Annotated in this window: 59 protein-coding genes and 2 tRNA genes (2 of these 61 only partly in view); 26 read left to right on the top strand and 35 right to left on the bottom strand. The window is 62.1% G+C overall.

Annotated elements, in window-relative coordinates; genetic code table 11:
• Positions 1-489: the 5' portion of a two-component system sensor histidine kinase NtrB gene (locus EZV60_RS11465; RefSeq protein ID WP_135505570.1), read on the bottom strand. 588 nt of this gene lie to the left of the window's left edge; only the first 489 of its 1,077 coding nucleotides appear in the window; the start codon lies at positions 487-489; its stop codon lies beyond the left edge, outside the window.
• Positions 486-1,478 carry a tRNA dihydrouridine synthase DusB gene (gene dusB, locus EZV60_RS11470; RefSeq protein ID WP_135505572.1) on the bottom strand — a complete coding sequence of 331 codons (993 nt, stop codon included), beginning with the start codon at positions 1,476-1,478 and terminating at the stop codon, positions 486-488. The genes EZV60_RS11465 and dusB overlap by 4 nt, the downstream gene beginning before the upstream one ends.
• A 228-nt stretch (positions 1,479-1,706) precedes the next feature.
• On the opposite strand from dusB, the gene EZV60_RS11475 reads away from it, so the two are divergent.
• Genes EZV60_RS11475 through EZV60_RS11485 form a run of 3 tightly spaced genes read left to right on the top strand, consistent with a single transcriptional unit; the run spans position 1,707 to position 3,831 of the window.
• Positions 1,707-2,864 carry a bifunctional 2-C-methyl-D-erythritol 4-phosphate cytidylyltransferase/2-C-methyl-D-erythritol 2,4-cyclodiphosphate synthase gene (locus EZV60_RS11475; protein WP_135505575.1) on the top strand — a complete coding sequence of 386 codons (1,158 nt, stop codon included), beginning with the start codon at positions 1,707-1,709 and terminating at the stop codon, positions 2,862-2,864.
• Positions 2,861-3,358 (top strand): phosphatidylglycerophosphatase A family protein, encoded by a 498-nt coding sequence (locus EZV60_RS11480; RefSeq protein WP_135505576.1) that lies wholly within the window; start codon positions 2,861-2,863, stop codon positions 3,356-3,358. The genes EZV60_RS11475 and EZV60_RS11480 overlap by 4 nt, the downstream gene beginning before the upstream one ends.
• The gene (locus tag EZV60_RS11485; RefSeq protein ID WP_135505578.1) at positions 3,355-3,831 is read left to right on the top strand and encodes a CinA family protein; all 477 of its coding nucleotides are present in this window, start codon (positions 3,355-3,357) and stop codon (positions 3,829-3,831) included. Before EZV60_RS11480 ends, EZV60_RS11485 begins: the two co-directional genes overlap by 4 nt.
• 9 nt (positions 3,832-3,840) lie before the next feature.
• Here the strand turns inward: EZV60_RS11485 and EZV60_RS11490 are convergent, their stop codons facing one another.
• Positions 3,841-4,296: a type II toxin-antitoxin system RatA family toxin gene (locus EZV60_RS11490; RefSeq protein ID WP_135505580.1), complete on the bottom strand. Its 456-nt coding sequence runs from the start codon at positions 4,294-4,296 to the stop codon at positions 3,841-3,843.
• Positions 4,297-4,400: 104 nt separating this feature from the next.
• Here EZV60_RS11490 and EZV60_RS11495 point away from each other — a divergent pair, with 104 nt between their 5' ends.
• Positions 4,401-4,607, top strand: coding sequence for a hypothetical protein (locus tag EZV60_RS11495; protein WP_342588792.1), 207 nt, complete (start codon positions 4,401-4,403; stop codon positions 4,605-4,607).
• A gap of 22 nt (positions 4,608-4,629) precedes the next feature.
• On the opposite strand, the gene EZV60_RS11500 is transcribed toward EZV60_RS11495, so the two are convergent.
• Positions 4,630-6,195: an inorganic phosphate transporter gene (locus EZV60_RS11500; protein ID WP_245306280.1), complete on the bottom strand. Its 1,566-nt coding sequence runs from the start codon at positions 6,193-6,195 to the stop codon at positions 4,630-4,632.
• A gap of 238 nt (positions 6,196-6,433) precedes the next feature.
• On the opposite strand from EZV60_RS11500, the gene EZV60_RS11505 reads away from it, so the two are divergent.
• Positions 6,434-8,278 (top strand): Na/Pi cotransporter family protein, encoded by a 1,845-nt coding sequence (locus EZV60_RS11505; protein ID WP_135505583.1) that lies wholly within the window; start codon positions 6,434-6,436, stop codon positions 8,276-8,278.
• A 46-nt stretch (positions 8,279-8,324) separates the two neighbouring features.
• Positions 8,325-8,573 (top strand): hypothetical protein, encoded by a 249-nt coding sequence (locus EZV60_RS11510; RefSeq protein ID WP_135505585.1) that lies wholly within the window; start codon positions 8,325-8,327, stop codon positions 8,571-8,573.
• A gap of 77 nt (positions 8,574-8,650) precedes the next feature.
• On the opposite strand, the gene EZV60_RS11515 is transcribed toward EZV60_RS11510, so the two are convergent.
• The 12 genes from EZV60_RS11515 to iscR form a co-directional block, all read right to left on the bottom strand.
• A tRNA-Arg gene (locus tag EZV60_RS11515) sits at positions 8,651-8,727 on the bottom strand.
• Positions 8,728-8,792: 65 nt separating this feature from the next.
• Entirely contained in the window at positions 8,793-10,013 is a 1,221-nt protein-coding gene (locus EZV60_RS11520) for a cysteine desulfurase (RefSeq protein WP_135505587.1), read from the bottom strand.
• Between the two features lies 1 nt (position 10,014).
• Complete coding sequence (locus tag EZV60_RS11525) at positions 10,015-10,626, bottom strand: Yip1 family protein (RefSeq protein ID WP_135505589.1); 612 nt, start codon at positions 10,624-10,626, stop codon at positions 10,015-10,017.
• On the bottom strand, positions 10,623-11,114 hold the full coding sequence (locus EZV60_RS11530) for a YIP1 family protein (protein ID WP_135505591.1): 492 nt from the start codon (positions 11,112-11,114) through the stop codon (positions 10,623-10,625). The genes EZV60_RS11525 and EZV60_RS11530 overlap by 4 nt, the downstream gene beginning before the upstream one ends.
• A complete protein-coding gene (sufD, locus tag EZV60_RS11535; RefSeq protein WP_135505593.1) occupies positions 11,114-12,400 on the bottom strand; it encodes a Fe-S cluster assembly protein SufD in 1,287 nt (428 codons plus the stop codon). Before sufD ends, EZV60_RS11530 begins: the two co-directional genes overlap by 1 nt.
• The gene (sufC, locus tag EZV60_RS11540; protein ID WP_135505595.1) at positions 12,400-13,155 is read right to left on the bottom strand and encodes a Fe-S cluster assembly ATPase SufC; all 756 of its coding nucleotides are present in this window, start codon (positions 13,153-13,155) and stop codon (positions 12,400-12,402) included. The genes sufD and sufC overlap by 1 nt, the downstream gene beginning before the upstream one ends.
• A gap of 39 nt (positions 13,156-13,194) precedes the next feature.
• On the bottom strand, positions 13,195-13,797 hold the full coding sequence (locus tag EZV60_RS11545) for a hypothetical protein (RefSeq protein ID WP_135505597.1): 603 nt from the start codon (positions 13,795-13,797) through the stop codon (positions 13,195-13,197).
• Positions 13,794-14,108 carry a heavy metal-binding domain-containing protein gene (locus tag EZV60_RS11550; RefSeq protein ID WP_135505599.1) on the bottom strand — a complete coding sequence of 105 codons (315 nt, stop codon included), beginning with the start codon at positions 14,106-14,108 and terminating at the stop codon, positions 13,794-13,796. Before EZV60_RS11550 ends, EZV60_RS11545 begins: the two co-directional genes overlap by 4 nt.
• Positions 14,105-14,302, bottom strand: coding sequence for a hypothetical protein (locus tag EZV60_RS11555; RefSeq protein ID WP_135505601.1), 198 nt, complete (start codon positions 14,300-14,302; stop codon positions 14,105-14,107). The genes EZV60_RS11550 and EZV60_RS11555 overlap by 4 nt, the downstream gene beginning before the upstream one ends.
• Positions 14,303-14,371: 69 nt before the next feature.
• The gene (gene sufB / locus EZV60_RS11560; RefSeq protein WP_135505603.1) at positions 14,372-15,895 is read right to left on the bottom strand and encodes a Fe-S cluster assembly protein SufB; all 1,524 of its coding nucleotides are present in this window, start codon (positions 15,893-15,895) and stop codon (positions 14,372-14,374) included.
• Positions 15,896-15,936: 41 nt separating this feature from the next.
• Positions 15,937-16,893, bottom strand: coding sequence for a cysteine desulfurase family protein (locus EZV60_RS11565; RefSeq protein WP_245306287.1), 957 nt, complete (start codon positions 16,891-16,893; stop codon positions 15,937-15,939).
• A gap of 196 nt (positions 16,894-17,089) precedes the next feature.
• On the bottom strand, positions 17,090-17,551 hold the full coding sequence (iscR, locus tag EZV60_RS11570) for a Fe-S cluster assembly transcriptional regulator IscR (RefSeq protein ID WP_135505605.1): 462 nt from the start codon (positions 17,549-17,551) through the stop codon (positions 17,090-17,092).
• 160 nt (positions 17,552-17,711) lie between these two features.
• Here iscR and EZV60_RS11575 point away from each other — a divergent pair, with 160 nt between their 5' ends.
• Positions 17,712-18,365: an alpha/beta hydrolase gene (locus EZV60_RS11575; RefSeq protein WP_135505607.1), complete on the top strand. Its 654-nt coding sequence runs from the start codon at positions 17,712-17,714 to the stop codon at positions 18,363-18,365.
• Between the two features lie 3 nt (positions 18,366-18,368).
• Positions 18,369-18,695: a hypothetical protein gene (locus EZV60_RS11580; RefSeq protein ID WP_135505609.1), complete on the top strand. Its 327-nt coding sequence runs from the start codon at positions 18,369-18,371 to the stop codon at positions 18,693-18,695.
• A 13-nt stretch (positions 18,696-18,708) separates the two neighbouring features.
• On the opposite strand, the gene EZV60_RS19115 is transcribed toward EZV60_RS11580, so the two are convergent.
• Positions 18,709-19,152, bottom strand: coding sequence for a YybH family protein (locus EZV60_RS19115; RefSeq protein WP_167853513.1), 444 nt, complete (start codon positions 19,150-19,152; stop codon positions 18,709-18,711).
• Positions 19,153-19,275: 123 nt separating this feature from the next.
• Here EZV60_RS19115 and EZV60_RS11590 point away from each other — a divergent pair, with 123 nt between their 5' ends.
• Together EZV60_RS11590 and EZV60_RS11595 are read left to right on the top strand one after the other, a co-directional pair.
• Entirely contained in the window at positions 19,276-19,713 is a 438-nt protein-coding gene (locus tag EZV60_RS11590; RefSeq protein ID WP_167853514.1) for a hypothetical protein, read from the top strand.
• A gap of 101 nt (positions 19,714-19,814) precedes the next feature.
• The gene (locus EZV60_RS11595; protein ID WP_135505615.1) at positions 19,815-20,636 is read left to right on the top strand and encodes a class I SAM-dependent methyltransferase; all 822 of its coding nucleotides are present in this window, start codon (positions 19,815-19,817) and stop codon (positions 20,634-20,636) included.
• Positions 20,637-20,645: 9 nt separating this feature from the next.
• Here the strand turns inward: EZV60_RS11595 and mfd are convergent, their stop codons facing one another.
• Together mfd and EZV60_RS11605 are read right to left on the bottom strand one after the other, a co-directional pair.
• Positions 20,646-24,098 (bottom strand): transcription-repair coupling factor, encoded by a 3,453-nt coding sequence (gene mfd, locus EZV60_RS11600; protein ID WP_135505618.1) that lies wholly within the window; start codon positions 24,096-24,098, stop codon positions 20,646-20,648.
• A 5-nt stretch (positions 24,099-24,103) separates the two neighbouring features.
• Positions 24,104-24,628: a component of SufBCD complex gene (locus EZV60_RS11605; protein WP_245306281.1), complete on the bottom strand. Its 525-nt coding sequence runs from the start codon at positions 24,626-24,628 to the stop codon at positions 24,104-24,106.
• A 123-nt stretch (positions 24,629-24,751) separates the two neighbouring features.
• On the opposite strand from EZV60_RS11605, the gene hemB reads away from it, so the two are divergent.
• Together hemB and EZV60_RS11615 are read left to right on the top strand one after the other, a co-directional pair.
• The gene (hemB, locus tag EZV60_RS11610) at positions 24,752-25,750 is read left to right on the top strand and encodes a porphobilinogen synthase (RefSeq protein WP_135505620.1); all 999 of its coding nucleotides are present in this window, start codon (positions 24,752-24,754) and stop codon (positions 25,748-25,750) included.
• Between the two features lie 133 nt (positions 25,751-25,883).
• Complete coding sequence (locus EZV60_RS11615) at positions 25,884-26,444, top strand: lipid-binding SYLF domain-containing protein (RefSeq protein WP_135505622.1); 561 nt, start codon at positions 25,884-25,886, stop codon at positions 26,442-26,444.
• 80 nt (positions 26,445-26,524) lie between these two features.
• On the opposite strand, the gene EZV60_RS11620 is transcribed toward EZV60_RS11615, so the two are convergent.
• Together EZV60_RS11620 and EZV60_RS11625 are read right to left on the bottom strand one after the other, a co-directional pair.
• Positions 26,525-26,965: a BrnA antitoxin family protein gene (locus tag EZV60_RS11620; RefSeq protein WP_135505624.1), complete on the bottom strand. Its 441-nt coding sequence runs from the start codon at positions 26,963-26,965 to the stop codon at positions 26,525-26,527.
• A gap of 163 nt (positions 26,966-27,128) precedes the next feature.
• Positions 27,129-27,398, bottom strand: coding sequence for an usg protein (locus EZV60_RS11625; protein ID WP_135505626.1), 270 nt, complete (start codon positions 27,396-27,398; stop codon positions 27,129-27,131).
• 203 nt (positions 27,399-27,601) lie between these two features.
• On the opposite strand from EZV60_RS11625, the gene gyrA reads away from it, so the two are divergent.
• Together gyrA and EZV60_RS11635 are read left to right on the top strand one after the other, a co-directional pair.
• Positions 27,602-30,349 (top strand): DNA gyrase subunit A, encoded by a 2,748-nt coding sequence (gene gyrA, locus EZV60_RS11630; protein ID WP_135505628.1) that lies wholly within the window; start codon positions 27,602-27,604, stop codon positions 30,347-30,349.
• Between the two features lie 135 nt (positions 30,350-30,484).
• Positions 30,485-31,150 (top strand): hypothetical protein, encoded by a 666-nt coding sequence (locus EZV60_RS11635; protein ID WP_135505630.1) that lies wholly within the window; start codon positions 30,485-30,487, stop codon positions 31,148-31,150.
• Between the two features lie 40 nt (positions 31,151-31,190).
• Here the strand turns inward: EZV60_RS11635 and EZV60_RS11640 are convergent, their stop codons facing one another.
• Positions 31,191-32,306, bottom strand: coding sequence for a polysaccharide biosynthesis/export family protein (locus EZV60_RS11640; protein ID WP_245306282.1), 1,116 nt, complete (start codon positions 32,304-32,306; stop codon positions 31,191-31,193).
• Positions 32,307-32,435: 129 nt separating this feature from the next.
• On the opposite strand from EZV60_RS11640, the gene EZV60_RS11645 reads away from it, so the two are divergent.
• From EZV60_RS11645 to EZV60_RS11655, 3 genes are all read left to right on the top strand, one after another.
• Positions 32,436-33,254 (top strand): NAD-dependent epimerase/dehydratase family protein, encoded by an 819-nt coding sequence (locus EZV60_RS11645; protein ID WP_167853515.1) that lies wholly within the window; start codon positions 32,436-32,438, stop codon positions 33,252-33,254.
• The gene (locus tag EZV60_RS11650; protein WP_135505634.1) at positions 33,251-33,871 is read left to right on the top strand and encodes a sugar transferase; all 621 of its coding nucleotides are present in this window, start codon (positions 33,251-33,253) and stop codon (positions 33,869-33,871) included. Before EZV60_RS11645 ends, EZV60_RS11650 begins: the two co-directional genes overlap by 4 nt.
• Before the next feature lie 253 nt (positions 33,872-34,124).
• Positions 34,125-35,960, top strand: coding sequence for a polysaccharide biosynthesis protein (locus tag EZV60_RS11655; RefSeq protein WP_245306283.1), 1,836 nt, complete (start codon positions 34,125-34,127; stop codon positions 35,958-35,960).
• 3 nt (positions 35,961-35,963) lie between these two features.
• On the opposite strand, the gene EZV60_RS11660 is transcribed toward EZV60_RS11655, so the two are convergent.
• From EZV60_RS11660 to EZV60_RS11670, 3 genes are all read right to left on the bottom strand, one after another.
• Complete coding sequence (locus EZV60_RS11660) at positions 35,964-37,796, bottom strand: ABC-F family ATP-binding cassette domain-containing protein (protein WP_135505638.1); 1,833 nt, start codon at positions 37,794-37,796, stop codon at positions 35,964-35,966.
• Positions 37,797-37,827: 31 nt separating this feature from the next.
• Positions 37,828-38,574: a GNAT family N-acetyltransferase gene (locus EZV60_RS11665; protein WP_135505640.1), complete on the bottom strand. Its 747-nt coding sequence runs from the start codon at positions 38,572-38,574 to the stop codon at positions 37,828-37,830.
• Positions 38,575-38,655: 81 nt separating this feature from the next.
• Positions 38,656-39,114, bottom strand: a complete 459-nt coding sequence (locus EZV60_RS11670; protein WP_135505642.1) for an outer membrane protein assembly factor BamE domain-containing protein — start codon at positions 39,112-39,114, stop codon at positions 38,656-38,658.
• Between the two features lie 89 nt (positions 39,115-39,203).
• On the opposite strand from EZV60_RS11670, the gene EZV60_RS11675 reads away from it, so the two are divergent.
• The 8 genes from EZV60_RS11675 to EZV60_RS11710 all read left to right on the top strand — a co-directional run bounded on the left by EZV60_RS11675 (position 39,204) and on the right by EZV60_RS11710 (position 44,827).
• Positions 39,204-39,770, top strand: coding sequence for a YceD family protein (locus EZV60_RS11675; protein WP_135505644.1), 567 nt, complete (start codon positions 39,204-39,206; stop codon positions 39,768-39,770).
• Between the two features lie 149 nt (positions 39,771-39,919).
• Complete coding sequence (gene rpmF / locus EZV60_RS11680; protein WP_135505646.1) at positions 39,920-40,126, top strand: 50S ribosomal protein L32; 207 nt, start codon at positions 39,920-39,922, stop codon at positions 40,124-40,126.
• Between the two features lie 23 nt (positions 40,127-40,149).
• Positions 40,150-41,256, top strand: coding sequence for a phosphate acyltransferase PlsX (plsX, locus tag EZV60_RS11685; protein WP_135505648.1), 1,107 nt, complete (start codon positions 40,150-40,152; stop codon positions 41,254-41,256).
• A complete protein-coding gene (locus EZV60_RS11690) occupies positions 41,253-42,227 on the top strand; it encodes a beta-ketoacyl-ACP synthase III (RefSeq protein WP_135505650.1) in 975 nt (324 codons plus the stop codon). The genes plsX and EZV60_RS11690 overlap by 4 nt, the downstream gene beginning before the upstream one ends.
• A 109-nt stretch (positions 42,228-42,336) precedes the next feature.
• Positions 42,337-42,639 (top strand): integration host factor subunit alpha, encoded by a 303-nt coding sequence (gene ihfA / locus EZV60_RS11695; RefSeq protein ID WP_135505652.1) that lies wholly within the window; start codon positions 42,337-42,339, stop codon positions 42,637-42,639.
• Between the two features lie 12 nt (positions 42,640-42,651).
• The gene (locus tag EZV60_RS11700; RefSeq protein WP_135505654.1) at positions 42,652-43,554 is read left to right on the top strand and encodes a MerR family transcriptional regulator; all 903 of its coding nucleotides are present in this window, start codon (positions 42,652-42,654) and stop codon (positions 43,552-43,554) included.
• Positions 43,555-43,609: 55 nt separating this feature from the next.
• Positions 43,610-43,686, top strand: a tRNA-Pro gene (locus EZV60_RS11705).
• 67 nt (positions 43,687-43,753) lie between these two features.
• Positions 43,754-44,827, top strand: a complete 1,074-nt coding sequence (locus EZV60_RS11710; protein WP_135505656.1) for a 2'-deoxycytidine 5'-triphosphate deaminase — start codon at positions 43,754-43,756, stop codon at positions 44,825-44,827.
• A gap of 6 nt (positions 44,828-44,833) precedes the next feature.
• Here EZV60_RS11710 and EZV60_RS11715 read toward each other — a convergent pair whose 3' ends face one another.
• From EZV60_RS11715 to EZV60_RS11750, 8 genes are all read right to left on the bottom strand, one after another.
• Positions 44,834-45,064, bottom strand: coding sequence for a hypothetical protein (locus tag EZV60_RS11715; protein WP_135505658.1), 231 nt, complete (start codon positions 45,062-45,064; stop codon positions 44,834-44,836).
• A gap of 78 nt (positions 45,065-45,142) precedes the next feature.
• Positions 45,143-45,805 (bottom strand): SMC-Scp complex subunit ScpB, encoded by a 663-nt coding sequence (scpB, locus tag EZV60_RS11720; RefSeq protein ID WP_135505661.1) that lies wholly within the window; start codon positions 45,803-45,805, stop codon positions 45,143-45,145.
• Between the two features lie 4 nt (positions 45,806-45,809).
• Positions 45,810-46,601 (bottom strand): segregation and condensation protein A, encoded by a 792-nt coding sequence (locus tag EZV60_RS11725; protein WP_135505663.1) that lies wholly within the window; start codon positions 46,599-46,601, stop codon positions 45,810-45,812.
• Positions 46,594-47,622, bottom strand: coding sequence for a glycoside hydrolase family 3 N-terminal domain-containing protein (locus EZV60_RS11730; protein ID WP_135505665.1), 1,029 nt, complete (start codon positions 47,620-47,622; stop codon positions 46,594-46,596). The genes EZV60_RS11725 and EZV60_RS11730 overlap by 8 nt, the downstream gene beginning before the upstream one ends.
• Positions 47,598-48,596 carry an SPOR domain-containing protein gene (locus EZV60_RS11735; RefSeq protein WP_135505667.1) on the bottom strand — a complete coding sequence of 333 codons (999 nt, stop codon included), beginning with the start codon at positions 48,594-48,596 and terminating at the stop codon, positions 47,598-47,600. Before EZV60_RS11735 ends, EZV60_RS11730 begins: the two co-directional genes overlap by 25 nt.
• A gap of 84 nt (positions 48,597-48,680) precedes the next feature.
• Positions 48,681-50,426 carry an arginine--tRNA ligase gene (gene argS, locus EZV60_RS11740; RefSeq protein WP_135505669.1) on the bottom strand — a complete coding sequence of 582 codons (1,746 nt, stop codon included), beginning with the start codon at positions 50,424-50,426 and terminating at the stop codon, positions 48,681-48,683.
• 120 nt (positions 50,427-50,546) lie between these two features.
• Complete coding sequence (locus tag EZV60_RS11745) at positions 50,547-52,394, bottom strand: cation:proton antiporter (protein WP_135505671.1); 1,848 nt, start codon at positions 52,392-52,394, stop codon at positions 50,547-50,549.
• 3 nt (positions 52,395-52,397) lie between these two features.
• A complete protein-coding gene (locus EZV60_RS11750; protein WP_135505673.1) occupies positions 52,398-53,570 on the bottom strand; it encodes a deoxyguanosinetriphosphate triphosphohydrolase in 1,173 nt (390 codons plus the stop codon).
• A gap of 87 nt (positions 53,571-53,657) precedes the next feature.
• On the opposite strand from EZV60_RS11750, the gene EZV60_RS11755 reads away from it, so the two are divergent.
• On the top strand, positions 53,658-53,981 hold the full coding sequence (locus EZV60_RS11755) for a HesB/IscA family protein (RefSeq protein WP_135505675.1): 324 nt from the start codon (positions 53,658-53,660) through the stop codon (positions 53,979-53,981).
• Positions 53,982-53,987: 6 nt separating this feature from the next.
• Here the strand turns inward: EZV60_RS11755 and EZV60_RS11760 are convergent, their stop codons facing one another.
• Positions 53,988-54,893, bottom strand: a complete 906-nt coding sequence (locus EZV60_RS11760) for a DMT family transporter (protein ID WP_245306284.1) — start codon at positions 54,891-54,893, stop codon at positions 53,988-53,990.
• Positions 54,890-55,184, bottom strand: partial view of a DUF6902 family protein gene (locus EZV60_RS11765; protein ID WP_135505677.1) — the 3' portion only. It continues 791 nt past the right edge of the window; 295 of the gene's 1,086 nt are visible here — the last part of the coding sequence; its start codon lies beyond the right edge, outside the window; its stop codon occupies positions 54,890-54,892. Before EZV60_RS11765 ends, EZV60_RS11760 begins: the two co-directional genes overlap by 4 nt.

Consider the following 55,184-nt stretch of genomic DNA (forward strand, 5'->3'; position numbering starts at 1 on the left):
CAGATCCTGCTGGCTGAGGTTCATCGACAAAAGCTGCGCCGCCCCGGTTATGCCCGCCAGCGGGTTCTTGATTTCATGCGCCAGCATCTCGGCCATGCCGATCGCCGATTTCGCCGCCGATTTCACGGACTGGCTCTGGGTGACCCGCCCGGCCAGTTCCCGGGGCGAGATGAGCAGGATCATATGCCCGGGCTGGCCGGACAAAGGCGCGATCTGAAGGTTGCACTGCAATGGCGCGCGGTCGCCGGTGCCCACGTCCACGTCATTGACGAAAAGCGGCGCGTCCTTCTCTCTCGCGCGTTCCAGCGCCTCCTCAAGCGGTGCATCGACCGCCAGGCGGTCCCAGACCGGCTGCCAGCGGATCGATTTCGCCGACGTCATGAAAAAACCTTCCGCCGCCGGATTGATCTCGACGATCTTGTCTTGCCCGTCGAGGATAATCGCGGGCACCGGCAGGGAGGTCCAAATCGAGTCTTCGATTTCGGTCATGCCGCTCGCCGCTCCCCGGCCCCGAGCGCTTCGGGCAATAGCGCCAGCACCTCGCCCGGCGTTCCGGCCGTGAGCACGCGCTTGCGCAGGCTCATCGGCGTGCCCGCCTCGTCCATGTACCAGCCCAGATGCTTGCGCGAGACACGCAGCCCAAGCTCTGCACCGTAAAACCGCAGCATATCTTCATAGTGATCTTGAACCATGCGCGTGAAATCCGCCCCGGCTGGCACCGCGGGCGACGCACCGTCGAACAGCGCCGCCGCGACCTCGGCAAGGATCCAGGGCCGGCCCTGCGCCCCGCGCCCGATCATCACGCCATCGGCCCGCGACTGCGCGAGTGCCTCCCTCGCGCTCCGCGCGTCGGTGATGTCTCCGTTCGCGACGACCGGGATGCTGACCGCGTCTTTGACCATACGGATCGCGGTCCAGTCCGCGCGACCCTTGTAGAATTGGCACCGCGTACGCCCGTGAATGGTGATCATCTGCACGCCCGCCGCCTCGGCGCGCCGCGCCAATTCGGGCGCGTTGCGGCTGTCATCGTCCCAGCCAAGTCGCGTCTTGAGCGTGACCGGCACGTCGACCGCCGCGACCACCGCGTCGATCAACCCCAACGCATGGTCCAGATCGCGCATCAACGCCGAGCCGCTGGCCCCCGCACCGCTGGCGCTCGTGACCTTCTTGGCGGGGCAGCCCATGTTGATATCGATGATACGCGCTCCGTTATCGGCGACCTGCCGCGCCGCTTCGGCCATCCAATGCGCCTCGCGGCCCGCCAACTGCACGGCGGTGTTTTCCACGCCAAAGCCCAGTTCCGCCTTCTCGCGCACCCCGGGCTTGCGCTGCACCATCTCCTGGCTCGCCACCATCTCGCTCACCACAAGCCCCGCACCGAACCGCGCCACCAGGGTGCGGAATGGCAGATCCGTAATCCCCGCAAGCGGGGCTAGAAGGACGGGCGGATCAAGGGATCGGTCAGTCAGCGACAACATGGTGTGGTTCCTCGCGAGCACGTTCGTTCTACGGCCTGCCAGCGCCAATGACAAAGGTCTTACGCACAAAATAGAGGCGTGAAGGCCACACTGCCCAATATTTAATCAAACGTAGCGAAAGAATGCGCCGGCGGCCATATGGTTTCCGCTGCTCGGCCCTTTGAAAATCATTCAATTCCAAGCCCTGTCGCCATTGCCAGCGACGTGGCCCGCGCGTAATCAGGACCCATGAATGCGTGCGTTCTCATTGTGGCCGCCGGGCGTGGCACCCGCGCCGGAGGGGCAGAGCCCAAGCAGTGGCGACCGCTCGCCGGGCGTCGCGTGATCGACTGGACGCTCGAGGCCTGTCTCGCCGTGCCCGGGATCGATCACGTCGTGGTCGTCCTGCACCCCGACGAAATGGATCGAATGGCACCCGCGCCGCGTATCGTGACCGTGCCCGGCGGCGAGACCCGCGCACAGTCCGTGCGCAACGGCCTGGAACACCTAGCAACTCATGCAGATCCCCCCGGCCACGTGCTCATCCACGACGCCGCGCGCTGCTGCGTCACGCCCGACCACATCGCTGAAATCCTGCGCGCGCTGCAGACCGGCACGACGCCGGCCGTCGCCCCCGCCCTGCCCGTGACCGACGCGCTCTGGCGCGGCGCAGACGGCATCGTCACCAGCACGCAGGACCGCGCTGGACTTTACCGCGCACAAACGCCGCAGGCCTTTGACTTCGCCGCGATTCTCGAAGCCCACCGCACCCATACAGGCGCCGCCGCCGACGATGTCGAGGTGGCCCGTGCCGCCGGTCTGGATGTCGCCATCATGCCAGGCCACGACACCAATCTGAAGATCACTACGCCCGAGGATTTCGCCCGCGCCGCCGAGATCCTGCGTGCCCGGAAGGAGACCACCTTGATCGACATTCGTACTGGCACCGGCTTTGACGTGCACCGCTTCGGTCCGGGCGACCGTGTCACGCTGTGCGGTGTCGAGGTCCCGCACGACCGTGGCCTGCAGGGGCATTCGGATGCCGATGTCGGTCTGCACGCGCTGACCGACGCGATCTACGGCGCGCTGGCTATGGGCGATATCGGCCGGCACTTCCCGCCCTCCGATCCGCAGTGGAAAGGCGCGGCCAGCCACATCTTTCTGCGCCACGCCGTCGAACTTGCCGACAAGATGGGCTTTGCCATCTCGAACGTGGACGTGACGCTGGTCTGCGAGCGCCCCAAGATCGGGCCTCACGCGCCCGCCATGATCGCGGCTCTTTCCGAGATCACCGGGCTCGATCCCGCGCGGATCTCGGTCAAGGCGACCACGTCCGAGCGGCTGGGCTTCACCGGCCGCGAAGAAGGCATCGCCGCGCAGGCCGTCGCCACGCTGGTCAAGCCATGACCGCGTCCCATCTCATCGCGACCTTTTTCGGCGTGGGCCATCTGCGCCCCGCCCCCGGCACATGGGGCTCGCTTGCGGCGCTGCCCGCCGCGGCGCTTCTGCATGTTCTTGGTGGTCCGGTCCTTCTGGCGCTGGGCATTGCCGCGTCATTTGCCTTCGGATGGTGGTCGACCGCACTGGAGACGAAAGGAAAAGACGATCACGACCCCTCTGAGATCGTGATCGACGAGGTGGCGGGCCAATGGCTCGCCCTTCTGCCGGTATCTATCGGCGCGACCCATGCCGGGGCTGGGCTTTTTGCGCTTTGGCCCGGCTGGATTACGGCTTTCGTGCTCTTTCGCCTCTTTGATATCTGGAAGCCCGGCCCCATCGGCTGGGCCGACCGGCGCGGTGACGCGCTGGGCGTGATGCTCGACGACATCATCGCGGGGCTGTTCGCCGCCATCGGCGTCATGGCCTTCGCGGGCCTCTCTCATGGGCTGCTGGGGCTATGAGCGCGCAAGAAATCCTTGAAAGGGCCAAGGCGCAGGGCCTCATGATCGCCACCGCGGAATCCTGCACCGGCGGCATGGTCTCGGCGGCGCTGACGGATATCGCGGGCTCCTCGGCGGTGTTCGAGCGCGGCTTCGTCACCTACACCAACGCCGCCAAGATCGAACTGCTGAGCGTGTCACCGGCCACGCTGGAGGCCCACGGCGCGGTGTCCGAGGAGGTCGCCCGCGAGATGGCCGAGGGCGCGCTGGCGCAGTCCCCGGCGCAGTTGGCCGTTGCCATCACCGGCATCGCCGGCCCCGGCGGTTCCGAACATAAGCCCGAAGGACGGGTCTGTTTCGGTCTTGCCCGAACCGGACAGCCAACGCGCACCGAAACGCAGGAATTCGGCGCGCCGGGCCGCGCCGAAGTGCGTGCGCGCGCCCGCGACCACGCGCTGACGCTGTTGCTGCGCGGGCTCAACAGCCCAGGCTAAGCCGGCGGCTCAGCCCCGCCCGTAAAGCGATTGCGCGCGCTTCTCGAACGCGCTCACAACCCGCTTCATCGCCTCATAGAAGAAAAGCTCGGCCGCCGATTGCAGCAGCCGGCTGCGCAGCTTGAAATCCACGTCAAACTGCACCTCGCAGCCACCGTCGGGCAGATCCCGGAACACCCAGTTCGACCGCATATGCTCGAACGGGCCATCGAGATACTCGGTCTCGATACGCCTCTCGTCGTCCCACAGCACGACCCGGCTGCCGAACCTTTCCCGAAAGACCTTGAAGCTGATGACCAGGTCGGCCTCCATCTCGCGCGCGCCGTCGGCCCGCTCGGTGATCCGGCGCACCCGCGCGGCCGCCGTCCAGGGCAGGAACTTGGGGTAATTGCCCACATCGGCCACCAAATCGAACATCTGCTCTGCGCTATAGGGCAGATGGCGGGTTTCGGCATGCGACGGCATCGGCGGGTCTTGGTCCGTTTGGCTTGTGGGCGTCGCGCGGTATGTCCTAAACTGGCCGCTGAAATGCAAGGAAAACTCCGCGAGTCGCGCCATAATATCCGGTCATGCTGTCCCCGATCGGGGCGTCGATGAATCACCGCTGGCTCTTTCGTATGGCGCGCTGGGCGCAAAACCCGCCCAGCGAAGGCCGGGTGAAATTCGTCTTCACCATCATCCTCGCCTGTCTCGCGTTGTTTGCGATCGAATATGTCTGGGGCCTGCCCGACTGGATGTCGCTGGAGCCGCGCGGCCTCCGCTACCGGCCCGAGTGAGCCCGCGCCTCACCCCAACGGATCAGGGCAGCATCATGCCGCGGATCATGTAGAAGAACATCGCCGCCAGGATCGCCGCGACGGGCACGGTGATGATCCACGCCGCCGCGATCCGCAGCAGCAGGTTGCGCTTCACCAGCTCCACCCGATGCACCCGTCCAAGACCCCGACGCTCCTGTTTGCCCAGCAGCCGATCCGCCGCCGCCTGCGCCTTCATCTCGCGCAGCATCTCGCCCTTGATGGCCACATCCGCCGCTTCGAACTCCGCAAGGAAAACTTCCACCGCCTCTGGATCGCTCTCGGCGTGATGGTCGCGGATCTCGTCAAGCATCCGCGCGTAGCTCGACTTGATGTACTCCCGCAGGAAGCCCACCCCGAAAACCCCGCCAACCGCGATATGAGTCGAACTGACCGGCAGGCCCAGCTGCGACGCTATGATGACGGTGATCGCCGCAGCCATGGCGATACAAAAGGCCCGCATCTTGTCGAGCTCGGTAATCTCACTGCCGACGGTCCGGATCAGCTTCGGTCCGTATAGCGCCAGCCCGAGTGCGATACCAAGCGCCCCCACGGCCATGACCCAAAGCGGAATGCCGGCCTTGGTCGACACACCGCCCTGGGCGATGGCCTCGTTGATCCCGGCCAGGGGGCCGACCGCATTGGCGACGTCATTTGCGCCATGCGCGAAGCTCAGCAAAGCCGCGGCGAAGATAAGCGGGATCGTGAAAAGCTCGTTGACGCTGGACTTGTGGTTGTCCAATTGCGCCGTCAGCCGCGCGATATAGGGCCGCATGATGACGAAGATGACCGACGCCGTGGCAAGACCGATCAGGACGGCCACCGGAAACGACACCGACACGATCTTCTTGACCCCCTTCAGCATCAGGTAGGTCGAGAACGCCCAAGCCATCACCGCCACAAGCACCGGAACCATGCGGTTCGCCGCCGTCAGAACATCCTTCTTGTAGGTGATCGTGCGCTTGATGACGAAAAGAAAGCCCGCCGCAATCAGACCTCCCAGAAGCGGCGAGATTACCCAGCTTGCCGCGATCTGCCCCACCACGGACCAGTCCGCGATGCGCCAGCCTGCCGCGGCGATACCCGCGCCAAGCACCCCGCCGACGATGGAATGCGTGGTCGAAACCGGCGCGCCGACGGCGGTGGCGAAGTTCAGCCAAACGGCCGCGGCCAGAAGCGCTGCGATCATGATCCAGATGAACGTATCGCGGTCGGCCACAAGGCCGGGATCGATGATCCCGCTCTTGATTGTGCCGACGACGTCACCTCCGGCGATCAGCGCGCCACCGGCCTCGAAAAAGGCCGCGATCAGGATCGCTCCGGTCAGCGTGATCGCATGCGATCCGACCGCCGGGCCGACATTGTTGGCCACATCATTGGCCCCGATATTCATCGCCATGTAGCCGCCGATCATCGCCGCGGCCACAAGCAGCGTGCCGTCGACGCCGCCATCGGTCCGAACGATGGTGAAAAGCATGATCCCGACGATGAAGAGCACGCCCGTCCCGAAACGGAACAACTCGTCACGGTTGCGTTGCGCAACGGTCTCGATTTTTTCGGTTCTCAACACGGCACGGTTCCCCCCGTAGATGACCTTTGGTCGACGACCCCATGATCGCGCCCCGGTTCCCCGCGCCCATGAGCCATGTCAAGGACAGGTCATGGCGGGCTAGTATGTTTCCCTATTGCAACAGGTGAAAGGATCCGCGCGCCATGGCGGCAAGAACAGGGTACGGGCGACCAAGACACTGTGTTCGACACGGGCGGCCGTCTCTAAGCAGGCTGCAGCCCCGAAAAGGCGTCCGAAGATGACACGCTTTTATCTTCCGGTCGCGCTCGGCGCGCTTCTGCTGACTTTCTGGATCAGCCCGGACGCTCAGGAAATCGCGGCGGGCGTCGCGATCTTCCTCTTCGGCATGCTGATGCTCGAGGACGGTTTCAAGCTCTTCGGCGGCGGCGCGCTTGAACGGCTTCTCGAACGCGCGACCGGCTCGACCCCGCGGGCGATCGGGTTCGGGATCGTCTCGACCACGCTTTTGCAATCCAGCTCGCTCGTCTCCGTCATCACCATCTCCTTCCTTAGCGCCGGCCTCATCTCCCTGATCGGCGGGGTCGGCATCATTTTCGGTGCGAATATCGGCACCACGACCGGCGCGTGGCTAGTCGCGGGACTTGGCTTGAAAATCAACATTGCCGCCTATGCCATGCCCATGATCGCGGTCAGCATCGTGCTGGTCTTCCAGAAATCCAAACCCCTGCGCGGCATCGGGTATGCGCTGGCCGGGCTCGGCTTCCTGTTCCTGGGCATCCACCACATGAAAGAGGGCTTTGAGGCCTTCAAGGACCAGATCGACCTGACCCGCTTCGCCCTTACCGGTCTGCTGGGCCTCTTTGTCTATTGCCTGATCGGCACGGTGGCCACGGTCATCATGCAATCGAGCCACGCAACGATGGTTCTTATCCTGACGGCGTTGGCGGCGGGCCAGATCAGCTATGAAAACGCGCTGGCGCTGGCGATCGGGGCCAATATCGGCACCACGATTACCGCGATCATCGGCTCGCTCAGCGCCAATTTTCAGGGCAAGCGGCTGGCGCTCGCCCACCTGATCTTCAACGCGGTGACGGCGCTCGTGGCGCTTGTGCTGATCTCGCCCCTGCGCGAGGCCGTGGACTGGATCAGCGATCTCGTGCGGATCGCACCCACGGATTACGCCATGAAGCTCGCCGTCTTCCACACGATCTTCAATGTGCTGGGCGTCGCGCTCATGGTGCCGCTGCTTCCCCGGCTGATCCTTTTTCTTGAAGCCCGCATCGTGGAACCGGTGCCCGATGTCAGCCGCCCGCGCTACCTGAACGAGGCGGTCGACGAGTTTCCCCAAACCCTGGAACTGGCCCTGCGCAAGGAGGTGCATCATCTTTACGAGAACGCGGTCGAGCTGATCCTTCACGGGCTCAACCTGCACCGCGATGCACTTTTTGCGACCGACGACGTGGCGGCCCTCGTGCGCAAAAGCCGCCAACCCTTCGACCTCGATCTCGATGAGGCCTATGAGCGGCGCGTGAAGACGCTCTATTCAAGCATCGTGGAATTCACCACCCGCGTCGGCGACAAACGGGTGCCCCCCGAAATCGCCGAGCGGATTTATGCCCTCAGGGACGTGTCAAGCGAAATCGTCCAGGCTGTGAAATCCGTGAAACACCTGCGCAAGAACATTCAGCGCTATACCGTCCGCCCGCACGGCGCAACGACCGAGCTCTACGATGCCTTGCGCACCGAGATCGCGCGGATCGCGGTGGAAATCCGCAAGCTCGACCTCGCCGAACCGGAAGACCGCAGCACGCTCTGGCTGGATCAGGAACGGTCCCAGATCGAAGAGGACGCCCGCTCGACCACGCTGCGCGTCGACGCCATGATCCGCAAGGGGGCGCTGAACGCCACTGCGGCGACCTCGTTCCTGAACGATTCCGGTTACGCCTACGCGGCGATGCGCGGCCTGATCGAGGCCGCGCGCAGCTTCTACATCGAGCGTGACGGCGCCATGGCCGAGGTGGAACGCCTGCTGTCGCTGGATGAAGAGGAACTTGACGAGGCGCGGGCCGAACCCGAAAAGCCGGCACAGCCAGCGGACGCATCCGTCACACCGCCGTCATGAACGGAAGGAAAACTACCGCGCAGCGGTCAGGAATGGAGAATCGAAGATGGGTCTAAAAAAACTGGCCTCGAAAGTGGAAGACTACCAAGGCCGTCTCGAAAGCGGCAAGGCGAGCAAGATCAAGCCCGCCCATGTCGAGAAAGTTCTGGCCAAGCTGCGTGCCAAAGCGGTCGAACTCGAGGCCGAGATCGCGGCAGCCCCGTCCCCGGACAAGAAAGCCCGGCTCGAGGGCAAGCTCGGGATCGCGCGCACCCACATCGCGCGCGCGGAATGGCTTTTGAACGAACTTACCTGACCCATGTCGCGCAGACAGCGTCCTTCACTGAGCATCGACATCGCCGTAGCTGTCAAATGGTCAACTTTTGGTGGGAATGGCGCACCTGAGAGGATTCGAACCTCTGGCCTCTGCCTTCGGAGGGCAGCGCTCTATCCAGCTGAGCTACAGGTGCATCTGCCCGGGTCTATAGCGGCTCTGCCGCCACCCCGCAATCAGGAAAACCACGCTGCGAAGGGCTCAGGCAAAGAGATCATGCGCCAGTTCGAGCGCGTCGATAAGCGCGTCGACCTCGGCCTCGGTGTTATAGGCCGCGAACGACGCCCGGCACGTCGCAGTCTGGCCCATATGCTCCATCAGCGGCCCGCAGCAATGTTGCCCGGCGCGCACCGCCACGCCCTTCTTGTCGAGGATGGTGGAAATGTCATGCGCATGCGCCGCCCCATCCAGCGTGAAGGAAAAGATCGCCGCCTTGTCCGGGGTTGTGCCCTGCACCTGCAGCCAGTTGAGCCCGCCCAGCCGGTCCACCGCATAATCGCGCAGCCGATCCTCATGCGCGGCGATATTCTCCACCCCGAGATCCATCATGTAGTCCAGCGCCACACCCAGCCCGATCGTCTGCACGATCCCGGGCGTGCCGGCCTCGAACTTCATCGGCGGATCGTTATAGGTCACGCCGTCCTTGGTGACCTCGCGGATCATGTCACCGCCCCCCATGAAGGGCCGCATCTCGGCCAGCCGTTCTTTCTTGACGAAGATTGCGCCGGATCCCGACGGCCCGTAGAGCTTGTGACCCGTGATGGCGTAGAAATCCGCGTCCAGCGCATCGAGGTTAAGCGGCATGTGCACCGCCGCCTGAGAGCCATCGACCAGCACCGGCACGCCCTTGGCATGCGCGCCGTCGACGATCGCCTTTACGTCGACCTTGGTGCCCAGCACGTTCGACAGATGCGTGACCGCCACCAGTTTGGTTTTCGGCCCGATGGCGTCGATCACCTTCTGCGGGTCAAGCTCGCCGGTGGAATCCACGTCGACCCACTTCAAAACGACGCCCTGCCGCTCGCGCAGGAAATGCCAGGGCACGATATTGGCGTGGTGCTCCATCACCGACAGGACGATCTCGTCGCCGGCCTCCATTCGCGGCATGGCCCAGCCATAGGCGACCATGTTGATGCCCTCGGTGGTGCCGGAATTGAGGATGATCTGATCCTCGTCCGCCACGCCAAGAAACCGCGCGATGGTGCCGCGCACGCCTTCGTATTTCTCGGTCGCGAGATTGCTCAGGTAATGCAGCCCGCGATGCACGTTGGCGTATTCCTCGGCATAGGCGCGGGTGATCGCGTCGATCACCACCTGCGGCTTTTGCGCGCTGGCGCCATTGTCGAGATAGACCAGCGGCTTGCCGTTCACCTCGCGCTTGAGGATCGGAAAATCCGCGCGCACTTTTTCAACGTCGTACATTTCAAACCCCTCCGGTCAGCCCGACAAAGAGCGACAGGATCACTCCCATGATGATCGAAAGCCCGATCAGAACGCCAAGCACCGACATCGCCAGAACGCCGAACGCCTTGATCGGGCTGTTGAGTTCGTGCGCCTCGTCGAGAAACCCGACCACGGCCCAGATCCACCAGACGAAAAAGGCGAACATGCCCAGTGTCGTCACGAAAGGTAGGATCACGCCCACCACGGTCAGCGCGACGATCACGCACAGGCCCACGATCTGCAGCCAGGTGATGACCGCCAGCACATCCTTCAGCCGGCCCTTCCCGCCAAGGCTCTGCCCCACCCAATTAAGGACGAAGACCGACAGCACCGCGCGCCCCCACTGCATCAGCGCAAAGACCAGCGGCGAGGAATAGCCGGGCGAGTTCCGCGCCATCTCGCCCATTTCCGTGTTGGGCAGTTCCACGATCTGAAGAATGCCCGCGAACATCAGCGAGGTCAGCACCGACACCAGCGACAGCGCCATCCAGAGCGCCTGTGGCGGCAGGTCCATCTGCAGCACGAGACGCGCCGCCGCGCGCGGGTTCTTCAGCGTCAGCACGAAGAGCGGCTTGAAGGCATCGGGCGTCATGCCTCGCGCTCCCAGCCGGCGACGTAAAGATTGCTGAGCGTGAACCACGCGAAAACCGCCAGCCAAACCGCGCCGACCGCGAGCAGCCCCGGACCGGGGCCGACAAAACCCGCCACCAGCCCGTTGAGAAGCATCAATGGTGCCGCGGCAAGGAATGCCCAGAAAAGCGCCAGCCGGGCGCCATAGGGCGTCATCTGCGCGGCGCCGGCGACCCGGCTGATCAGGTAGGCGAGAAATGCCAGAAGGTAGAAGACAAGCGGCATGATGAAGATCCACGCCATCAGCGCGCCCCCCAGCATCGGCTGCAACTCCTGATCGCTCAGATGCGCCTCGCGCGCCAACCGGGGCCATTGCGCGATGAAGGTCAGCAGGCACCCGGCCATCAGAATGGCCAGAACCCGCCCTTCCCGCGCGCCCATGTCCAGAAGCCGGCGCATGACGCGCCTTGGCCCCCGATAGGCAGCCACGATGTCTGTCGTGACTGGCATCAGCCGCGCCGCCGCTCCAGCCAGCCGCTCAGCTTCTCGACCATGTCCGAGCGCAGCGCCTCGTCCTCGATCTCCTCGACCGCCTCGGCCAGAAAGGCGAGCGTCAGAAGATCGGTGGCAATGGGCTTCGGCACACCGCGCGCACGCAGGTAGAACAGCGCCTCCTCGTCGATCGCGCCCGAGGTGCTGCCGTGCGAACACGCCACGTCATCGGCATAGATCTCCAGTTCGGGCTTGGCGAGGAACTCGCTGTCCCCATCCAGAAGCAGCGATTGGCTGATCTGGTAGCCATCGGTTTTCTGCGCGCCTTCCTTCACCAGGATCTTGCCCTGAAAGACACCCACCGCGCCGTTGCGCAAAACCTTCTTGAACACCTGACGGCTTTCGCAGTTCACGGCGTCATGGGTGATGAACACGGTGTCGTCATGGTGGAAATCCCCGTCGCCCACGCAGGCGCCCGCGACATGCGCTACGGCATCGTCACCGGTCAGTTCGATCACACACTCGTTGCGTGTGAGGATCCCGTTCGCGGTCATCGTGAAGGACTTGAACACGCTCTCACGGCCCAGCCGGGCAAACACATGCGTCACCGCACGCCGCTCGTGGTCGCGGCCCTGCGTGCGCACATGGTTAAACCGGGCGGTGTCCGCCACGTCCACCTCCATCGCCTTGTTGAACCGCGCCGCTGCCGGCCCGTTTTCCAGCACGGTCAGTTCGGCCCCTTCATCAAGCTTGATGACATGATGCAGGATCGCATCGGAAGACTCTGATTTATGGTGATAAATCAGATTGACGGGTTTCGCCGCCTTGCCGGTCACATGAATGACCACGCCATCGGTGGCCATCGCCGTGTTCAGCGCGGCCAGCGGGCGGGCCACCGGCGTCTGCCCGTTGGTCTCCAGCGCGCCGTAAAGATCGCGCGCCCAGTGGATATCGGCCTTTGCCACATCCGCCAGCCGCTCGATCGTGACCCCTTCGAGGCTCAGATCGTCGCTGGCCTCTGCGTCGAACACCCCGTCCACGAACACGATCTTGAGCCGGTCGGTGGCGTCGAAGGCCGGCGCGTCGTCATCTTCGAACAGCGCCGCCTGCGGGGCGTCCGCCGACACAAGCGTATCGGGCTTGGTGAATTTCCAATACTCGTCTCGCGCGTGCGGAAGACCCATCGCCCGGACCCGCTCCAGCGCCGCGTCGCGCGCCGCCGTGGCCCACGCACCGCCCTCGGGCCGCTGCATGGACGCCAGCCGCGCCTCGGTTGCATCCAGTTTTGCCTGCGGCAACGCCATTACGCCACCTCCGCCTTGATGTCCGCGTATCCGTTTTTCTCGACCTCAAGCGCCAGTTCCGGCCCACCGGTCTTGATGATCCGGCCATCGGACATGATGTGCACCACATCCGGCTTGATATGATCGAGAAGCCGCTGATAGTGCGTGATCACCAGAAACCCGCGTCCGGCGTCCCGCAGGGCGTTCACGCCTTTCGACACCAGCTTCATCGCGTCGACGTCGAGACCCGAGTCGGTCTCGTCGAGGATGCACATCTTGGGCTCCAGCACCGCCATCTGCAGGATCTCGTTGCGTTTCTTCTCACCGCCCGAGAAGCCCACGTTCACAGGGCGTTTGAGCATGTCGTTGCTCATCTCCAGCGTAGCGGCCTTTTCACGCACCAGCTTGAGGAAATCCGCGGCGCTGATCTCCTCCTGCCCGCGCGCTTTTCGCTGCGCGTTCAGCGCGGTGCGCATGAAGGTCATGTTGCCCACGCCGGGAATCTCGACCGGGTATTGAAACGCCAAGAAAAGCCCCGCCGCGGCGCGCTCTTCGGGCTCCATGTCGAGGATGTCCTCACCATCAAGCGTCGCCGTGCCGCCGGTTACCTCATAACCGTCGCGCCCCGAAAGCACATAGCTTAGTGTCGACTTGCCCGATCCGTTCGGACCCATGATCGCGTGTACCTTTCCCGCCTCGACGGTCAGGTCGACGCCCTTCAGGATGGTCTTTTCTTCATCTTCAAGATCGACCTTCAGCCCTTTGATTTCCAACATATTTCTTACCTCTTCTTCTGTTTCGGTCCGACACGCCCCTCAGGGCCGCGTCATCATTTCCACGATATCCAGCAGCCGCGCCGGATCCGGCAGCATCGGGGCCACCCTGAATTCGGCCAGACGGCCCGTCATTGTCGGCGGCCCCACGAACTCCTCGACGCGGTGATACGCCTTTCGCTGCTTGTAGTCGTCGACGAACACCGTGACCGGTTTCGCCGTGCGAAATGCCGCCGCCATCACGCAGCCCGCGCGGAACCGCCCATCGACCAGCACCACGTCGGGCTGCTGCAAACCTTCCATGTCCCAGACCGCCAGCGGATAGCGTGCGAATTGCAGGTGCTTTGAGGCTTTCCGGGGATGACCCCATTCCTTGGTCGGGCCAATATCGACCCAGATGATCTGCGCATCGCTTCCCGTCGCCGGCGGGTTAAGCTCGAACCAGCCCAGCATCATTTCGGCCCAGTCGCGGTCGCTTTCCACCGCGTAGATGGTCTTGCCCGGCATCTCCGCGGCCAACACCGTAGACCCGCCAGACCCGTATTCCAGGATCACGCGCGCATCACGATAGGCCGCGCGCAGCCTCGCCGCCTCCGCGTCGGGCAAGGTCAGTTCGGGCCGGGATATGCCGGTCTGTACCGTCACTCCAGCACCACCGCCGTCCCGCTGGCCGACACCATCAGCATCGAGTCGCCCACGACCTCGTAATCCAGATCGACGCCCACGACCGCATCCGCGCCCAGCACCGCCGCGCGCTCTTCCAGCTCACGCATCGCCGTGTCGCGCGCATCCTGCAACTTGGTTTCATAGGTGCCCGAGCGCCCGCCCACGATATCCGTCACCTGCGCGAAGAAATCGCGAAAGACATTCGCTCCCATGATCGCCTCGCCCACCACGATGCCGCGGTAGTCGATGATCTTGCGCCCTTCGATGCTTTGGGTGGTGGTGATGATCATGGATTCGAACCTTGTGCCGGTTGGATTTTCCGATGTGTCACGAGCAGGCTGAAATACATGTAGAGCACATAAAGGGCCACGAAGGTGATGCCGCCAGACATGACCGATACGACCTTCCAAAGGCCCGCCCCGTCGGAACCCGGCCAAAGGACCAGCGCCAGCTTGGCCGGCAACAGGAAGGAAATGACCAGCAATACTCCGCATAAGGCCTGTGCCTTGAGGTCAGGTGGAAGCAACCATGTGCGCAACGCCCGCCACATACCCTAGCCCACAGACCCTTCCAGTGAGATCGCCACAAGCTGCTGAGCTTCCATGGCGAATTCCATCGGCAGGGCCTGAAGCACGTCCTTGCAGAAGCCGTTGACCACCAGCGCCACGGCCTCTTCCTCATCCATGCCGCGCTGACGGCAATAGAAAAGCTGGTCGTCATCCACCTTCGACGTGGTCGCCTCGTGTTCCACCCGGGACGAGTTGTTCTTGACCTCGATATACGGCACCGTATGCGCCCCGCATTCCGAGCCGATCAGCAGGCTGTCACATTGAGTGTAGTTCCGGCTGTTCTTGGCCTTGGGGTGCATGGACACGAGTCCGCGATAGGTGTTCTGCGCGTGCCCCGCGCTGATCCCCTTGGACACGATCCGCGACCGGGTGTTCTTGCCCAGATGGATCATCTTGGTGCCCGTGTCGGCCTGCTGATAGTTGTTGGTGATGGCGATGGAATAGAACTCGCCCTGGCTTTCCTCGCCGCGCAGGATGCAGCTCGGGTATTTCCATGTCACGGCAGAGCCGGTTTCCACCTGCGTCCACATCACCTTGGCCCGGTCGCCCCGGCAATCGGCACGCTTGGTCACGAAGTTGTAGATGCCGCCCTTGCCGTTCTCGTCGCCCGGGAACCAGTTCTGCACGGTGGAATACTTCACCTCGGCGTCTTCCTCTACGACGATCTCGACAACCGCCGCGTGCAGCTGGCTGGTGTCGCGCTGCGGCGCGGTGCAGCCTTCAAGGTAGCTCACGTACGATCCCTTGTCGGCAATGATCAGCGTCCGCTCGAACTGGCCCGTATTCTCGGCATTGATCCGGAAATAGGTCGACAGCTCCATCGGGCAGCGCACGCCCGGCGGCACGTACACAAACGACCCGTCCGAGAAGACCGCCGAGTTGAGGGTCGCATAGAAATTGTCCTGCACCGGCACGACCGAACCAAGATATTTCTTCACCAGCTCGGGATGTTCACGGATCGCCTCCGAGATCGAGCAAAAGATCACGCCCGCCTTCTTCAACTCCGCCTGGAACGTCGTCCCGACCGACACGGAATCAAACACCGCGTCCACGGCCACCTTGCGGCCCTCCGCCGGTGCGGCCTCCTCGGCGCCCTCGACACCGGCCAGAATCATCTGCTCCTTGAGCGGAATGCCCAGCTTTTCATAGGTCTCCAGCAGCTTGGGGTCGACCTCGTCCAGCGACTTGGGCTTCACCTCCATGCTCTTGGGCCGGGCATAGTAATACTGATCTTGGAAATCGATCTCCGGATAATCGACCATTGCCCAGTCGGGCTCTTTCATCTGGAGCCAGCGCTCATAGGCCTGCAGACGCCACTCGGTCATCCACTCGGGCTCTTCGTTCTTCTCCGAGATCAGCTTCACGATATCCGGGGTCAGGCCCTTCGGCGCATAATCCATCTCGATATCGGTGTTCCAGCCGTGCTTGTAGGTGCCAACCTCGCGCACCGCATCGACGGTTTCCTTGTCGACGCCATCCTTGACCTGTGTCTCGTCCAGTGCAGCCATGGGGCCACCTCCTCTTTTATGCTCCTGCACACCGGGGCGGATCAGGCCGCCCGGGCGCGAAACTTCTCGTATTGTGCCAGCCACGCCGCAGCGAAGCGGTCTATCTCGTCTTCCGTCGTCTCCGGCCCCAGCGACACGCGCACGGCGCTGGCCGCCTGCGCGTCGTCGAACCCCATCGCGCGCAGCACCCGGCTCGTCTTCACCTTGCCGCTTGAACAGGCCGATCCCGCCGAGACCGCAAATCCGGCGAGATCCATCGCCATCACCTGCGTCTCGCCTTTCCAGCCCGGCGTCAGAAAGCAACTCGTGTTGGGCAGACGTGGTACCGATTTCCCGACAAAAATAGTCTCGTTTGCGGAATGCTCAAGCCTTCTTTCTAGAATGTTTCTAAGTTTTTCGACCCGGCGCCAGACACCCTGCTCCAGATCGCGCTGCGCCGCCTCTGCGGCAGCGCCAAAGCCCGCGATCCCCGGAATATTCTCAGTCCCCGACCGCCGGCCCATTTCCTGACCGCCCCCAAGGCTTAGCGCGGGAATGTCCACGCCCTGCCTGACGATCAGCGCGCCCACCCCCTTGGGCCCGCCCAGCTTGTGCGCCGACAGCACCGCAAGATCCGCGCCCAACCACGCAAAGGAAAACGGCACCCGTCCCACCGCTTGCGTAACATCGAGCAACAAAAGCCCCGCACCCGCCTCCGGCTCCGTAATCACCCCGGTCTCGGAATTGGCCAGCCCCATCGCCCGCACCTGCGGCGCACCCTCACCCGGCCGGTGATGCGCCCAGATCGCGTCATGCGCCGTCGGGTCCACCTCGACGCGGCCATACCCCGCCAGCACCCGCGCCGCTTCGGTCGCACCCGAGGTAAAGACCACCTCCTGCGGCTTGCACCCCACCGCGGCCGCCACCTGCGCACGCGCGCGCTCCACTAGCGCTTTCGCCGCGCGCCCCTCGCCATGCACCGACGACGGATTGCCCACCACATCGAGCGCCGCGATCATCGCCGCGCGGGCTTCCGCGCGCAGCGGTGCCGTGGCATTGTAATCGAGATAGACCCGCGACCTCAAAACCAACCCCCAGACTTCATCTGGCCAAAAATACCTCGGGGAGCGTTGAAATTCTGAAGAAACTCCAACTTGGGGCAGCGCCCCGCGTGCCGCGACGCCGCAGGCGGCGCAAACCCGAAACGCCGCACCCTCATGGCTCGTCCACCACCGCGAAAAGCGTCGGTACCGCCGGACAGGGCGCAAGACTATTGCCCACCACGTCGCTCAGTCGGGTCTGGTGCAGGAAGACATAGACATGCGCGCTCAACCCCTCCCAAAGCCGGTTCGTCATCGACTGCGCTTTGGAGCCCGAGGCCGCGCCAGACGCGCCCGCGCCCTTGTGCAGCGCGTCCATCGTTTCATCCACAGCCGCCAGAATGTCGATCACCCGGATTTCCGTCGCGGGCCGCGACAGCTTGTACCCGCCGCCCGGCCCGCGCACTGAGGTCACCAATTCGCCCCGGCGCAGCTTGACGAACAGCTGTTCCAGATAGGGCAAGGAGATATCCTGCCGGCGTGAGATATCGCTCAGCGTCACAAGCCCGTCGCCCTGCTGCAACGCGATATCGACAAGCGCCACCATGGCATACCGCCCCTTGGTGCTGAGTTTCATGGGCCATCCCCCGGCGAATAGATTGACCTTGCCGCGCACAGCGCCTATCTCGTTGCGACACTGCGGCAGCGGCTGCGGTGAAAAGTTAGAATAATTCTAAGGTGCTTGAGCAAATCCGTCAAGAATTTGCCGGCCCGGACAGCAGAGCAAGGGGACATGCATGCCCGAGGTCATCTTTCCCGGCCCCGAAGGCCGGCTCGAAGGCCGCTATCATCCGCAAAAGGAACGTGACGCACCGATCGCCATCGTGCTGCATCCGCATCCACAGTTCGGCGGTACGATGAACAACAAGGTCGTGTATAATCTGCACTACGCCTTCCATCGCATGGGCTTCACGGTGCTGCGCTTCAACTTCCGCGGCGTGGGCCGCAGCCAGGGCGAGTACGACCAGGGCGTGGGCGAGTTGAGCGACGCCGCCTCGGCGCTCGACTACCTGCAGTCCATGAACGCCAATTCCAAGCATTGCTGGGTCGCGGGCTTTTCCTTTGGCGCGTGGATCGGCATGCAGCTCTTGATGCGCCGCCCCGAGATCACCGGCTTCGTCTCGGTCTCACCGCCCGCCAACATGTACGACTTTTCGTTTCTCGCCCCCTGCCCCTCCTCGGGCCTCATCATCAACGGGGCGAACGACCGCGTGGCGCCGCCTGCCGACACCCGCGCGCTTGTGGGCAAGCTGCATGAACAGCAGGGGATCACCATCACCCACGAGGAAATCGAGGGGTCAGGCCATTTCTTCGAAGAGCCTCACATGGACACGATGATCGACAGCGTGACCTCTTACGTGAAACGCCGCCTGACGGAAAGTACGCGCTAAGCCATGGGTGTTGCCGAGGATCTCGCGGACGAGCTTGCCCAGAAGGTGATCCAATATGTGGACGCCTCGGGCGATGACGGCGTGATCACCGATATCGTCAATATCCTCGGCGCCACATCGCAAACCGCCGAAGAGGCGTTTCTCACCTCCATGCGCGTGCGCCGGGCCAATCAAAAGGCCCGCGCGCTTTTGCTGGAACGTGTGCGCAAATTCCAGACCGCGCAAAAGGCCAAAACCGCCGCCGCCGCGGGGGCTGCTGCAGACGCCGCTGCGGACGCGGACACGGACGTAGACGCTAAGGCCGACGCAAAAACGGACCCCGGCGCCTGACCACGCGGCGCTCTCAGTTCCACATGTGCAGAACCGTCTTCCAGGCGCCGTCGTCCTGACGCTCGTAGACATTGACGACCTTGCCGCCATAGGTCTTGCCGTCCGCGCCCACGCCGCTCCAGCTTCCGGTCTCGTAGATCAGCCCGTCCTGCCCGTCGACAGTATCGAGCACGATCTCGTGCTGACCAAAGCCGCTGTCGATGAATTTCTGGAAAAGCGCCCCGATATTGTCGGCGCCATCCACGACCATGCCATCGCCGGTGACCACGCGCGCATCTTCGGCATACATCTCCGCAATCGCGCCGGCGTCGCCCGCGTTAAAAGCCGCGTCCCACGCCGCGTTCATCCCGGCCACCTTGGCTTGCATGTCCTCGGCCACGGCACTTTGCGGCCCGATCATAACCAACAGGCACAAAACGGCGCAAATCCGCGCGAAACTCTTTGTCATCGTTTCCATATCGTTCTCCCTGCTTTGCGGGGATCGCCCCCGGACGAGAGTATAGCACAAATCACCACCCCGCGTCGGGCGCCCCCGCCTTCGGTGTGGGCGCGGCCGCGCAAGCCGCGTAGACTGCCCGGCATGACAGCAACACGGATCCACACCGCGCCCGGTCTCGTCGACGTGAACCACCGCCCCGACCTGCGGGCGGTCTATCTCAAGTGGCACAGCGAATATGACGCGGGCACGCGGGTGCGCGACGCGGTGCACGCCGCGCTCGCCTTCGTGCGGGCCCACGACGTCCCGCATTGGGTGGTGGATGTCTCGACCTCGCCCGACGCGTTGTCCGAGGCCGATTATGCCTGGGTCAGCAGCGCCGCCTTCCGCGACGCGATCCTCGCCTCGCCCTTGCGCCGCTTCGTGCTGCGCCCGCCCGGTCCCGAAACCGGACAGGACACCGCGTGGGTGGCCGAGTGGGAGGCCAGCACACTCTCTAAATTCGGCGACCGCATCACCGCACGGGTCTGCCCGACCGAGGCCGCGATGCGGGATTTTCTGGTGGGTTCAACCGGCGATTGACCTGCGCATTTTCCTGGCGCCCCAGAGGCGCAAAGGTCAGAACTTGCGCGAAAACCAAACATTGATAGCCTGCCTCCATTCATAAGAAGGAGGGTATATAGATGAGTGATTTCAAAGAATTCGGCGATCGCGAACGCGCAGGCTGGACGGATGACGCCATCGTCAACGCCTATATCTCGCATTTCGGGCCCGTCACCGATCAGGCCGGCGCCGCGATCCTCGACCGCCACGTGCAGCCGGGCGACCGCGTGCTCGACCTCTGCTGCGGCCAAGGCACCCTTACCGCCCGCCTTGCCCGGGCCGGGGCCAAGGTGACCGGCCTCGATTTCTCGCCCCAGATGGTCGGTCTCGCCCAAAAGGCCGCACCCGACGCCCAGATCCTCGAAGGCGACGCCGCCGCCCTCCCCTTCGAGGACGCAAGCTTCGACACGGTGGTCTGCAATTTCGGCATGATGCACCTTCCGGATCAGCCAAAGGCCCTGCGCGAGATCGCCCGCGTGCTGCGCCCGGGCGGCACCTTCGTCATGGCGACGTGGATGGCCCCGCCCGCCTCACCGGCCTTCGGCGCCGTCTTTGGCGCGCTGAAAGAGCACGCGGATTTCTCCGGCGCCCCGCCGCAGCCCGATCTCTTCACCTTCGCCGACGAAGGTCAGGCCGCCCGCCTGATGGCCGAGGCCGGGCTCGACATGACAAGCCACGGCGCGCTTGCCTCGGCCTGGACGGTCGACGCGCCGAAGGATCTCTTCGACATCTTCCTGACGGCCACGGTCGGCGCGCGGATGCTGATCCTCAGCCAAAGCGACGAGACCGTGAACAAAATCGCCGACACCGTCGCCGCCACGGTCGCGCAGAAATTCGCCACCGGTACCGGCTACGAGATCCCGGTCAACATCGCCCTGATCGCCGCAACGCGCCCCGCGTAACCGCGGCGATCACGCCTTCTTGCGGGTGATCGTCCCCGCCTTCTCGGCCAAGTCGCGCGCGATGGCAAAGGCACCCTTGATCTTGTCGGCGTCCTTCTTCCAGTCGCGCCGCACCACGATCTTGTTATCCTTGACCTTGGCCAGCCCCTTCTGGTCCTTGATGAACTCCACCAGACCCTCGGGACTGGCGAACTTGTCCTGGTGAAACTGGATCGTGGCGCCGCGCGGCCCGCCATCGAGCTTGGCAATGCCTGCCCGCTTGCACATCGCCTTGATGCGCACGACCAGCATCAGCGTGTTGACCTCTTTCGGCAGCTTGCCGAACCGGTCGATCAGCTCTGCGGCAAACCCTTCCAGCTCCACCTTGGTCGACAGCGCCGAAAGACGCCGGTAGAGCCCCAGCCGCACATCCAGATCCGGCACATAGTCTTCGGGGATCAGCACCGGCACGCCCAGATTGATCTGCGGCGCCCACTGCTCGTCGGCGTCAGAAAGCCCCTCCAGCTCGCCCGCCTTGATCTTGGCAATCGCCTCTTCAAGCATCGTCTGGTAAAGCTCGTAGCCCACGTCGCGCATCTGGCCCGACTGTTCCTCGCCCAGAAGGTTCCCCGCCCCGCGAATGTCCAGATCCTGGCTGGCCAGCGTGAACCCCGCGCCTAGCTGGTCGAGCGACCCCAGCACCTTGAGCCGCTTTTCCGCGCTCGCCGTCAGCTTTGCCCGCGGCTTGGTGGTTAGGTACGCATAAGCCCGCGCCTTCGACCGGCCCACGCGCCCCCGGATCTGGTAGAGCTGCGCCAGCCCGAACATATCGGCGCGGTAGACCACCATCGTGTTGGCTGTCGGAATATCCAGCCCCGATTCCACGATGGTCGTCGCCAGAAGAACATCGTACCTGCCGTCGTAAAAGGCGTTCATCCGGTCATCGAGGTCTTTCGCCCCCAGTTGCCCGTGCCCCACGACAAAACTGACTTCCGGCACCTGCTCGCGCAGAAACTCCTCAATCTCCGGCAGGTCGCTCAGGCGCGGCACAACGAAAAAGCTTTGTCCGCCCCGGTAATGCTCGCGCAAGAGCGCCTCGCGCACCGTGATCGGATCGAACTCGCTGACATAGGTGCGGATCGACAGGCGGTCGACCGGCGGCGTGCCGATGATCGACAGATCCCGCACGCCACTCAGGCTCAGTTGCAGCGTGCGCGGAATGGGCGTCGCCGTCAGCGTCAGCACATGCACCTCCGAGCGCATGGACTTCAGCTTTTCCTTGTGACCCACGCCGAACCGCTGTTCCTCGTCGATGATCAGCAGGCCGAGGTTCTTGAACCGGACAGTCTTGGCCAGAAGCGCGTGCGTGCCCACCACGATATCGACCGTACCATCGGCCAGCCCGGCGCGCGTCTTGGTGGCTTGGCTTTGCGGCACAAAGCGCGACAACGCCCGCACGGTCAGGGGGAAACCCCGGAACCGCTCGGTGAATTCCTGCGCGTGCTGCCGCGCCAGAAGGGTCGTTGGCGCGATCACCGCCACCTGGACCCCCGCCATCGCCGCGACAAAGGCAGCGCGCATCGCCACCTCGGTCTTGCCGAACCCCACATCGCCGCAAACCAGCCGGTCCATCGGCGTGCCGCTCGCCAGATCTTCCAGAACATCCTCGATCGCGCGCAGCTGATCGTCAGTTTCCTGATATGGGAAGCGTGACGCGAAGGCCTCCCACGCGTGATGCTCGGGCTCCAGCACCGGGGCCTTGCGCAGCGCGCGCTCGGCGGCGATCCGAATGAGGCGATCCGCCATTTCGCGGATGCGCTCTTTCAGCTTGGCTTTCTTGGCCTGCCACGCGCCCCCGCCCAGCCGGTCGAGCATGCCTTCCTCATGCCCATAACGGCTCAGAAGCTCGATGTTCTCCACCGGCAGGTACAGCTTCGCGTCCTCGGCATAAGTCAGAAGCAGGCATTCATGCGCCGCCCCCGCCGCCGTGACGACCTCCATACCGGTAAACCGCCCCACGCCGTGATCGACATGCACCACCAGATCGCCCGCGCTAAGGCTCTGCGCCTCGGTCAGGAAATTCTCGGCCCGCCGCCGCTTCTTGGGTGAGCGGATCAGCCTGTCGCCCAGCACGTCCTGCTCGGCGATCACGGTCAGCTTGTCGGTTTGAAACCCGTGTTCCAACCCCCAGACCGCCAGATGCAGCCCATAGCGGTCGATGGCGTCGGCATGTTTCACCGTCACCGCGCCCAAGAGGCCCTCGTCTTCCAAAAGTCCCTCAAGCCGCTCGCGCGCGCCTTCGGAATAGGCCGCGATCAACACCGGCCCATGCGAAAGCCGCGCTTGAACATGGTCCTTCAGAACGCTGAAAAGGTTTATCTTTTCCTGCTGGCGCTCGGGCGCGAAATTGCGCCCGATCCGGCCGCCTGCATCTATCACACCGGGTCCCGGCGCTTGGGCCAGCGGCGAAAAGGCCAGCACCCGCCGGTCCCCCACCGCCGCGTCCCACGCCTCTCCGTCAAGGTAAAGCCCGGACGGCGCGAGGGGCTTATAGACGGTCTCGCTCCGGCCCTTCTGCGTCATCGCGTGGCGGCGCGCTTCGTACTGGTCGGCGACCTGCTCCCACCGGGCTTCGCGCGCGTTTTCCACCTGATCGTCCAGCGTCACCGGCGCACCGGGCAGGTAATCGAACACCGTTTCCAGCCGCTCATGGAACAAGGGCAGCCAGTGTTCCATGCCCGCGTGCTTGCGCCCCGCGCTCACCGCCTCGTAAAGCGGATCGTCACTGCCCGCCGCGCCGAACTCGATCCGGTAATTCTGCCGGAACCGCCGGATCGCGGCCTCGTCCAGAATAACCTCGCTCACCGGCGCCAGCTCGATCCGGTCAAGCTTCTCGGTGGTGCGCTGCGTCGCCGGATCGAACCGCCGCACGCCGTCCAACATATCGCCGAAAAGATCGAGCCGCACCGGCCCGCCCTCGCCCGGCGGATAGACGTCTATGATCCCGCCTCGGATCGCATAATCGCCCGGCTCCATTACCGTGTGCGACTGCGAAAACCCCATCCGCACCAGAAACGCCCGCAGCGCGTCCTCGTTGATCCGGGTGTCGACCTGCGCGGCAAAGGCCGCGTCCTTCAGAACCTCCCGCGCCGGCACCCGCTGCATCGCCGCGTTAAGCGTCGTCAGCAGCACGAACCGCCCCGGCGCGCCATGCATCAGCCCCGCCAGCGTCGCCATCCGCGCGGCGGCGATATCGGCATTGGGCGACACCCGGTCATAGGGCAGGCAATCCCAGCCCGGAAACCGCAGCACCGGCATGCCCGGATCGAAAAACCGCAGCGCCTCTTCCATCGCCGCCATGCGCTTGTCATCGCGCGCCACGTGGATGACCGGCCCGCCTGCCTTGGCGATCTCCTTCAGGACAAGCTGCGCGTCAAACCCTTCCGGCGCGCCGCCGACCCTGATGCGCTCTGCGTTGCCCATGCCGCTCACCCGAGCGCGCCGGCGGTCATGTTCTGCAGCATGCCCCACATCGCCGTCGCGAAGATCGACAGCATGCCGATGATCTGGGTGATCAGGCGATGCTTGTGCAGCCGCTTGTAAAGCGCCTCACCCTCAAGCCCGCCTGCCCGGATCGCCTGCGCCGTACCGATCGACAGAACCGCGATCAGGCTCATTGGAAAAGCCAGCAGAAAGACCGCCTGGCTGAACTGGTTGTCATAGACAAAGCCCAGCAGGAACAGCGAGGTCAGCACGAAGCACAGGAACCCGGCCAGAACCAGCCCGGTTTCGGTGGCGATATATAGAATACGGTTGGTGCTGATCCGCACCATGTCCTGCAAGTCCTCGATCCCCTCGGGATCGCCCTTCTTGGCGCGCAGCACCATGTCCCACGGCACGCCCAGCACCCAATGGCTCACCGTCGACCACATCACCGCCAGCACGATCCAGAACCACAGGTTGCTGAAGCTGCGCATGTCGATCAGCTCGAAGATCTCGTTGATCAGGTCCACCGCTCAGGCCTTTTTGTTTTCCGGCAACCTCATAGCGCCGCCGATTGGGGATTCCTACCCTTGAGATGCGGGAATTTCCATGCCACTCAGGGACAAATGCCCGCAGCCGAGGACCCCTGCCCCATGCGCCCGACGCAAGCCCCGTTTCCCCAGACCCGCCTGCGCCGCACAAGGCGCTCCCCGGCACTCCGGGCGCTGGTGGCGCAGAACACGCTCAGCCCCGGCGATTTCATCTGGCCCGTCTTCGTGCGCGAGGGCGAAAACGTCGAGGAACCCGTGCCCTCCATGCCCGGCGTCCTGCGCCGCTCGGTCGATCGCGTGGTCGAGGCCGCGCGCGAGGCCCACGCCCTCGGCATCCCCGCGATCTGCCTTTTTCCCTATACCGATGCCGCGGGCCGCACCGAAGATTGCGCCGAGGCTTGGAATCCTGACAACCTGTCCAACCGCGCCACCCGCGCGATCAAGGACGCGGTGCCGGATATCGCCATCATGACCGACGTGGCGCTCGATCCTTATTCCGACACCGGGCATGACGGGTTTGTCCGCGACGGCGAGATCGTCAATGATGAGACCGTCCAAGCGCTGGTGCGTCAGGCCCTCAGCCAGGCCGAGGCGGGCGTCGACATCATCGGCCCGTCGGACATGATGGACGGGCGCATCGGCGCGATCCGCTCTGCGCTGGAGTCAAACGGGCACCACAACGTGCTGCTCCTGTCCTATGCCGCCAAGTATGCCTCGGCCTTCTACGGCCCGTTCCGCGATGCCGTTGGCGCCTCGGGGGCGCTCAAGGGCGACAAGAAGACCTATCAGATGGACCCCGCGAATTCCGACGAGGCGCTGCGCTGCGTGGCGCGCGACCTTGCCGAGGGCGCGGACATGGTCATGGTCAAACCGGGCATGCCCTATCTCGACATCTGCCGCCGCGTGAAGGACGAATTCGCCGCGCCCACCTATGCCTATCAGGTGTCCGGCGAATACGCGATGATCCAGGCCGCCGCCCAGCAGGGCTGGATCGACGGAGAGCGCGCCATGGCCGAAAGCCTGATGGCCTTCAAGCGCGCCGGCTGCGACGGGATCCTGACCTATTTCGCGCCGACGATGGCCCGCGCCCTTCAGGTCTGACCGCGACCGCACGCAAGAACCCGCCAAAACACCACAATCTGTGGTGACACCCCGGCTTTACCCCTCTATAGTGTTGCCCAGACCGGCATCATCAAAAAGACCGGCCCATATCAGGCAACGAACAGGCAGTCTCATGAGCAAACTATCCCGGCGCAGCTTCACCCTCGGCGCGCTTGCCGCCTCGCCGCTTCTGGCGGCCTGCGGCAACGGCGTGGGCTCGACCGGCGCGCAAAAGATCGACGCGCGCGTCGACTCCACCCTGAACTATCTCTTCACCCAGTATCCCAACACGCAGGACCTGGCCGCGAAATCCACCGGCATGCTGGTCATGCCGCTGGTGACCGAGGGCGGTTTCATGATCGGCGGCGGTTACGGCCGCGGCGCCCTGCGCGTCGGTGGCGTGACCGTCGATTTCTATTCCGCCACCAAGGGCAGCGTGGGCCTGCAGATCGGGGCGCAGCAATTCGCGCATGTGCTTTTCTTCATGACCGACGACGCGTTGGCGCGCTTCCGGCGCTCCTCGGGCTGGGTCGCAGGCGCGGATGTGGAATATGTCTTCAACGACAATGGCGGCAATCTGCGCGCTGACACCACCACCGCCACGGCGCCCGTGGTCGCGGTGATCTTCGGCCAGGCCGGCGCGCTCGCGGGCATTTCGCTCGAAGGCATGAAATACACGCGGATCATCCCCTAAGTCGGCAAGCGGCGCGGTTTCAATGCGTGGCGCGCCGCGCCGCCGCGCCATTGACGCCCCGGCCCGCCGGCGGCGTAGCCTTATTCCCAGGCCTTCGGATCCAGCAGCTCCGACCACGGGCGCGAGGTCTCTACTTTCTCCTCGTCCTCGATCTCGCGCTGCTGGCGCAAAAGCTCCATCTGCCGGTCGAGATACTTGGCAAAGCGCGGCCCCGCCGCCTCTTCGTCCCAATGCGCGCTGATCTTGCCCTCGATCAATCCCAGCCAGTAAAGCCGCAGCACCTGGTTGATCCGTGTCTGATATCCCGGCCCCAGCTTGCGAAACCACCGCACCATGTCGGCGTCCAGCCGGATCGTCACCCGCGTCTTGGCTCGCGCGATGGGTTCGCGGCTCTCCATCCCGCTCCACTCCTCGGGAAGGGACTGGTCGATCCAGCTTTCGGTCAGATGCTCCTGCAGGCGGCGAAGCTCTTCCATCATCTGAATGCGCGCCTGCATCGCGCGGCTGCGGGATAAGGTCATGCGGGCGGTCTCCTGTCGGCCGGATCATGGGAACCGGCGCAGTTTTCCGCCTGAAGGTTAACGCGGCCCTCCGCCGCCGCGCGGTGTACGGGATGTGCACGGCCTGTGTACGGGGTGTGACCGGGTCAAACGCCCCGTTGCGCCGCTTTCCTAACGCCCCGCGCTAATGCAGCGTGAACTCGCCCGTCACCTGCCGCCACTCGCCCGGGCTGATCATTTTCCGGTGGATGAACTTCACCGAATGCAGCGGCCCTTCGATTTCGTCCTTCCAGTAGTCGATGAACTTGAAAAGCCGCGGATGGTCCGGCGCAATGTCATAGTCCTGCCAGACGAAGGTATTGAGAACATGGGCATAATCCGGCATGTGATAGTAAAACTCGGCCGTGGTCAGGCCGTACCCCTTCAGCATCATCTCGGTTTCGCTCATTTCCATATGGGCACTCTCCTGTTGGTGTTTCTGCTCCTCCCTGATTCAATGATGCCCAGAAAAACTTACTTTTCAATAAAAACAGTGTGTTAGCAGGACCATCCAGTGGCTGCCAACGGCGCCGGGCATGAGGCATTGCACCCCATATCCGGCCTCTGGTATAGTTTTTTCAACAAGATATAGAGTCATCCGACAGGACGGGCAGCCAGATGAGCGACACGCCGGAAACCCCTGAAAACGAAGACGAAATGCCGCCCGAACGCCCGGTTTACGAGGGGCCAAAGGTCTCCATCACCGACGAGATGAAGACCTCCTATCTCGACTACGCCATGTCGGTCATCGTCTCCCGCGCCATCCCCGACCTGCGCGACGGCCTGAAACCGGTGCACCGCCGCATCCTCTACGCGATGCACGAAACCGGCAACACGCATGACAAGCCCTACCGCAAATCCGCCCGCCCCGTCGGCGACGTCATGGGTCAGTACCACCCCCATGGTGACAGCGCGATCTACGATGCGCTCGTGCGCATGGCGCAGGATTTTTCCATGTCTTTGCCGCTACTTGACGGGCAAGGCAACTTCGGCTCGATGGACGGCGACAATCCGGCGGCCATGCGCTACACCGAGGTGCGGATGGACAAGCCGGCCAATTATCTTCTGGCCGATATCGAGAAAGACACCGTCGATTTTCAGGACAATTACGACGGCAAACAGCAGGAGCCCACCGTCCTGCCCGCCCGCTTCCCGAACATGCTCGTCAACGGCGCAGGCGGCATCGCCGTGGGTATGGCCACCAACATCCCGCCCCACAATCTGGGCGAGGTCGTCGACGCCACGCTGGCGCTGATCGACGATCCGGACCTCTCCTCGGAACAGTTGATCCGGTATATCCCCGGCCCCGATTTCCCAACCGGTGGCCTCATGCTCGGCCGGTCCGGAGCGCGAAAGGCCTATCTCGAGGGCCGCGGCAGTGTCATCATCCGCGCCAAGACCCGGATCGAGGAGTTGAGGAAAGACCGCTATGCCATTGTGATCGATGAGATTCCCTATCAGGTGAACAAGGCCGCGATGATCGAGAAGATCGCGGAAACCGTCCGCGAGAAAAAGATCGAGGGCATCGCCCATGTGCAGGACGAATCCGACCGTCACGGCGTGCGCGTGGTTGTCGAACTCAAGCGTGACGCCACTGCCGAGGTGGTGCTCAACCAGCTTTATCGTTTCACACCCATGCAGACCTCTTTTGGCTGCAACATGCTGGCACTCAACGGCGGCCGGCCGGAACAGCTGACGCTCTACGGGTTCCTCTCCGCCTTCATCAGCTTCCGCGAAGAGGTTGTCGCACGACGCACCGCCCATGACCTGCGCAAGGCGCGCGAGCGCAGCCACGTGCTCTGCGGACTTGCGGTCGCGGTCAGCAATGTCGACGAGGTCGTGGCCACCATCCGCGGCTCCGCCGACGCCGCTGAGGCGCGCCAAAAGCTGATGACCCGCCGCTGGCCCGCGAAGGATATCCTTGAATACATCGCGCTGATTGACGACCCGACGCACACCGCCAATGAGGACGGCACGTATAACCTGTCCGAAACCCAGGCCCGCGCGATTCTAGATCTGCGGCTTCAACGCCTGACCCAGCTTGGCGTCAAGGAAGTCACGGACGAGTTGCAGGAGCTGGCCGGCAAGATCAAGGAATACCTCGCTATTCTGGCCTCGCGCGAGCGCATCATGGAGATCATCTCGGACGAGCTGCGCGAAGTGAAAGAGCTGTTCGCCGTGCCCCGCAGGACCGAGATCGTCGACTGGTCGGGCGACATGGAAGACGAGGACCTGATCGAACGCGAAGATATGGTCGTGACCGTCACGCAGGGCGGCTACATCAAGCGCACGGCACTGGCCGATTTCCGCGCGCAAAAGCGCGGCGGCAAGGGTCTCTCCGGCATGCAGACCAAGGAAGAGGATGTCGTCACCAACCTCTTCGTGGCCAACACCCACACGCAGCTTTTGTTCTTTACCACCGACGGCATGGTCTACAAGTTCAAGACGTGGCGTCTGCCGCTTGGCGGGCGCACGTCCAAGGGCAAGGCGATCGTGAACATCCTGCCCATCCCGTCCGGGGTCAGCATCGCGGCGATCATGCCCGTCGACGTGCCCGAAGAGGAATGGAACAACCTGCAGATCTTTTTCGCGACCTCGGCAGGCGATGTGCGCCGCAACGCACTCAGCGATTTCACCAATGTCAAATCCAACGGCAAGATTGCGATGAAACTGCCCGACGAGCACACGCAGCTGGTGAATGCGCGGATCTGCTCGGAAGACGATGACGTGATGCTTGTCACAAGCTCGGGCCGCGCCATCCGCTTTCAGACGACCGATGTGCGCGTCTTCAAGGGACGCGATTCCACCGGCGTTCGGGGGATTAAACTTTCTGGTAACGATTCCGTCGTATCCATGTCGGTGATCCGGCATTTCGACGCTACGGCGGAAGAACGCGCCACATATCTCAAGATGCGCCGTCAAATGGCCGGCGCCACGGACGAAACGGAAACCGACGAGGAAGAACAGGCAGAGGGATCCATCAGCCCAGAACGTTTCGAGGAAATGCAGGCTGCGGAAAACCTGATACTGACAATCACCGAACAGGGTTCGGGCAAGCTCAGTTCAAGCCATGATTACCCGGTCCGCGGACGCGGCGGCATGGGCGTTCAGGCAATGGACAAGGCGATGCGCGGCGGCGCGCTCGTGGCGTCCTTCCCCGTCCAGCTTGAGGATCAGATCATGCTGGCCACCTCGCGCGGCCAATCGATTCGCGTCCCGATTGATGGGATTTCCTTCCGCTCGCGAAGTGCGGGTGGCGTCAAGGTGTTCAATACCGGCAAAAACGAGAAAGTCGTCAGCGTTGCCTGGATTGCGGAATCCGACGATGAAGAGGCCGAGGCCGATTCAACGCCCGCGGGTGAATAAATCGGTCCTAAAAAAGTGAGCGCAGGCCGGGTCTGCGCTTCATTTACATGATTTTGCGCAAATTTTGCCGTATTCCGATGCGATAGCACACCTATTGCGCCTGTTTTCTGCGCAAGAAACTGGAACGAGTGGCCCGTGCAAAGACAACAACGCTGGATTGATTATACCGGTCTGAACCTAATCCGAATCGTGATCGGGTCCTATTTCATGGCCATTTCGCTCGACCTGATCGAAGGCAGCGATCCGCGCGTTTTGTTCCTGCCCATCTTCGACCCGCAAACAGCGGACCTCGTCACAACTGTGTTGCTGTTTTCCGTTACCGCAGCCTTCATGATCGGCCTCTACCTGCGCCTGACCTCGCTGATACTGGCGATCTTCATGATGGCGTCGTCCTACGTCACGAATTTCATGCTGCCTCAGACCGCACAGGTGGCCGATTTCTGGCGAGACCTCACCCTCGTCTGCGCCGTGCTTCTGTGTTACTCGTGCTTACGGCGCAATGAGGTGCGCAAGGCCGCGCTTGTGTGGCGGCGCCGCAGCGAACGCATCCCCGCGCACACGCACGAATCTGTCACACCGCGCCGCGTGTCCAGCCCGACGGCCGCCCGCACCCCGCGAGAACCCACGACGGCCCAGTACCAGAACGCTCTGGAACCGCTGATCCGGCGCCCCCGCCCCGTGGTCGCGAGCCCCGCCCCGACGTCACCGCCGTCCCTGCGCAGCATTCCGGCAGCGCACTACTTGTCCGTGATCGAGGACGACGACGAGGATCAGCCCGAAAACATCTTCAAGGCGATCTGAGCAGGAACAGCAGGCCCACACGTGGCCCGGTCACTTCGATCTAGTTGGTGGCGTTGTTCACCGCGCCAGTGACACCGATCACTGTGCCGAAAAGACCGATGATGGTCGAGGCCGCATTGATCGGCGACTCCGTTGCAAGAAGCGTGTCACCTGGCTGCACAAGGAATTGGCGCGCTGCAAACAGCCCATCCGCAGAGGTCAGGTCCAGCGTGAATACGACCTGCTGTTTGTTGGGTCCCGCAAAGCCCGGCTTGAGGTCGCGCGGATGGTAATCGCGCAGGATCAGCACACCCTCCAGATTGGCCCGGCTCGCATTCAGACCGCCGGTGCTCGACAGCGCCTCCATGACGCTAAGCCGGTCCTTATCGAAATAGACCAGTTGCTGCTGACCTGTCGCACCAAGCGCGTTAAAGCTCCGGTCGTCCTCGACGACGATGATCTCGTCGCCGCCGCGCAGCCGAACATTCCGGCCTGCATCTGCCAGAATGGCGTCGACCCGGGTTTCATACGTGCGCCCGCCGCGTTGAAGACGGATCAGCGGGTTGCGCAGTCCGGGATCCACCCCGCCGCTCTGCGCCAGAATACCCAGGATCTTCGTGTTGCGGCTTTCCAGCTCGTATCGGCCAGGCGCACCAACGCCGCTGACCACATCGACCGAGTTGTTCCGTCCGGCCGTCACCGAAAGCTGCACCTGCACCGATGGCAGGATCTGCTCGAACTGCTGTTGCGCCCGCCGTCGTGCGGAGTCTTCGGTCAGACCGCGCACGGAAATCTCGCCCACATAAGGCAGAAAGATCTTGCCCGAAGACGATACCTTTTGCTGGGCGATGTTGGCGTAACGGCCATTGTCACCGGTCAGAAGTGAATTTTCGTTGTTGTCCCAGACGACCATGTCGATCACATCGCCGGTCTGAATGGTCGAAGAGTCGGGACCGCGATCCGCGGAAAGCCAGTGATAGTGGCCATGCCAACCGCTGCGCGGCCATTTCGCCAGAAGCGGTGTGGTGTCGCGCGTGACCTCGACCACCTGAAAGCTTGGTGCCTCGGAGCGGCTTTCCTTCAGGACCTCGGACTGCACCGCTGCTCCGCGTGGTAACGCACAGGCGCTCAGCAATGTAAGGCACATGGCCGCAAGGATCAGCTTGGCTGTTCGCATCCGGTTTGCCCCCGATTTCTTGTTCACGCAGACTGACTAACCCGTTAGCAAGAGGCGAGACAATGCCTTTATTCCCGAAAACGATCTTCGCAGGAAACTGAAGCAAATTTGAATCACGTCACACGCATATTGATCACAGGATCCGGCGGACGGCTCGGAGCTTTACTCCGCGCCGCGCGCGACCGCGATGGACCGCAGAGAGCCGAGATCGTCTTTCAGTCGCGACGCCCGGGCGCGGATCTGCAATGGCGTCCGGACGAACCCGCTTGCCACCTGCCCTCCTGCAAGGCACTCGTGGCGCTTTGGGGGCTGACCAACGGCAGCGAGCACGAGCTTGCCACCAATGCAAGATTGGTCGATCTCACGACGGACATCGCCAATGCCTGCGGAGCGGACCGGGTTTTTCACATGTCCAGCGCAGCGGTTTACGGCCCCGGCGCAAACCTGTCGGAAGATCAGGCCCCCTGCCCCATAAACCCCTACGGCCGCGCCAAGCTGGACATGGAGCGCCGGGTGGCAGAGCTGCGCGACAATTCCCGGTCGCATCACGTCATTTTGCGGTTGGCGAACGTGGTCGGCGCCGACAGTCTCGCGCCGGGATTGCGCGCAAACCTTGCGGTAAAGCTCGACCGGTTCGACGACGGGCATGGCCCTCGGCGCAGCTATATCGCAGCAAGCGATTTTCTGCGAATCGTGACCCGCCTGACCGAACTGGAGCGGCATCACTGCCCGGATATTCTGAATATCGCGGCACCGCAGCCCGTGGAAATGGAGGGGCTTTTGCGAGCCGCGGGCCGTGAGGTTCTCTGGTGCCCGGCACCTGCCCGCGCAGTGCAGGATGTCACGCTTGACGTTGGCCGGCTTGGACGACTACTGCCTCTTCACCAACTGATGTCAAAGCCCGCTGATCTTGTCGCAGACTGGCAGGAGCTGGAGAGACGAAGATGACGCCCGGCAAACGCGCGATGGACCTCGCACTCGCCTTGTTCCTGAGTGTGGTACTCGTCCTGCCGATGATGCTGATCGCCGTGATGATCCTCATGATCGACGGCAGGCCCGTCTTCTACACCTCACAAAGGATGAAAAGCCCGACGGTTCCCTTTCGTCTCTGGAAGTTCCGCACGATGCGGCCCCGGGTCGAGGATCACACCGTATCCGCCGGCTACAAAAATCAAAGCATCACACGGACCGGCCGTTTCCTGCGCCGCACCCGTCTCGATGAATTGCCTCAGTTGCTCAACATCTTGCGTGGCGACATGAGTTTTGTGGGTCCCCGTCCTCCCTTGCCACGCTACGTGCAGCTTTTCCCCGAAATCTACGGTGCGGTTTTGCAAAAACGTCCCGGCGTCACCGGTCTTGCAACCTTGCGGTTTCACCGACGCGAGGAACAACTTCTGGCGCAGTGTATGACGGCCGAGGAGACCGATACGACATACCGGCGGCGCTGTATCCCGGCAAAGGCCCGATTGGATCTCATATGGGCTCAGAACCACTCGCTCTGTTTCGATCTAAAGCTCATCCTCGAAACGGTGAAAAAGGTATTTGGACTGGGAAGGCGTTCTTGAGTGTGCTAGTTATTTAGCGATCTGATGAAAAAATGCGCGGTATTTCGCGACCGCAGAAAAATCCAACTTGTTTGACCCATTATCGATACGCTACCGTCTCAAAGCAGGGTGATATCGCTGGATAGATGATCCTAGCACTACAGGTGTGTGCCTGGCAGGGGCTGAGCAGTAAGCACTCTACTCCAACCGCAGAAATTGGATTGCCATGCTTTACCGAATAGCAGTTTCACTAAGCCGACAGCAAAAACGGCTGATGCTTCTCGGGATAGACGTTCTGCTCATTGCCGTGGCGCACGCGCTGGCGACTTCTTTGCTGATCGGATATATCGGCTTTGTGAACATGCTCGACAGCTTTCTTGTCGGCGCATGCATCCTTATGGCAGTCGGATTGGGCCTGATTGCCTTTCTCGGACTCCACAAGATCAAGCTCAACGCCTACCAGATGCAGGGGGTGGTTGAATCCGCCTTTGTGGCCGCCGTGATTACGGGCTCCGGAGTTGCATATTCTGTCATCGCCACGCCCCCGTCCTTTCCCGCCCCGCTTTATGTCGTGACGGGTATGCTTTTTCTGATCCTGTCAGTTACGTCACGACTGTTCATGCGCCAGGCGCTTTTGATGATTTATCGCCGCGGAAACCCACGCGTTCCGATCATCATCTACGGCGCGGGCCAAACGGGGCAGCAGCTTGCAACGGCTCTGGCTGTGGATGACGCGGTAGAACCGATCGCGTTCGTGGATGATGACCGGCGTCTTCAAAGCCTTACGGTCGCCGGACTTCGCGTTTATGCGCCGGTGGAAATCCAGGATCTCGTCGACCGCTACGACGTGCGCCGCATTATTCTTGCCATGCCAAGCGCGAAACGCGCGGTCCAGACGGCGATCACACGGCGCCTGGTCGAAAGCGGATGCGAGGTTCACGCGCTGCCGTCGTTTTCGGACCTGATCGCCAACAAGGCGGACAGCCTGTCGGACACCAAGCCCGTCGACGTTCATGATCTGCTTGGGCGGGAAAGGTTGGAGCAGGAACTGCCAGGCGTCAGTGGAAGCTACCGCAACCGGAATATTCTCGTGACCGGCGCCGGCGGCTCCATCGGTTCGGAACTCTGCCGGCAGCTTGTCGGTTGTAAGCCAAGTAAGCTGATCCTTCTCGATCACAGCGAACTGGCGCTTTTCGATGTGCATCGCGAACTGGCGACGCTGTCGCCGGAAACCCCGATCGTACCGATCCTCGGCTCGGTCTGCGAACGGGGTCTGGTGGTCGACGCCATGGAGCGCAACAAGATCGACGTCGTACTGCACGCCGCCGCCTACAAGCATGTGCCGCTTGTCGAGGAAAACGCGCTGGAAGGCATCCGGGTGAACGTCTTCGGAACAAAGACCGTCGCCGATGCCGCCCGACTGACCGGGGTCGAGCGGTTTATTCTCGTTTCCACCGACAAGGCGGTGCGGCCGTCCTCTATGATGGGCGTATCCAAACGGTTTGCCGAAATGGCTGTGCAGGATCTGGCAACACGGTCGACGACGACCCGCTTTTCCATGGTGCGCTTCGGCAACGTGCTTGGATCGTCCGGCTCCGTTATTCCGCTATTCCAGGAACAGATCGCTCGGGGCGGTCCGGTGACGTTGACCCATTCAGACGTGACCCGCTTCTTCATGACAATCCCCGAGGCCGTGCGCCTCGTACTACTGGCGGGCTCGTTCGCGCGCGGTGGCGATGTCTTCGTGCTCGACATGGGTAAGCCGGTTCCGATCCGGAAACTGGCCGAGAAAATGATCCGGAACGCCGGCTATTCCGTGCGCGATGCCGAGAACCCGGAAGGCGAAATCGAGATCGAGATCACCGGCCTTCGACCTGGCGAGAAATTGCACGAAGAGTTGTTGATCGGCTCGGATATGCTGACAACTCCGCACCCGAAGATCCTTCGCGCGCAGGAAAGCCATCTGTCCGAAATCGAAATGGCCAATGCCCTGCAAGCCTTGCGCCAGTCGCTCGACACGCGAAGCGAAGACCTGCTGAAGCAGACACTGGATCAGTGGATCGAGCGCCAAGGCGACGACAAGGTGGCATCGCGCTCGGTCAATCTCTGAGCACTACTGCCCGAGCGCCTCGGCCTTTTCAGCGAGCTCCAACCAGTCTTCTTCTGCTGCTTTCAGCGCAGTCTGCCGTGCGCCAAGCGCTTCGGTGGCCTTGGTGAACTTAGCCGGCTCGCGCCTGTAGAGATCTGGATCTGCGAGTAGACTTTCCAGCTTGGCGATCTCGCCTTCCAGACGAGCAATCTCGTCCGGCAAGGTGTCGAGCCGATGTTTTTCCTTGAAACTCAGCTTGCCTGAACCCGACCTTGGGGCGGTCTGAGCTGCGGTGGCCTTATTGGGGCTCGCCGGCGCGGTTTTCGGCCGTTCTGCTGGTGCCGGAGCCTCCTGCCGCTGCGCCATGTAATCCGACCATCCGCCGGCATAGACCACCACCTGGCCACGTCCCTCCATCGCGACGGTCGTGGTCGCCACCCGATCCAGAAAGTCACGATCGTGACTGACGAGAAGCACGGTACCATCGTAGCTGTCGAGCAACTCCTGAAGCAAGTCCAGCGTCTCGATGTCAAGGTCGTTGGTCGGCTCGTCCAGCACCAGAACATTGCTTTCCCGCGCCATCAGCTTGGCCAGAAGCAGACGCGCCTTTTCTCCGCCGGAGAGCGAACGCACCGGCGCGCGCGCCTGCCGCTCATCGAAGAGGAACTCCTTGAGATAACCGACCACATGCTTTGGCTGACCGCGAACAAGGATCTGGTCGGCCTTGCCAGAGACACGCATCTCCGGATCGCCGGTCAGACTGTCCCAAAGAGTCATATCCGGATCAAGGCGCGCGCGCGCTTGATCGAATACAGCTGGAACGAGGTTTGTGCCGTGCCGCACCTCTCCGTTGTCCGGTTCGATTTCCTTCATCAAAATCTTGAGTAGCGTTGTCTTGCCGACGCCATTCGGCCCGACAAAGGCGACACGGTCCTTGCGCTGTACGGTCAGGTCGAAATTTCGCACGATCGGTCCATCGCCGAAACTCTTCGAAATCCCGCGCGCCTCAATCACCTTGCGGCCGCTTTGTGGTCCGCTTTCCAGCGCCATGGCCGCCGTTCCCTGGCGCTTGATCTGCGCGGCGCGTTCGGCGCGCAAGTCCTGCAAGGCACGCACCCGGCCCTGGTTGCGCTTGCGCCGCGCACTGATCCCTTCAACCGCCCAACGAGCCTCCTCGGCGATCTTCCGGTTCAGCTTGTGGCGCGCCATGTCCTCTTCTTCCCAGACCTTGTCGCGCCAGGCCTCGAACGCGTCAAAGCCCTTTTCCTGCCGGCGGACCGAACCTCGATCTATCCAAAGCGTGGCGCGCGTCAGCGCGCGCAGGAAGGCGCGGTCGTGACTGATCAGAATAAACCCCGCCTTTGTGGCGCGCAGCTGATCCTCGAGCCAGGCAATGGCGGTGATGTCGAGATGGTTCGTCGGCTCGTCCAGCAACATAAGATCGGGGGCCTCGGCCATCAGCTTGGCGAGGGCCGCGCGGCGGCGCTCTCCCCCCGAGGCTGTTGCAACGGGGCGGTCAGGATCGAAAGCTAGGCCCTCGGCCGCCATTTCGATGCGGTACTCTTCGGCGGGATCCAGCTCGCTCGCGGCGAAGTCTCCCAACGTGGCGAAACCTTCCATTGTGGGGTCCTGCTCCATGTACCCCACGCTCATGCCCGGGCTGACGACACGCGTACCCCGGTCTGGCTCGACCAGGCCAGCCATCACTTTCATCAGCGTGGATTTGCCGGACCCGTTTCGGCCTACGAGCGCCACCCGGTCGCCGGGCTGAACTACCAGCGACAGATCATCGAAAACCGGTTCTCCGCCAAAGGTCAGAGATATATCAGAAAGCTGGAGAAGAGGTGCGCGCGCCATGGCTGCGGGCTAGCCCGCCCCCCGCGTCGCGTCAAGCGACCTCTTGCGCCACCGCCCGCAACAGCCGCTTTCGGGTGGCCGGAATCGCCTTGATCTCGACGCCCGTAAAGACGTGCAGCGTGTTCATCTGCCCGTCGACCACCGCATGATCGCTGACCCATCCGCCCATCATCAGGTAAGTCCGCAACAGAGGCGGCATTCCCTGCAATGCCCGCCGTGTGTCCGGCCGACAGCGGCGCAGCGTCTGCGCAAAGCGAAACACGTCGGGTGCCTTGACACGCGGCAGCCAACGACGCGGCGCAAGATGCCGGTCCTTCAGCATGGCGAACGCGTCTCGGTAAGTGCCGGCGTCCGTGCCTTTGAAAGAGGAACAGCCGAAAAGAAGCTCGACGCCGGTGTCATCCACAAACCTTGTCACCGCAGCCCAGGCCACCCGAAGGATATCCGGGTCGCGCGCTGCGGGATGGATGCAAAAGCGGCCCATCTCAACCATCGGCCCCTCAAAGCCCTGCAACGCGGACAGCTCGTAGAACTGGGCGGAATAGCTGCGTCCGATCTCCGTGCCTCCCTTTAGTGGCAAAAGGCGAAAGCAGCAGACGAGCTTGTCGGCCAAGATGTCCTCGATCAGAAAATGAGTACAAAGAGCATCGAACGCGTCACAATCGGCAATATCGGCCCGGTCCTTTCCGTGGAAAGCCTGGCCGCGCAGGTGTTGGGCGGCGCAAACATCCTCCACCGTCTGTGCAACGCGCGCCCGATAGCGTCCTTTGCTGAACATCCGATCACGCCCTTCTGAGCCCTTGCATAACGCTATATGCGCCATGTGTGGCACACAAGCCGCGACAGGTTCGTGACGAGATCAGTTGAAAATCTGGCTGGGGTCGATATTGCCGAAATTGCCAAGAAGCTGCCGCAGGATCCCCTTGTCGACAACAGACGAGCTTGTCACCCGACGGGTCAGAGGCACGACGTTCCCATCCGCGAGGCTGAAGCTTTCGATATTCGCGATAGTGTCATCCTGGGCGAAGCTGATGGCCAGCACCTGCCGCTCCACCACCTCGGGCCGAAACGCGCCGTACTCTCGTACACGGCTGCGCACGTAATAATAATCACCCTCGCTCAGAAGACCCGCCGCTGAAGGTGCGCCAATGACGTCGTCGACCGTTGCCCGCGTGTCCACGCCCACCACCAGGGAATTGATGTCTTCCTGGTTGGGCACATAGCCGTGGTTTCGGTATGAGGCCGCGCAGCCCGCAAGCACCGAAATAAAGCCCAAGAGCGCCGCCAGTCTGGCAACCCGATTGATCATGTCACCCATCATCGTCCTCTTGAGCATTTTGCCAGCAGGCTTTCACCCCGCTTACAACAAGGTAGCATCGAGGTTCAAGAAAGGATAAGCCGCGGCCCATGACCCAGAACAGTGAAAACTCCGGCCGTGTCCGTGTGGCCACCCTGAAAGCTGCCCAAGAACATGCGTTCGAGATCGTGCCCGACGAAATGTCTCTGGCGCGCATCGCCAAAGAATTGAACCTTCTGGATCTCCGCAAACTGCGCTTTACGGGGCATATTCTGCCCGAAGGCACGGCGGACTGGCGCGTCGAGGCAGAGCTTGGCGCAACCGTTGTTCAACCCTGTGTCATTACGCTCGAACCGGTTACAACCCGTGTTGAGGAACAGGTCACACGGCGCTTCTTGCGCGACGTGCCCGCGCCGCTTCCGGAAACCGACGAGGTCGAGATGCCGGAAGACGACACGATAGAACCCTTGGGCGAAGTGATCGACCTGCACGCGGTCATGCAAGAAGCCCTTGCGCTGGCTTTACCACCCTATCCCAAACGCTCAGATGCCGAACTGGAAAAAACCGATTTCGCACCACCGGGCGCAACGCCACTGCGCGACGAAGACGTTAAGCCCTTCGCATCTCTTGCCGCCCTAAAACGCAAGCTTGAAGGTGGCGACGGCGACAGCGGCTGAGACCATAAAGAATCGCTTGCCAGAGCACGATTTCCCTGTATTTTCGCGCTTCCACCGGATTTGGGGTTGAACCTGCGGCGCAGGACCGAGTATCAGCCGCCCAAGAGTTGAAACCGGGCGTATCCGCCCACCAGACCTGAGGTTGTGACATGGCTGTCCAACAGAACAAAGTTTCGAAATCGCGCCGCAACAACCGTCGTGCGCATGACGCGCTCGTGGCGGCCAACCCGAATGAATGCCCGAACTGCGGCGAACTAAAGCGTCCCCACCACGTCTGCGCGGCTTGCGGCCACTACGCCGACCGCGAGATAGTGGCAATGGTCGATGACATTGATCTGGAAGACGACGCCGCCTAAGCACCTGCGGGGGCCTCGATCCCATGACTTCACAGCAGGATCAGGGCAAGCCGCGAAACGGTAAAATCCTTATTTCCGTCGACGCCATGGGCGGCGATCTGGGGCCGGCGACCGTTGTCGCCGGCATTTCCTATTCCGCGAAGAAGAACCCGGACATTGGATTTATCCTGCACGGCGACAAGGCCACGCTGGAACCGCTTGTTGCGCGCCGCAAGACCCTGAGCGGCCGATGCGAGATTCGGCACGCCGACGACATCGTGTCGATGGAAGACAAACCGAGCCAGGTTGTGCGGCAGGGCAAAACCACATCGATGTGGTCGGCGATTGAATCGGTGCGGGCCGGCGAGGCATCGGTATGCGTTTCCTGCGGCAACACCGGCGCCCTGATGCTTATGTCCGTCATTCGCCTGCGCAAACTGCCCGGCATCTACCGGCCGGCAATCGCGGTTCTCTGGCCGTCCCAGAACCCGCAAAAGCATAATATCATGCTCGACGGTGGCGCGGATATTCGCGCCGATGCAAAAGACCTGATGCAGTACGCCTTGATGGGCACGTCCTACGCGCGCAACGGCTTCGGCCTCAAAAAGCCGCGTGTCGGCTTGCTCAACGTTGGAACCGAGGAACACAAAGGGCGGGCCGAACTGAAAGAAGCGCACGATCTGATCGCGGCCAACGCCCGCAACGGTGATTTCGAATTCGTGGGCTTCGTCGAAGGCCGCGACCTGCCCGGCACCGTGGCCGACGTGATCGTGACCGACGGCTTCACAGGCAACGTCGCGCTGAAGACCGGTGAAGGGACCGCCAAGCTTATCCGCGAGCTTTTACGCGATGCCTTCATGCATTCGCCTCTGTCCCGATTGGCCTCTGTTCTCGCCTATACGTCGCTGCGCCGCTTGCGCAAACGCATAGATCCCAGCCGGGCAAATGGCGGCGTCTTCCTCGGACTCAACGGCACAGTTGTCAAATCGCACGGCTCCGCCGACGCAACGGGCGTTTCGGCGGCGGTCAAGCTGGCTTTCCAACTGGCAGAAACGGGCTTTTCCGAGAAGCTTGCCGCACGGGTTGCTTCGGCCAATCTGCCCGAGCAGGAGGGCGAAGACAAAGCCCGGGACAACGGTGAACAGGAATGAAAATGCGTGCCGTTGTCGAAGGCGTAGGCCATTATCTGCCAGAGCGGGTCGTGCCCAACAGTCACTTCGAAAGCTTTCTCGATACATCCGATGAGTGGATCAAAAGCCGGTCCGGGATCGAACGCCGGCATTTTGCGGCCGAGGATCAGACAACATCCGACCTTGCGGTATTCGCCGCGAAAATGGCATTGGAAAACGCGGGCTTTAGCGCAGATGACATCGACGGCATTCTGGTCGCCACCTCGACGCCGGACCTGACTTTTCCCTCTGTCGCCACCATGGTGCAGTACGAACTTGGGATGACGAGTGGCTTCGGTTTCGACGTACAAGCGGTCTGTGCGGGGTTCATATACGCGCTGGCCAATGCCAATGCCCTGATTGTCTCCGGCCAGGCGCGGCGCCTTTTGGTGATCGGTGCCGAAACGTTCAGCCGGATCATGGATTGGACCGACCGCTCGACCTGCGTTCTTTTCGGAGACGGCGCGGGGGCCATTGTGCTTGGCGCACAGGAAGGCACGGGCGGTCCCGAGGATCGTGGCATCCTGTCGACAGACCTGAATTCCGACGGCCGCTACCGGGACATGCTCTATGTCGATGGGGGTGTGTCATCCTCGGGCACTTCGGGAAAACTGCGGATGCAGGGCAATCCGCTTTTTCGGCAAGCCGTTGAAAAGCTGACGTCCACGGCGGAGGCCGCGCTACAAAAAGCCGGCCTTAATGATAAGGATGTGGACTGGATCGTACCGCACCAAGCCAACATCCGCATCATTCAGGGCACCGCCCGAAAGATGGGCATCCCCATGGATCACGTCATCGTCACCGTACAGGATCACGGCAATACCTCTGCGGCATCCATCCCGCTCGCACTGTCGGTGGGCGTCAACGAGGGCAAGATCAAGCGCGGAGACCTGCTCGTGTCCGAGGCGATTGGCGGCGGGCTGGCTTGGGGGGCGGTGGTTTTACGCTGGTAGCGTAGAACAAAGCGCTAAAACACCGCCTAAACTTCTGCGGACAAGCCATTGAGATTGACTCGGAATTTTCTTCGCGCCTAATGTCTTGAAAACACCGGAGGGTTGGGTGATGGCGAACAAGACATTGACACGCATGGATTTGAGCGAAGCGGTGTTTCGCGAAGTAGGCCTCTCGCGCAATGAAAGCGCGGACCTCGTCGAAAGCGTTCTGGAACATATGTCCGACGCACTCGTAAAGGGGGAACAGGTCAAGATCTCGTCCTTTGGTACGTTTTCGGTACGAGAGAAATCCGCACGCGTGGGCCGCAACCCGAAGACCGGCGAAGAGGTGCCTATCATGCCCCGTCGCGTCCTGACGTTCCGCCCCTCGCATCTTATGAAGGATCGTGTCGCCGCAGGGAACCGACGCTAGGATACCGGTCCGATGCCCAAATCCGCAGACGCGTTCCGCACCATCAGCGAAGTCGCCGAGTGGCTCGAAACGCCCGCTCATGTGCTGCGGTTCTGGGAAAGCAAGTTCAGCCAGGTCAAGCCGGTGAAACGCGCCGGCGGTCGGCGCTACTATCGTCCGACGGATATGAAATTGCTGGGCGGCATCAAGAAATTGCTGCATGACGACGGCATGACGATCAAGGGCGTGCAGAAAATTCTGCGCGAACAGGGCGTGTCGCATGTCGCGGAACTGTCCCAACCGCTCGGCGATGCAGCCGACGACGTGGTGATCGAACATCCCGAGACAGCGAAGACACATGCGTCGCCAAAGGCAGAGCCTGCACCGGCGCCCGCGCCAGAGAGCGCGGCGATGCCGCAAGCAGAGCCTGAAACCGAATTGCCGCCACCTCCTCCTCCGGAAGAGGTGACCGAGCCGCCAGAACCCCTGCCCGGCCCGCAGCAAATGGACAGCGCGACGCCACAACCCACCGACGCGCCAGATCCGGAAACGCCGCAGGAGCAACTGAGCTTTTCTCGTCGCGCATCGGACACGGAAACTGCGCCGGATACCGAAGCAGAGGCAACATCGAACGCGTCACAAGACGCTGAAGATCCTCTTGCGCCCTTGCCCAGTTTCCTGAAGCGGCGCGAGGAGAACGACACTCCATCAACCGCGACTGAAACTCAAGACAGCGCGACACCGGACCTCGGTCCTCGACCAAGAAAGATCGAAGTGCCCGACGATCCTGCCGACACGGTAGCGGCGGAACCCGGCCTTCTCAGCCGTCTTTCCCGGCTGCCTACGCCCTTGTCTCTGGCCCAGGCAAAGCGCCTTGAACCAGTGCTTGAAGAGCTGAAACAGACCCTCCGATCCGGTCGCGACAGCCGGGGGTAAAAGTGGGATTTACCCCTTGTTCTCTGCGCCAAAACCAGTATGTAGCAAGCCAAGTCGGGCTATGGCGCAGCCTGGTAGCGCGTCCGTCTGGGGGACGGAAGGTCGCAGGTTCGAGTCCTGCTAGCCCGACCAAAATCACGCGTGAGCCCAGCAAGACGACACCGGTCAGCGTCCCGGTTTGCAAAACTCGGGGGACGACATGACCGGCGTTTTGGCGAGCCAGCAGATCGCAGCCCTTATCGCAGACGGCCGCATTTCCTCTCAGCAAAAGATACTGTCAGAGCAGGTGCAGCCGGCCTCACTTGATTTGCGGCTTGGCGCGGTCGCCTACCGCGTACGCGCGTCCTTTCTGACAGGTGCCGGCGCCACGGTCGAAGCAAGGCTTCAAGAGTTCGAGATGCACCGGATCGACCTCAGCCAAGGCGCTGTGTTGGAAAAGGGGTGTGTCTATGTCGTGCCGCTTATGGAACATCTCGATTTGCCGTCCGATCTTCAGGCTGTCGCCAACGCAAAGTCATCGACCGGCCGCCTGGATCTGCTCACCCGGGCCATCACCGACGGCGGCGAGGAATTCGACCGCGTTCCCACGGGCTATTCCGGTTCTATTTACGCCGAAATCTGTCCGCGCTCTTTTTCGGTCCTGGTCCGTCCCGGCATGCGGCTCAACCAGATCCGCTTTCGCCGGGGTCAAGCCGTGCTTGACGATGCCGCGCTTGCCGCCTTGCATGCTGAAAGCCCGCTGGTTGACGGCGAGGCGGTCATTGGCGATGGTCTGGGATTTTCCGTAGATCTCAAGCCAGAGACAGGCACGTTGGTTGGATACCGCGCGAAGCCACATACCGGTTTGATCGATCTGGATCGCATCGGCGGCTATGCCGCGGAAGACTACTGGGAAGAGGTTCATACGGAAGCAGGCCGTATCATCCTGGATCCGGGTGCTTTCTACATTTTGGTCAGTAACGAGGCTGTCCATATCCCGCCCAGCTACGCGGCGGAAATGGCCCCTTATTTAGCGATGGTCGGAGAGTTTCGCGTGCACTACGCTGGCTTTTTCGATCCCGGGTTCGGCCATGCAGCGGCAGGTGGCAGCGGTTCACGCGGGGTTCTGGAGGTGCGCTGCCACGAAGCACCGTTCGTTCTCGAACACGGTCAGGTCGTTGGCCGATTGGTCTACGAGAAAATGGATCAGGTGCCCGAGCAATTGTATGGCGCGGGCATTGCCTCGAACTACCAGGGACAAGGTCTGAAACTGTCCAAGCATTTCAAGGTTTGAGCGGCCTTAAAACCGGCTCAACCGTCGTCCGGCACGCAGCGCTTTCTTGGCACGTTGCGTTGTCTTACGCGTATCCGGCCCGCTCTGATGATTGGCTCGCGCGTCTTCTGCGCTATTAGCCTGCTTGCCTTTCGACATGCGGTTTCCGACGGCGTTTATACTCGCATTAACGCCCGATCGCAGAACGCGCCGAACGACCATCCGCACGACCATGTTGATAATTTGATTGGCGTTCATTGCGCCCTCCTCTTCTGCCTCGCGAAGTTTATAATCGATGAATATGCAATTTTCAGGGCGTCACTGACAACTATAGCACTAGTCCTCGAAGAGCTCGCTTTGCCCTTTCTGCAACGCCTCTTCGGCGTCTTCATCGCCGTCTCCCATCTGAGGCACCGTTCCCGGTGGAGGGCGGTTTTCAAGCAGTCCGGCAGCTCGCAACTCCTTGAGACCTGGAAGGTCGCGTGCATTCTCAAGCCCGAAATGATCCAGAAAGCCCTGTGTGACCACGAAGGTCACAGGCCTGCCCGGCGTCATCTTTCGCCTGCCAAAGCGGATCCACTCCATTTCCAAGAGCTGATCCACTGTTCCACGGCTGACGGACACACCACGGATCTCCTCGATCTCGGCGCGAGTCACCGGTTGATGGTAGGCAATAATCGCCAGTGTTTCGATCGCGGCGCGACTGAGTTTGCGGATTTCCACGGTTTCCTTTTCCATAAGGAAACCGAGATCGGGCGCGGTGCGCATGGCCCACGCGTCGCCCACCTTCACCAGCCGCACGCCACGCCCGTCATAGCGCCTGCGCAGATGCACAAGCGCCTCCGCGGCGTCGCAGCCATGCGGTAGTCGCGTCTCGAGTTCTCGAACGGTTACAGGCTCGGCGCTTGCGAAAAGAATGGCCTCGCACATGCGCTCCTGCTCGGCGATCGGAGGCGCCTCAAAGAGGCTTTCTTCTTTTTCTTCATGTACATCCGACATGATGTTAATCCTTCCGCCGCAGCTCGACCGGGGCAAAGACCTCTGCTTGGCGCAACTCCACTTTGCCCTCTTTAGCCAATTCAAGCGCCGCGGCAAAGGTCGACGCGGTGGCCGAGCGCCGCCGCGCAGGATCGGCAGTAAACCCATCCGGAAGGTATCCAGAAATGTCGGTCCACGTTCCCGCGAAACCGATCAGCCCCCGCATCCGCTCCAGGGCCTGCTCCAGGGTGAAAACCGCCTCGCGGTCAAAGGCATAGGGTCGAAATTCGTCCTTGGTCCGGATACGGGCATAGCCCTGCATCAGATCCAGCAACGTCGCAGTGTATCGCACTGTCCGAATGCGGGTCACATCCTCGGTCAACCCTCGGGCAAAGAAGTCCCGACCCAGTTGGTCACGCGCCATAAGTTTTGCCGCTGCATCGCGCATCGCCTGCAAGCGCTCCAACTGAAAGGCAAGATGCGCAGCCAGTTCCTCACCCGATGGGCCGTCCTCGCTTGGATCGGGTGGCAGAAGAAGACGGGATTTCAGGAAAGCCAGCCATGCGGCCATGACGAGATAATCCGCCGCAAGTTCCAGCCGCAATGCTTTGGCGCGCTCGACAAAGGCCAAATATTGCTGCGCCAGCTGCAGAACAGATATTTTGCGAAGATCCACCTTCTGCGTGCGGCTCATCGTCAACAACAGATCAAGCGGTCCCTCATAGCCGTCAACGTCAACGATCAGGGCTTCCGCTGCGAGGCGATCGCTGACGGTTTCAAACCGCTCCGGCTGTTCATCGAATGCGTCGTCAGACATGGCCCCGACCGTGTGAAAGCTCGGCCAGCTTTGCCTCAAGCTCGGAAATGTCAACCTCGACGGGGCTCCGGCGCGTCGCGAGGGCGCGGTGTGCCCGATCTAGCGGACGACCAGACAGTGTCCCAGACGCATCTGCGACCACGACCATCTCTTCGAATTGGCCATTGCAGTGCAAAACCACATCGCACCCGGCCGATCGTGAAGCTGCGGAGAGTTCGCCAAGATCGCCCTGCAACGCTTTCATGGATATATCGTCGGTCATGATCAGTCCATCAAAGCCGATCTCATTCCGGATCAGCCCCATCACCTTCGAGGAGATCGTCGACGGGCGATGGTCGAACGCGGAAAACACCAGATGGCCGGTCATACCAAGAGGCAAGTCATTCAAAGCCTTGAAGGGTGCAAAATCTATTTTGCGCAGATCCTCTGGATCGGCCTCCACGGTTGGCAGGTCAAAGTGACTGTCGACGACGGCGCGCCCATGTCCCGGCATGTGCTTGACGACCGGCAAGACGCCTCCGTCCAGCAAACCATTCGCCACCGCACGTCCAAGCTGCGCCACCGTATGGGCATCCCGACCGTAACAGCGATTTAATAGAAACGGGTGCGTATGGCTTTCAGCCACATCCACGAGCGGGGCGCAGTTCGCGTCGATACCAAGGTCTAGAAGTTCGTGAGCGATCAGGCGATAGCGTGTGTACATCGCATCTTCGGCCCGCGCGCCTGCGCGCTCCACTTCCTCCAACGGCGGCAGCCACTCCCGGCCAAGTGGAGGACGCAGGCGTTGCACACGCCCGCCCTCCTGGTCGATCAGTATTGGCGCATCGTGGCCTGCCGCATCGCGCAGTTCAGCACACAAACTGCGCACCTGAGCCGCCGTGTCAATGTTTCTGCCAAACAGGATAAAGCCGAAGGGCGCGACACGCGCATACAACCTTTGTTCCCGTTTGGTCAGGTGCAGTCCTTCCACCCCGAGAATGCACGCGCCGAGTTCGCTCACCTGGTCACGACCGGAATGCATTCCGCCTTTTCGGCCACCAACGCCGAACAGAACCGCCGTGCATCGCTGAGGTCGGCAAAGCCCATGGCTCTGAGCCTGTAAAAGGTGCGTCCGCCGCTCTGTGCCTTTTGGATAACGCGGGTTTTGTCCGCAAGGTATTCATCAAAGCGTCCCGACAAACGTTCCCACTCCTTTTCGGCGACGGCAGCGCTTTCATAGGCCCCGAGTTGGGCCAAGCGAGTCCCCGAAGGAATTTTTTCCGGGTCAACAGGGGGCTCAGCCCGGGCTGCCACGGCCTGCGCCACAGCCTCTTCAACGCTCGCGATGCGAGCGGGCCGTGCCTTGGGCCGCAATGATCGCGCCAGCCCGGGTTCCGTCACGGCAATGGCCGGCTCCGGCTCGGGCACAACAGCAGCGTTGGGCTGGGTTAGGGCAGGTTCTTCTTGCTCCGCCGTAAGTTCGGGTGACGCCTGTATTGGCGGCACGCCTTCGGAAAGCTGGTCTGCCAGAAGCTGCAAGGCGGCCAAACGCGTATCATCCTCGGGTGAGGACGGAACTGGCTCGTTTGCTTCCGCCTGAGGGCTGGCTTCCGAAGGTATGAGATCCTCGGCGGATTGCGTCGGCTCGGGCGAAGAGACCTGTTCGATCTGGGTGATTGGCTGGTCTTCCAGCGTCAGGTCGAGCGGTTCAGGCGCCAGCACCAATCGGTCCGCCGGCTTGGACGCCGTGCCCTTTGCCGCCACGTCGTTGACCGCGAAGCCCTGATGCAGGGCTTTCTGTCCGCCCGGATCTTCTGGCTGAACGCGGATCGGACCTTCGGCGGCCTTTACGACCGGCACGCCACTTACGTCCCGCACGAGAATCTTGTAGCCCCAAACGCCGATGCCCACTATCAAAGCAAGCGATACGGCCGCTCCCGCCATATTGGTCAGCTTCTGAAAGTTGGACGACCGCTCTGGCGCAGCGCCATGCTGCACGCTTTGCATATCTGCCATGTCTCGCCTCTTGTCCTCCGGCGATACATGGCCGCCGGGATACTGTACTGCCTCGTCCCCGGCGTTCCGTAAATCTGGATACGTTCAGCGCATCTCGTCCGCCGGAGTAACTCCGAGAATACCAAGACCTGCGGAAATAACAACGGTTACGGCCCGGGCAAGGGCGATTTTCGCCTGCGATGCCGCCGGATCGGTCTCGTCGAGAAACCGCAAGGACGGGTCGTCATTTCCACGGTTCCACAAAGCGTGGAGCTCGCTGGCCAGATCATAAAGGAAAAAGGCGATGCGATGCGGCTCGTTGGTGCGTCCCGCAATCTCGACCTGCCGTGGCCATTCCGCAATCTTTCTGGCCACGCTTAACTGCGCTGGATCGGTCAACATCGACAGATCGATCTGCGAAAGCGTTCCGTCTTCGACATCAATGCCCGCCTCGCGGGCCTTTCGCAGAACGGAAGAAATCCGCGCGTGCGCATACTGCACATAAAACACCGGGTTTTCCTTGGATTGCTCGAGAACCTTGTCGAAATCGAAGTCGAGCGGTGCGTCGTTTTTGCGCGTGAGCATTACGAAGCGGGTCACGTCGGAGCCGACCTGATCGACCACGTCCCGCAGCGTCACGAAGGTACCTGCCCGCTTGGACATCTTGAAAGGCTCACCATTCTTGTAGAGCTTAACAAGCTGCGTCAGCTTGATATCCAGCGGAACTCGCCCATCGGTCAACGCGCTGACCGCCGCCTTCATCCGCTTGACATACCCACCGTGATCTGCGCCGAAGACGTCGATCAAAAGGTCATAGCCACGGCTAACCTTGTCGTAATGATAGGCAATATCGGGCGCGAAATAGGTCCAGCTGCCATCGGATTTCTTGACCGGACGATCCACATCGTCGCCGTGATCCGTTGACCGAAACAGTGTCTGCTCGCGCGGCTCCCAGTCCTCGGGTGTCTTGCCCTTGGGCGGTTCCAGAACGCCCTCGTAGATGAGGCCTTTCGCCTCAAGGCTGGCAAGCGCTTCCTCAATAAGCCCGGTGCCGTACAGCGACTTTTCACTGAAAAACACATCCATCTCGACGCCGAGCGCCTTGAGGTCGGCGCGGACCAGATTCATCATCGCGTCGGTGGCAAAGTCGCGCACTTCGGCCAGCCAGACCGCTTCCGGCTGATCGACATAAGCGTCGCCAACCTCCGCTCTCAGTGCCTCGCCGACTTCGATCAGGTAATCGCCCGGATACGTCCCGTCCTCGAACGCAACCGCTTGGCCGTGTGCTTCGAGGTAGCGCAGGTAGACCGACCGCGCCAGCACATCGACCTGCGCCCCACCGTCGTTGATGTAGTACTCGCGCGTCACATCATAGCCCGCGAAATCAAGCAAGCTGGCCAAGGCATCCCCGAACACCGCGCCGCGCGTGTGACCGACATGTAGCGGCCCGGTTGGGTTGGCAGATACGTATTCGACGTTGACCTTGCGCCCCCGGCCCATGTCCGAGCGTCCGAAATCCCTGCCCTGTTGAAGCGCCGCGCGCAAAACCGCCTGCCAGACTTCCGGCGACAGGCGCAGATTCAGAAACCCGGGTCCCGCCACCTCAGCGCTGGTGACCCAGCTATCGTCGGCAAGCTTCGCGGCAAGCGCTTCTGCGATGTCGCGTGGCTTCTTGCCGGCCGGTTTGGCCAGCACCATTGCGGCGTTCGTGGCCATGTCCCCGTGCGCAGGATCACGTGGCGGTTCAACCGTCACGTTGTCCATATCGATCCCCTCCGGCAGATCGCCAGCCTGCTGCAAAGCGGTCAACGCGCCGAGCACTTGTGCGCGGATCTCAGTGAACACATTCATCGGTCTGTCCTTGCTATTCCGGCGCCGGTTTATCACCGCAGACTGGCAGGTCAATCGGATCACGACGCCTGGCGCAGTAGCCGGCGAGGAGTTTGCCAGACCGCTTTCCGATATAGAAGATCAGTCGCCGGCAGTGTCCGCTTCGGCCCTACTTTGCGGTTTGTCATCGCGTGACGGACCAAGCCAGATCATCTTGACACCCTTTTTGTGGTACGGCTGCTCTTTTGGGGTCATGAAGAAGAGGCCTTCCGAAGGATGGACAAGCCCGAGGGGAACAGCGTCTTGATGGCACTCTTTCCACGCTTCGAAGTCGAAATCCTCGGTCAGTGATGTCACACGCACATCCCATCCCTGCGCCATTTTGCTGCCAATCTCGAGATAGCTCAGTCCGCCGGCAAATACCTGACCGCCAAGGCTGTTGGGCAACGCGTGTCTGCGGCTTTCCTGCTTGGCCCGGCCAAGCTGAAATACGTTGTCGCGCCCAAACTCTGGTCCAAGATCGGTCGCGACGAGCGTGTTATAAGCATCATTATCACTGACCGCGAGCACGCGACCGTAGTTCATAATCTCGACGCTGTGCTCCGCAGCCTCTGACAGGACATCACCGAAAAACACCGGAACGCCCATGTCGCGCGCCGTACGAAGCCGGGCGCGGTTGGTATCGGTGACAAGCACCGGTACATCCACGCTTTGAAACGCCTGAGCCAGTGCCGCCGAGAACCGCGATCCGCCGGTGATGATGACCCCGGGCGTGCCCGATCCCGCAAGGCCCAAGATACGGGCCAGCGGCGCAAGAGAAAAACCGTGCAGAACGACCGTTGCCGCGACCAGAGCGAAAGCAAGCGGCGTCAGCGCGGCGGCGTCCTCGAAACCCTCGGCCACGAGCCGTTCGCCAAAGAGCCCTGCGACGGCCACGAGAACCACGCCGCGCGGGCCGGTAAGACCGACAAGAAGGCGCTCCTTGAAGGGAATGTTTGTGCCAAGCAAGGAAACAAGCACGGTCGCCGGGCGCACGATAAATATCGTCGCCACAACAAGCGCCAGGGCATTCCAGTCGAGACGAGCCAAGGTCTCTCGATCCATGCTGGCAGCGAGAAGAATGAAAACGCCGGACACCAGCAGGACAGTGGCGTGTTCCTTGAAACGCCGCAGCTCGGTGTAGCTCGGCAGATCCGCGTTCGCGATAACGACACCCATGACGGTCACCGCCAACAAACCGCTTTCGTGCAAAAGCTGGTTGGTCAGACCGAAAATGCCAAGCAAGGCAGCAAAGACCACCGGCACTTTCATGAATTCCGGTACGAAAGCCCGCCGGAATGCCTCGCTCAAAAGCCATCCGGCAGCATAACCTGCCACGGCCGCCACTGTGATTCCCCGCGCGATTTCCCATGCAGCATGGCCCAGGCTACCTGCGCTGGCTGTAACGATGACGACCTCAAAGGCCAACACGGCGGCCAAAGCGCCGATGGGGTCGTTAACGATCGCCTCCCATTGCATAAGCTGCGCCGGTCTTCGGCTGAGGCGGGCCGTTCGCAAAAGCGGCGCAATAACAGTCGGGCCGGTCACGATCATAATACCGCCGAATACCGCCGCTGTCGGCCAACTGAGACCGGCCATGTAATGCAATGCCAGGGTCGATCCCACCCAGCCCAAAGGTGCGCCGACCACGACCAGCCGTTTAACACCCTGTTCAGCTCCACGCAGGCTCTGTAACTCAAGGGTCATACCACCTTCGAAAAGAATGATGGCAACGGCCACGGATATCATCGGACCCATCAACGTACCGATGTCACGCTGCGGGTCAAAAAGACCCAGCCCCGGCCCTGCAATCAAACCGGCAACCAGCATAAGCACAATCGCCGGCATGCGAAGTCTCCAGGCCAGCCACTGCGAACCCACGCCAAGCGCACCGACCATGGCGACCGCCATCACCGGATCCAACGCACCACCGGCGACATCTGTAGCCATGATCTAAACTCCTTCGCGCTCGGCCATACCTCCCTGCCCACCCAGAAGCCGCGCGTGGCTTTCAAGGGCGAACCGATCGGTCATGCCGGCGATGTAATCGCTGACAAGGCGCGCCAGATCGGAATCTGTCTCTGCGCGCCGGACATCCTCTTGCCACCGCTGCGGCAAGTGTTCTGGATTAGACATATAGAACGGGAAGAGTTCGTCGACCACTTTCGTCACGCGGTCCCGGACCTCCATGACTTTGGATGCACGGTACATGTGACTGAACAGAAATGAGCGAATCTCGTTCACGTCCCGCGCCATCTGATCGGAAAACGCGATTACAGGCTGTCCAAGGTTGCGAATGTCGTCGACCGTCTCGGGACAAGCTGCCTCGAGTCTGGCCCGAGAAGTCTCAATGATATCCCCGACCATGTCGCCGAAGACGCGCCGCAGCGCTTCGTGCCGCCGTCTATAGGGGTCCAGCCCGGGATAAAGGTCCTCGACCGCATTGTAACAGGGTCCGACGACCGGCAGCACACGAATATCCTCTTCCGTGAACAGCCGGGCGCGCAAACCGTCGTGCAGATCGTGGTTGTTATACGCGACATCGTCCGCCAGGGCCGCAACCTGCGCCTCTGCACTGGCATAAGTACCAAGCTCAAGATCATGCCGCGCATTGTAAATTTCCAGCGCATAAGGCAGCGCGCCGATCACAGGACCGTTGTGCTTTGCCAGTCCCTCCAGCGTATCCCAAGTCAGGTTCAGACCGTCGAATTCAGCATAATGCCGCTCAAGCGACGTAACGATCCGGATCGCCTGAGCATTGTGATCGAACCCGCCATAAGGTGCCATCAGCCGGTCGAGTGCGTCCTCGCCGGTATGTCCGAACGGCGTATGGCCAAGGTCATGCGCCAAGGCCACGGCCTCGGTCAGTTCCGCGTTCAAACCGAGCGCGCCGGCAATGGTGCGCGCGACTTGCGCCACTTCTATGGAATGCGTGAGACGCGTCCGAAAATAATCGCCTTCGTGCTCGACGAAAACCTGCGTCTTGTGCTTGAGCCTTCGGAAGGCACTGGAATGGATGATACGGTCCCGATCACGCTGATAGCAGGAGCGGAACGCACTCTCTTCCTCCTCCGTCAGGCGGGGCCGCGCGTGCCGCGGATTTGACGCATAGCGCTGCTGGTTCACGATTTGCGGCCTGCCTTGCCTTGTGGCCTTGTCCCAACGCTCATATATTCCAGGCCGTTGAGGAAGCAAAGCGTCAGGAAATAGGTTATGCAACTGCCTCCGAAAGTAACCGAACGCGCGTTCGAACGTCTCGCCGAGATTGGCGCGGGCTCTGACGGTCAGGCCTTGCGCGTCGCTGTCGAGGGCGGAGGATGCTCGGGGTTCCAATATGATATTCGTCTCGACACGCCGGCCGAAGACGATCTGATCCTTGAAAGCCAGGGTGAAAAAGTCGTTGTCGACAGTGTCTCGCTGCCGTTTTTGCAGGGCGCGGTCATTGATTTCACCGAAGAGTTGATCGGCGCGCGCTTTACCATCGACAATCCCAACGCCACCAGTTCCTGTGGCTGTGGCACGTCTTTTTCAATGTAGAGCCCGTTACTCGGCCGGTACTTGCGCTGCGGTTGACCGCGGGCTCGTTTCGTCCAGCACCAGCCAGACACCGGCAGAAACTACGAGCAAGGCCCCGATCAGAACCGGCGCGCCGGGCATCTCTCCGAAAAATATGGCGCCGAGCAGAACCATCCAGACGAATTGCAGGTTCATCAGCGGCGTAACCACGTAGGCCGGAAGCGCACGCAACGCTGCAACCAAGACCCACCTGGCCATAAAAAGAAGCAGCGCATAAACTACGGCCCATCCCAAGTCGGTCAGCGGCATTGGCCGGTACACGAACGGAAGTACCAAAGCCATTGTCAGCATCAGAGCGAGGTTAGGATAGAATACCTGAACCAGAAGCCCTTGGTCTCTCTGGCCGATATAGCGCGAAGCGACCATGGACACGGTACCCAGCATCACCGCGAGCAAGGCCATACCATGTCCCATGGTAAACGCACCGAAACCGGGCTGAAACAGGCACCCGACGCCGAGTACGGCAACCCCTAGCGCACACCAAGCCTGCGGGCGCACCCTTTCGGATAGCACCGGGCCGGACAGAAGCGCCGCCATCAGCGGGATGAGCGCAATGAACAAGAATACGTCCGCAAAAGGCAGAAGCTGAAACGCGTAAAAAAACGCGATGGTGCCAAGCACGGTGGCCACCGCACGGACCGCCATGGCTTTGGGGCAGGTTGTATGTAGACCAAGTGACCTGCCGCGCCGGTCCCGATTGGCCAAAAGGCAGAACAAAACGACCAGGCCACCCGACAGCGCAAATAGTTGCGGTGGCGCATAATTGGCCGCGAACTGCTTGGTGATCGCATCAGCGCCCGAAATCAGCAGTGTGTAGAGGGCCGTCAGGGCGACGCCGCCGATCACGGCGCCGGGGATAGTGGCATGTTTCAACGCAAACCCCCAAAGTCTTGGCCGGGCTGGGCGGCACGGGCGAAGCCTGCGAAAAACGCTTCGAAATCGACCGCTTTCTCAGCTACATCCACCACCGCGAGTGCTTCGTCTGATAGTGTTTCACCAAGACGGTCGCGCATACGATACCAGTCCGCACACCGCACACCATCTTGCGCAAGCAAGCCTTCCGACAATTCCCGCAGGGGCGAGACATGTGGACGCGGCGCGCGGAAGCAAATCGGCCCCTCGGGGATCTGCGCACCAAATCCGCCCTGACCGGCAACCGACAAT

It is taken from the genome of Roseovarius aestuariivivens, assembly GCF_004761875.1.
Taxonomy (GTDB): domain Bacteria; phylum Pseudomonadota; class Alphaproteobacteria; order Rhodobacterales; family Rhodobacteraceae; genus Roseovarius; species Roseovarius aestuariivivens.

Bases quoted from the DNA above. Each gene is read 5' to 3' on its own strand.
- dusB (WP_135505572.1), bottom strand. From the start codon at position 1,478: ATGTTGTCGCTGACTGACCGATCCCTTGATCCGCCCGTCCTTCTAGCC.
- EZV60_RS11475 (WP_135505575.1), top strand. From the start codon at position 1,707: ATGAATGCGTGCGTTCTCATTGTGGCCGCCGGGCGTGGCACCCGCGCC.
- EZV60_RS11480 (WP_135505576.1), top strand. From the start codon at position 2,861: ATGACCGCGTCCCATCTCATCGCGACCTTTTTCGGCGTGGGCCATCTG.
- EZV60_RS11485 (WP_135505578.1), top strand. From the start codon at position 3,355: ATGAGCGCGCAAGAAATCCTTGAAAGGGCCAAGGCGCAGGGCCTCATG.
- EZV60_RS11490 (WP_135505580.1), bottom strand. From the start codon at position 4,296: ATGCCGTCGCATGCCGAAACCCGCCATCTGCCCTATAGCGCAGAGCAG.
- EZV60_RS11495 (WP_342588792.1), top strand. From the start codon at position 4,401: ATGCTGTCCCCGATCGGGGCGTCGATGAATCACCGCTGGCTCTTTCGT.
- EZV60_RS11505 (WP_135505583.1), top strand. From the start codon at position 6,434: ATGACACGCTTTTATCTTCCGGTCGCGCTCGGCGCGCTTCTGCTGACT.
- EZV60_RS11510 (WP_135505585.1), top strand. From the start codon at position 8,325: ATGGGTCTAAAAAAACTGGCCTCGAAAGTGGAAGACTACCAAGGCCGT.
- EZV60_RS11520 (WP_135505587.1), bottom strand. From the start codon at position 10,013: ATGTACGACGTTGAAAAAGTGCGCGCGGATTTTCCGATCCTCAAGCGC.
- EZV60_RS11525 (WP_135505589.1), bottom strand. From the start codon at position 10,626: ATGACGCCCGATGCCTTCAAGCCGCTCTTCGTGCTGACGCTGAAGAAC.
- EZV60_RS11530 (WP_135505591.1), bottom strand. From the start codon at position 11,114: ATGCCAGTCACGACAGACATCGTGGCTGCCTATCGGGGGCCAAGGCGC.
- sufD (WP_135505593.1), bottom strand. From the start codon at position 12,400: ATGGCGTTGCCGCAGGCAAAACTGGATGCAACCGAGGCGCGGCTGGCG.
- sufC (WP_135505595.1), bottom strand. From the start codon at position 13,155: ATGTTGGAAATCAAAGGGCTGAAGGTCGATCTTGAAGATGAAGAAAAG.
- EZV60_RS11550 (WP_135505599.1), bottom strand. From the start codon at position 14,108: ATGATCATCACCACCACCCAAAGCATCGAAGGGCGCAAGATCATCGAC.
- sufB (WP_135505603.1), bottom strand. From the start codon at position 15,895: ATGGCTGCACTGGACGAGACACAGGTCAAGGATGGCGTCGACAAGGAA.
- EZV60_RS11565 (WP_245306287.1), bottom strand. From the start codon at position 16,893: ATGATCGCGGCGCTCGATGTGGTGGGCAATCCGTCGTCGGTGCATGGC.
- iscR (WP_135505605.1), bottom strand. From the start codon at position 17,551: ATGAAACTCAGCACCAAGGGGCGGTATGCCATGGTGGCGCTTGTCGAT.
- EZV60_RS11575 (WP_135505607.1), top strand. From the start codon at position 17,712: ATGCCCGAGGTCATCTTTCCCGGCCCCGAAGGCCGGCTCGAAGGCCGC.
- EZV60_RS11580 (WP_135505609.1), top strand. From the start codon at position 18,369: ATGGGTGTTGCCGAGGATCTCGCGGACGAGCTTGCCCAGAAGGTGATC.
- EZV60_RS19115 (WP_167853513.1), bottom strand. From the start codon at position 19,152: ATGGAAACGATGACAAAGAGTTTCGCGCGGATTTGCGCCGTTTTGTGC.
- EZV60_RS11590 (WP_167853514.1), top strand. From the start codon at position 19,276: ATGACAGCAACACGGATCCACACCGCGCCCGGTCTCGTCGACGTGAAC.
- EZV60_RS11595 (WP_135505615.1), top strand. From the start codon at position 19,815: ATGAGTGATTTCAAAGAATTCGGCGATCGCGAACGCGCAGGCTGGACG.
- mfd (WP_135505618.1), bottom strand. From the start codon at position 24,098: ATGGGCAACGCAGAGCGCATCAGGGTCGGCGGCGCGCCGGAAGGGTTT.
- hemB (WP_135505620.1), top strand. From the start codon at position 24,752: ATGCGCCCGACGCAAGCCCCGTTTCCCCAGACCCGCCTGCGCCGCACA.
- EZV60_RS11615 (WP_135505622.1), top strand. From the start codon at position 25,884: ATGAGCAAACTATCCCGGCGCAGCTTCACCCTCGGCGCGCTTGCCGCC.
- EZV60_RS11620 (WP_135505624.1), bottom strand. From the start codon at position 26,965: ATGACCTTATCCCGCAGCCGCGCGATGCAGGCGCGCATTCAGATGATG.
- EZV60_RS11625 (WP_135505626.1), bottom strand. From the start codon at position 27,398: ATGGAAATGAGCGAAACCGAGATGATGCTGAAGGGGTACGGCCTGACC.
- gyrA (WP_135505628.1), top strand. From the start codon at position 27,602: ATGAGCGACACGCCGGAAACCCCTGAAAACGAAGACGAAATGCCGCCC.
- EZV60_RS11640 (WP_245306282.1), bottom strand. From the start codon at position 32,306: ATGCGAACAGCCAAGCTGATCCTTGCGGCCATGTGCCTTACATTGCTG.
- EZV60_RS11650 (WP_135505634.1), top strand. From the start codon at position 33,251: ATGACGCCCGGCAAACGCGCGATGGACCTCGCACTCGCCTTGTTCCTG.
- EZV60_RS11655 (WP_245306283.1), top strand. From the start codon at position 34,125: ATGCTTCTCGGGATAGACGTTCTGCTCATTGCCGTGGCGCACGCGCTG.
- EZV60_RS11660 (WP_135505638.1), bottom strand. From the start codon at position 37,796: ATGGCGCGCGCACCTCTTCTCCAGCTTTCTGATATATCTCTGACCTTT.
- EZV60_RS11665 (WP_135505640.1), bottom strand. From the start codon at position 38,574: ATGTTCAGCAAAGGACGCTATCGGGCGCGCGTTGCACAGACGGTGGAG.
- EZV60_RS11670 (WP_135505642.1), bottom strand. From the start codon at position 39,114: ATGGGTGACATGATCAATCGGGTTGCCAGACTGGCGGCGCTCTTGGGC.
- EZV60_RS11675 (WP_135505644.1), top strand. From the start codon at position 39,204: ATGACCCAGAACAGTGAAAACTCCGGCCGTGTCCGTGTGGCCACCCTG.
- rpmF (WP_135505646.1), top strand. From the start codon at position 39,920: ATGGCTGTCCAACAGAACAAAGTTTCGAAATCGCGCCGCAACAACCGT.
- plsX (WP_135505648.1), top strand. From the start codon at position 40,150: ATGACTTCACAGCAGGATCAGGGCAAGCCGCGAAACGGTAAAATCCTT.
- EZV60_RS11690 (WP_135505650.1), top strand. From the start codon at position 41,253: ATGAAAATGCGTGCCGTTGTCGAAGGCGTAGGCCATTATCTGCCAGAG.
- ihfA (WP_135505652.1), top strand. From the start codon at position 42,337: ATGGCGAACAAGACATTGACACGCATGGATTTGAGCGAAGCGGTGTTT.
- EZV60_RS11700 (WP_135505654.1), top strand. From the start codon at position 42,652: ATGCCCAAATCCGCAGACGCGTTCCGCACCATCAGCGAAGTCGCCGAG.
- EZV60_RS11710 (WP_135505656.1), top strand. From the start codon at position 43,754: ATGACCGGCGTTTTGGCGAGCCAGCAGATCGCAGCCCTTATCGCAGAC.
- EZV60_RS11715 (WP_135505658.1), bottom strand. From the start codon at position 45,064: ATGAACGCCAATCAAATTATCAACATGGTCGTGCGGATGGTCGTTCGG.
- scpB (WP_135505661.1), bottom strand. From the start codon at position 45,805: ATGTCGGATGTACATGAAGAAAAAGAAGAAAGCCTCTTTGAGGCGCCT.
- EZV60_RS11725 (WP_135505663.1), bottom strand. From the start codon at position 46,601: ATGTCTGACGACGCATTCGATGAACAGCCGGAGCGGTTTGAAACCGTC.
- EZV60_RS11730 (WP_135505665.1), bottom strand. From the start codon at position 47,622: ATGCATTCCGGTCGTGACCAGGTGAGCGAACTCGGCGCGTGCATTCTC.
- EZV60_RS11735 (WP_135505667.1), bottom strand. From the start codon at position 48,596: ATGGCAGATATGCAAAGCGTGCAGCATGGCGCTGCGCCAGAGCGGTCG.
- argS (WP_135505669.1), bottom strand. From the start codon at position 50,426: ATGAATGTGTTCACTGAGATCCGCGCACAAGTGCTCGGCGCGTTGACC.
- EZV60_RS11745 (WP_135505671.1), bottom strand. From the start codon at position 52,394: ATGGCTACAGATGTCGCCGGTGGTGCGTTGGATCCGGTGATGGCGGTC.
- EZV60_RS11755 (WP_135505675.1), top strand. From the start codon at position 53,658: ATGCAACTGCCTCCGAAAGTAACCGAACGCGCGTTCGAACGTCTCGCC.